This window comes from Clostridium sp. AF34-10BH (genome assembly GCF_003478095.1).
Classification (GTDB): domain Bacteria; phylum Bacillota; class Clostridia; order Lachnospirales; family Lachnospiraceae; genus Acetatifactor; species Acetatifactor acetigignens.
In genome coordinates this window covers 336,867-394,537 of record NZ_QUEC01000001.1, presented here as the reverse complement: position 1 = coordinate 394,537, position 57,671 = coordinate 336,867, and the positions used below count along the sequence as shown (strand labels likewise).

At 48.4% G+C, this 57,671-nt stretch carries 42 protein-coding genes (2 of these 42 cut by a window edge); 2 read left to right on the top strand and 40 right to left on the bottom strand.

Translation table 11 applies throughout. The features are described 5' to 3' along the window. The 29 genes from DWZ61_RS01805 to DWZ61_RS01665 all read right to left on the bottom strand — a co-directional run. On the bottom strand, positions 1 to 1,069 hold the 5' portion of the coding sequence (locus tag DWZ61_RS01805) for an NAD(P)/FAD-dependent oxidoreductase (RefSeq protein WP_118537228.1). The gene continues 185 nt to the left of window position 1, outside the view; 1,069 of the gene's 1,254 nt are visible here — the first part of the coding sequence; its start codon is at positions 1,067 to 1,069; the stop codon falls past the left edge of the window. A gap of 31 nt (positions 1,070 to 1,100) precedes the next feature. After that, positions 1,101 to 2,021 carry a MurR/RpiR family transcriptional regulator gene (locus DWZ61_RS01800; RefSeq protein WP_022312393.1) on the bottom strand — a complete coding sequence of 307 codons (921 nt, stop codon included), beginning with the start codon at positions 2,019 to 2,021 and terminating at the stop codon, positions 1,101 to 1,103. 5 nt (positions 2,022 to 2,026) lie between these two features. Further along, positions 2,027 to 2,602, bottom strand: a complete 576-nt coding sequence (locus DWZ61_RS01795) for a TetR/AcrR family transcriptional regulator (protein ID WP_022312392.1) — start codon at positions 2,600 to 2,602, stop codon at positions 2,027 to 2,029. Positions 2,603 to 3,172: 570 nt separating this feature from the next. Beyond that, positions 3,173 to 4,600: an oxaloacetate decarboxylase subunit alpha gene (locus DWZ61_RS01790; protein WP_117464959.1), complete on the bottom strand. Its 1,428-nt coding sequence runs from the start codon at positions 4,598 to 4,600 to the stop codon at positions 3,173 to 3,175. A gap of 115 nt (positions 4,601 to 4,715) precedes the next feature. Further along, positions 4,716 to 5,867, bottom strand: coding sequence for a sodium ion-translocating decarboxylase subunit beta (locus DWZ61_RS01785; protein ID WP_118537227.1), 1,152 nt, complete (start codon positions 5,865 to 5,867; stop codon positions 4,716 to 4,718). Positions 5,868 to 5,907: 40 nt separating this feature from the next. Further along, positions 5,908 to 6,279, bottom strand: coding sequence for a biotin/lipoyl-containing protein (locus DWZ61_RS01780; RefSeq protein WP_118537226.1), 372 nt, complete (start codon positions 6,277 to 6,279; stop codon positions 5,908 to 5,910). 27 nt (positions 6,280 to 6,306) lie between these two features. Next, positions 6,307 to 7,092 carry an OadG family protein gene (locus tag DWZ61_RS01775; protein ID WP_118537225.1) on the bottom strand — a complete coding sequence of 262 codons (786 nt, stop codon included), beginning with the start codon at positions 7,090 to 7,092 and terminating at the stop codon, positions 6,307 to 6,309. Between the two features lie 17 nt (positions 7,093 to 7,109). Continuing rightward, positions 7,110 to 8,543, bottom strand: a complete 1,434-nt coding sequence (locus DWZ61_RS01770) for a carboxyl transferase domain-containing protein (protein WP_117464956.1) — start codon at positions 8,541 to 8,543, stop codon at positions 7,110 to 7,112. 214 nt (positions 8,544 to 8,757) lie between these two features. After that, complete coding sequence (locus DWZ61_RS01765) at positions 8,758 to 10,128, bottom strand: D-alanyl-D-alanine carboxypeptidase family protein (protein ID WP_182426964.1); 1,371 nt, start codon at positions 10,126 to 10,128, stop codon at positions 8,758 to 8,760. Positions 10,129 to 10,196: 68 nt separating this feature from the next. Beyond that, complete coding sequence (gene scpB, locus DWZ61_RS01760) at positions 10,197 to 10,766, bottom strand: SMC-Scp complex subunit ScpB (RefSeq protein ID WP_022313389.1); 570 nt, start codon at positions 10,764 to 10,766, stop codon at positions 10,197 to 10,199. Between the two features lie 19 nt (positions 10,767 to 10,785). Further along, positions 10,786 to 11,529 carry a segregation/condensation protein A gene (locus DWZ61_RS01755; RefSeq protein ID WP_022313388.1) on the bottom strand — a complete coding sequence of 248 codons (744 nt, stop codon included), beginning with the start codon at positions 11,527 to 11,529 and terminating at the stop codon, positions 10,786 to 10,788. A gap of 12 nt (positions 11,530 to 11,541) precedes the next feature. Beyond that, complete coding sequence (locus DWZ61_RS01750) at positions 11,542 to 12,444, bottom strand: metallophosphoesterase (protein ID WP_022313387.1); 903 nt, start codon at positions 12,442 to 12,444, stop codon at positions 11,542 to 11,544. Positions 12,445 to 12,499: 55 nt separating this feature from the next. Further along, on the bottom strand, positions 12,500 to 13,678 hold the full coding sequence (locus DWZ61_RS01745) for a D-alanyl-D-alanine carboxypeptidase family protein (RefSeq protein ID WP_118537223.1): 1,179 nt from the start codon (positions 13,676 to 13,678) through the stop codon (positions 12,500 to 12,502). A gap of 85 nt (positions 13,679 to 13,763) precedes the next feature. Then, complete coding sequence (locus DWZ61_RS01740) at positions 13,764 to 14,354, bottom strand: putative ABC transporter permease (RefSeq protein ID WP_117464953.1); 591 nt, start codon at positions 14,352 to 14,354, stop codon at positions 13,764 to 13,766. A gap of 59 nt (positions 14,355 to 14,413) precedes the next feature. Continuing rightward, a complete protein-coding gene (gene rpsU / locus DWZ61_RS01735; RefSeq protein WP_016290398.1) occupies positions 14,414 to 14,590 on the bottom strand; it encodes a 30S ribosomal protein S21 in 177 nt (58 codons plus the stop codon). A 305-nt stretch (positions 14,591 to 14,895) separates the two neighbouring features. Further along, on the bottom strand, positions 14,896 to 16,266 hold the full coding sequence (locus DWZ61_RS01730; protein ID WP_118537222.1) for a sodium-dependent transporter: 1,371 nt from the start codon (positions 16,264 to 16,266) through the stop codon (positions 14,896 to 14,898). Then, a complete protein-coding gene (gene alaS, locus DWZ61_RS01725) occupies positions 16,266 to 18,920 on the bottom strand; it encodes an alanine--tRNA ligase (protein WP_118537221.1) in 2,655 nt (884 codons plus the stop codon). Before alaS ends, DWZ61_RS01730 begins: the two co-directional genes overlap by 1 nt. A 97-nt stretch (positions 18,921 to 19,017) precedes the next feature. Beyond that, positions 19,018 to 20,703 (bottom strand): molecular chaperone HscC, encoded by a 1,686-nt coding sequence (locus DWZ61_RS01720; RefSeq protein WP_118537220.1) that lies wholly within the window; start codon positions 20,701 to 20,703, stop codon positions 19,018 to 19,020. Positions 20,704 to 20,732: 29 nt separating this feature from the next. Continuing rightward, positions 20,733 to 23,822: a tetratricopeptide repeat protein gene (locus tag DWZ61_RS01715; RefSeq protein WP_118537219.1), complete on the bottom strand. Its 3,090-nt coding sequence runs from the start codon at positions 23,820 to 23,822 to the stop codon at positions 20,733 to 20,735. A 95-nt stretch (positions 23,823 to 23,917) separates the two neighbouring features. Then, positions 23,918 to 25,306 (bottom strand): glycine--tRNA ligase, encoded by a 1,389-nt coding sequence (locus DWZ61_RS01710; RefSeq protein WP_118537218.1) that lies wholly within the window; start codon positions 25,304 to 25,306, stop codon positions 23,918 to 23,920. Between the two features lie 46 nt (positions 25,307 to 25,352). Next, positions 25,353 to 25,985, bottom strand: a complete 633-nt coding sequence (locus tag DWZ61_RS01705; protein WP_118537217.1) for a hypothetical protein — start codon at positions 25,983 to 25,985, stop codon at positions 25,353 to 25,355. Positions 25,986 to 26,023: 38 nt separating this feature from the next. Further along, positions 26,024 to 26,674, bottom strand: a complete 651-nt coding sequence (recO, locus tag DWZ61_RS01700; RefSeq protein WP_022313378.1) for a DNA repair protein RecO — start codon at positions 26,672 to 26,674, stop codon at positions 26,024 to 26,026. Beyond that, on the bottom strand, positions 26,653 to 26,850 hold the full coding sequence (locus DWZ61_RS01695; RefSeq protein ID WP_118503323.1) for a hypothetical protein: 198 nt from the start codon (positions 26,848 to 26,850) through the stop codon (positions 26,653 to 26,655). The genes recO and DWZ61_RS01695 overlap by 22 nt, the downstream gene beginning before the upstream one ends. 68 nt (positions 26,851 to 26,918) lie before the next feature. Then, positions 26,919 to 27,836, bottom strand: a complete 918-nt coding sequence (gene era, locus DWZ61_RS01690; protein ID WP_022313376.1) for a GTPase Era — start codon at positions 27,834 to 27,836, stop codon at positions 26,919 to 26,921. A gap of 79 nt (positions 27,837 to 27,915) precedes the next feature. Continuing rightward, a complete protein-coding gene (locus DWZ61_RS01685) occupies positions 27,916 to 28,995 on the bottom strand; it encodes a DUF4349 domain-containing protein (RefSeq protein WP_118537215.1) in 1,080 nt (359 codons plus the stop codon). Between the two features lie 171 nt (positions 28,996 to 29,166). Then, positions 29,167 to 32,085, bottom strand: a complete 2,919-nt coding sequence (locus tag DWZ61_RS01680; RefSeq protein ID WP_118537214.1) for an insulinase family protein — start codon at positions 32,083 to 32,085, stop codon at positions 29,167 to 29,169. A gap of 184 nt (positions 32,086 to 32,269) precedes the next feature. After that, positions 32,270 to 32,695, bottom strand: a complete 426-nt coding sequence (locus DWZ61_RS01675; RefSeq protein WP_022313373.1) for a hypothetical protein — start codon at positions 32,693 to 32,695, stop codon at positions 32,270 to 32,272. After that, positions 32,676 to 33,428 (bottom strand): hypothetical protein, encoded by a 753-nt coding sequence (locus DWZ61_RS01670; RefSeq protein ID WP_117464941.1) that lies wholly within the window; start codon positions 33,426 to 33,428, stop codon positions 32,676 to 32,678. The genes DWZ61_RS01675 and DWZ61_RS01670 overlap by 20 nt, the downstream gene beginning before the upstream one ends. Positions 33,429 to 33,568: 140 nt before the next feature. Continuing rightward, positions 33,569 to 34,429 carry a hypothetical protein gene (locus DWZ61_RS01665; RefSeq protein ID WP_117568658.1) on the bottom strand — a complete coding sequence of 287 codons (861 nt, stop codon included), beginning with the start codon at positions 34,427 to 34,429 and terminating at the stop codon, positions 33,569 to 33,571. 264 nt (positions 34,430 to 34,693) lie between these two features. Here DWZ61_RS01665 and DWZ61_RS01660 point away from each other — a divergent pair, with 264 nt between their 5' ends. Both DWZ61_RS01660 and DWZ61_RS01655 read left to right on the top strand, forming a co-directional pair. Further along, positions 34,694 to 38,950 (top strand): 2-hydroxyacyl-CoA dehydratase, encoded by a 4,257-nt coding sequence (locus DWZ61_RS01660; RefSeq protein WP_118537213.1) that lies wholly within the window; start codon positions 34,694 to 34,696, stop codon positions 38,948 to 38,950. A 590-nt stretch (positions 38,951 to 39,540) separates the two neighbouring features. Continuing rightward, complete coding sequence (locus DWZ61_RS01655; protein WP_118537212.1) at positions 39,541 to 40,146, top strand: ATPase; 606 nt, start codon at positions 39,541 to 39,543, stop codon at positions 40,144 to 40,146. 242 nt (positions 40,147 to 40,388) lie between these two features. Here the strand turns inward: DWZ61_RS01655 and DWZ61_RS01650 are convergent, their stop codons facing one another. From DWZ61_RS01650 to pilM, 11 genes are all read right to left on the bottom strand, one after another. Then, on the bottom strand, positions 40,389 to 40,628 hold the full coding sequence (locus tag DWZ61_RS01650) for a hypothetical protein (protein WP_022313368.1): 240 nt from the start codon (positions 40,626 to 40,628) through the stop codon (positions 40,389 to 40,391). Positions 40,629 to 40,861: 233 nt separating this feature from the next. Continuing rightward, positions 40,862 to 42,061, bottom strand: a complete 1,200-nt coding sequence (locus DWZ61_RS01645) for a MalY/PatB family protein (protein WP_118537211.1) — start codon at positions 42,059 to 42,061, stop codon at positions 40,862 to 40,864. Positions 42,062 to 42,253: 192 nt separating this feature from the next. Continuing rightward, the gene (locus DWZ61_RS01640) at positions 42,254 to 43,393 is read right to left on the bottom strand and encodes a PLP-dependent aspartate aminotransferase family protein (protein ID WP_118537210.1); all 1,140 of its coding nucleotides are present in this window, start codon (positions 43,391 to 43,393) and stop codon (positions 42,254 to 42,256) included. Positions 43,394 to 43,512: 119 nt separating this feature from the next. Further along, on the bottom strand, positions 43,513 to 44,406 hold the full coding sequence (locus tag DWZ61_RS01635) for an Rpn family recombination-promoting nuclease/putative transposase (protein ID WP_118537209.1): 894 nt from the start codon (positions 44,404 to 44,406) through the stop codon (positions 43,513 to 43,515). Positions 44,407 to 44,666: 260 nt separating this feature from the next. Further along, complete coding sequence (locus DWZ61_RS01630; protein WP_118537208.1) at positions 44,667 to 49,835, bottom strand: DUF5057 domain-containing protein; 5,169 nt, start codon at positions 49,833 to 49,835, stop codon at positions 44,667 to 44,669. Next, on the bottom strand, positions 49,832 to 52,123 hold the full coding sequence (locus DWZ61_RS01625) for a prepilin-type N-terminal cleavage/methylation domain-containing protein (protein ID WP_118537207.1): 2,292 nt from the start codon (positions 52,121 to 52,123) through the stop codon (positions 49,832 to 49,834). Before DWZ61_RS01625 ends, DWZ61_RS01630 begins: the two co-directional genes overlap by 4 nt. 11 nt (positions 52,124 to 52,134) lie before the next feature. Continuing rightward, a complete protein-coding gene (locus DWZ61_RS01620) occupies positions 52,135 to 52,704 on the bottom strand; it encodes a prepilin-type N-terminal cleavage/methylation domain-containing protein (protein WP_118537206.1) in 570 nt (189 codons plus the stop codon). Next, positions 52,682 to 55,195 carry a hypothetical protein gene (locus DWZ61_RS01615; RefSeq protein ID WP_118537205.1) on the bottom strand — a complete coding sequence of 838 codons (2,514 nt, stop codon included), beginning with the start codon at positions 55,193 to 55,195 and terminating at the stop codon, positions 52,682 to 52,684. The genes DWZ61_RS01620 and DWZ61_RS01615 overlap by 23 nt, the downstream gene beginning before the upstream one ends. Positions 55,196 to 55,242: 47 nt before the next feature. Next, positions 55,243 to 56,598 carry a prepilin-type N-terminal cleavage/methylation domain-containing protein gene (locus tag DWZ61_RS01610; protein ID WP_118537204.1) on the bottom strand — a complete coding sequence of 452 codons (1,356 nt, stop codon included), beginning with the start codon at positions 56,596 to 56,598 and terminating at the stop codon, positions 55,243 to 55,245. A 258-nt stretch (positions 56,599 to 56,856) separates the two neighbouring features. Beyond that, a complete protein-coding gene (locus DWZ61_RS01605) occupies positions 56,857 to 57,618 on the bottom strand; it encodes a hypothetical protein (protein ID WP_118537203.1) in 762 nt (253 codons plus the stop codon). A gap of 13 nt (positions 57,619 to 57,631) precedes the next feature. Beyond that, positions 57,632 to 57,671, bottom strand: the end of a protein-coding gene (gene pilM, locus DWZ61_RS01600; RefSeq protein ID WP_182426963.1) for a pilus assembly protein PilM. It continues 1,658 nt past the right edge of the window; only the last 40 of its 1,698 coding nucleotides appear in the window; the start codon falls outside the window, past its right edge; it ends in the stop codon at positions 57,632 to 57,634.

Genomic DNA, 57,671 nt, shown 5'->3' with positions numbered 1-57,671 from the left:
CAAAAGATCTCGTCCCCGTCACCGTCATGGGTAGTTCCTTGATCAATGAGCCGAAAGCTTTTCTCTCTTCCCGGCTGATCTCGTTCACTTTCTTCTCCGGGGAAATGTCGGACAACTCTATCATAACAGGAATCAGCTTTGCAGGGAACAGGTGGTCCAGCGCATTTTTAAATTGTTTGTTCTTTGCTTCCTCAAAATCCCGAAGTAAACGCTTGTCCAGCTGTTCCGGTGTCAACGCAGGTTTCAGATCTAAGAAAAGCTTTACCTCATCGCTGCCTTTACGCTTCGAAAAATTTTTTGAATAAAAACTGCTGGCTGACAGGATCAGGGGGCCGCTGACGCCAAAATGGGTAAACAGCATCTCGCCGAACCCTTCATACCAGGTCTTTTTCCCGCACTGCATCCGGATCTCCACATTTTTTAAGGAAAGGCCCATCAGTTCCCTGCACCAGTTTTCCCGGATCTCCAAAGGCACCAATGCCGGTTTCCTCTCCGTCACCTTATGCCCTGTCTCTTCCGCGAAACGATACCCGTCCCCCGTGGATCCGGTGCTGGCATAGGAACAGCCTCCAGTACAGACAATGCAGTCATCCGCCGCGATTTTCTCATGGTCTGCACATTCCACGCCACAGAAAACAGGATTGCCATCCGTTTCCTTCGTTAGGATCTTTTTCACCTCGGTATGCAGATGAACATCCACCTGATATTTGCGAAGTTCTCTCTGGAGGGCGGCGATCACGTCCGAAGAATGATCGGATACCGGAAATACCCGGTCTCCCCGCTCCGTTTTCAACGGGCAGCCTGCCTGCTCCAGCAGATCGCATACCCGTGTATTGTCAAAGCCGTAAAAAGCACTGTACAGAAACTTTTCATTGGTACAAATATTCTGAAATAAGACATCCATGTCCGCCGCGTTTGTCACATTGCAACGGCCTTTTCCAGTGATGAACAGTTTTTTCCCCAGCTTTTCGTTCTTTTCCAGAAGTATTACCTTATGCCCTTTTTGCGCTGCCGCAATGGCAGCCATCATGCCGGCAGCACCGCCACCGATCACAATCACCTTACTCATTTCTATCCTCTTTTGCCGATCTGTCCGTCCATCATTTTTCCTTGCGCCGCAGGGAATAGTCCAGCATCGGTTCATCATCTATAAAGTCGATCTCATCATTCAGATATACCTGATAATTATTCCAGGTCTCTTCCAGTGTCTCCAGATTTTTACGCACCTGCTCCGGACATTTCAGGCACAATGCCACTACCAGCGCATTGATCACGCTTAAAGGTGCCACCAGAGAATCCACCACCGACACCATGTCGCTTCTGGCCAGCAGATTGCAGGAAGAATACAGATTCATGGGGGAATGGATGCTGTCGGTAATGGCGATCACCTTGGCATTCCGGTCATTGGCAAACTCCATGGCCTTTAACGTCCGCATGGAGTATCTGGGAAAACTGATACCGATGAAGCAGTCCTTCGGGCCAATATGGATCATCTGTTCAAAAGTCTCACTGACACTGGTGGTATTCAGTAAAAAGACTTTGCCACGGATCATATTCAGGTAAAAATGCAGAAACGCTGCCAGTGGCTCATTGCTGCGAAGTCCCATGATATAAATGGTCTCCGCCTCCAGAATCGTGGCAACGGCGGATTCAAAGGCCGCCGGATCCAGATTGTCTATGGTATCCTGGATCTTTTCGATATCTGCGCTGAGTACGGAGGTCAGGATCTCCGACTGGGAGCTTCTGCCGTATTTGGCATCCATTTTCTGAATGCCGTTGAGCTTTCCCTGCACGCAGCTTTCCAGTGCCTTCTGGAATTTCGGATAACCGTCATAACCGATTCCCGCTGCAAAACGCACTACGGTAGATTCACTGATTCCCAATGTCTCACCCAGCTTTGCTGCGGTCATAAATACTGCCTGATCGTAATGTTCCGATATGTAATCCGCAATGGCTTTGTGGCCTTTGCTCATTTTTGCATAATGTTCGTTGATTCGGGTAAAAACATCATATTCTGCCACGGTTCTTAACCTCGCGTTGTCTCATTGTAAAAAGCGTAATAGGAATGCTCTAATAGCTGCATTGTCTGTAAGTCTGTCAGATCATAATCTCCGGTCAGAGACATGCAGGCAGCTCCGTGAATGAAAATCCACATTTTCATGAACAGATCACCGGGATCCGGGCAGCCCGCCACTCTGGCCAGGTTGATCTCGTAGACCACGTTTCCGGCATCACCATTCAAGATCTCATACATACTCTTTTTCTTATGTTTGCCATCCTGGTTATCCGATACAAACAGAAGCTCGAACAGGTGTCTCTCTTCTCTAGCAAAAGCTATGTAAGCCATGCCCAGATTGGCGAAAGGTGTCTTGCCGGTACGGGGATACAAGCTGTAATAATCCAGAAAATAAGCTGCAGCTCTCTCATAGACCGCATCCCACAGTTCTTCCATATTCTTATATACTCTGAAAATAGGCTGTGTAGAGCACCCTGCTTTCGCCGCTACCCTTCTGGCTGTCACATTGGCAAATCCCTCTTCCCTTGTCATGGCAAATGCCGTATCCAGGATTTTATCAATTGTGATCATCTCTTTACGAGCCATAATCCCTCTCATTCCGCTGTTCGAATACAGCAAACGACGTATTCTTCTATAACACTTGTTATTTTAGTGGGTGAAGAGGTAGTTTGTCAATATGTAAATAAACTCATTCGCATATTGGGCTGACTGGGGGCTGACCAAGGGCATGTCTAAATAACGGCTTCTACGCGCTTCGCACTCTCGAAGCCGCAACCACATGAGCAATCCGGGCTATTACCCCGGTTCGACCGGGGACATGTCTAAATAACGGCTTCTCCGCGCTTCGCGCTCTCGAAGCCGCAAACTCATTCGCAATCCGGGCTATCGCCCCGGTTCGACCGGGGACATGTCTAAATAACGGCTTCTCCGCGCTTCGCGCTCTCGAAGCCGCAAACTCATTCGCAATCCGGGCTATCGCCCCGGTTCGACCGGGGACATGTCTAAATAACGGCTTCTCCGCGCTTCGCGCTCTCGAAGTCGCAACCACATTCGCAATCCGGGCTATCGCCCTACTTGCTCATGTGGTTTTGTTCGTCTAATAAAAAAGCCGCACTGACTGCGAGCAGTCGTGCGACCTTTTTATTGACGAATTATTTAGACAGGGTATGCACCGTTCTTGGTGTCAGCCTGGGTCATATCAACCTTTTCCTGCTGTGCCTGACGATACTTGAAGAAGTCGGTAGCAACCTGAGGGAACAGAGCGTAGCTCAGAACGTCCTCATCCTGCTGTTTCCATTCCTTCATTTCGCCTTCCAGCTTATCCATCTCATTGTCGAGCAGATCAGCGTAACGGCAGGTAATTCTCTCCTCACCGGGGATAACCTTGTCGATAACTTCCTGGCTCATGGGCTTAACGGTCTGACCGTACTCACCACGAAGAACTGCCTTGGTCTCCTTGGTAGCCATCTTGTAACGCTCACCAAGCAGTACGTTGAAGACTGCCTGAGTACCAACGATCTGTGAAGAAGGGGTAACCAGAGGGGGCTCACCCAGATCCTTACGAACCTTGGGGATCTCCTTCAGCACATCGTAGTATCTGTCTTCTGCATTCTGCTCCTTCAGCTGGCTAACCATGTTGGAAAGCATACCGCCGGGTACCTGATACAGCAGAGTCTTGATATCAACACCCATAACCTTGGGATTCAGCAGGCCGTTAGCCAGGCACTCATCTCTGTAAGGTCTGAAGTAGTCAGCGATCTCAGCTAACAGGTTCTGATCCAGACCGGTATCGTAAGGGGTTCCCTTGAAGGTCTCAACCATAACCTCGGTAGCAGGCTGTGAAGTACCCATAGCAAAGGGGCTCATAGCGGTATCGATCACATCAACACCGGCCTCTACTGCCTTCAGGTAGGTCATGCTTGCAACACCGGAAGTATAGTGAGTATGCAACTGGATGGGAAGCTTGGTAACTTCCTTCATCGCCTTGATCAGTTCAGCAGCCTTGTAAGGTACTAACAGACCGGCCATATCCTTGATACAGATGGAATCTGCACCCATCTCTTCGATCTTCTTGGCCATGCTGGTCCAGTACTCCAGAGTGTAAGCATCACCCAGAGTGTAAGCCAGAGCAACCTGTGCTTCACCTCTGCCTTCCTGTGCCTTGAACTTGTTGGTAGCATTTACCGCTTCCTGTAAGTTGCGCAGGTCGTTCAGACAGTCGAAAATACGAATGATATCAATACCGTTGGAGATGGACTTCTGTACGAAGTAATCTACCACGTCATCTGCATAAGGTCTGTAACCCAGAATATTCTGTCCACGGAACAGCATCTGTAACTTGGTGTTTTTGAAGCCGTCACGCAGCTTTCTCAGTCTGTCCCAGGGATCTTCCTTCAGGAAACGAAGGGATGCATCAAAGGTAGCACCTCCCCAGCACTCTACGGAATGATAACCAACTTTATCCATCTTGTCAACGATGGGAAGCATGAATTCGGTCGGCATTCTGGTAGCGATCAGAGACTGATGTGCATCACGTAAAACAGTTTCCGTAATCTTAATCGGTTTCTTTTCAATTTCTGACATTACGAATATCCTCCATAATAATATTTTCTATAGTTAGTATGACGCGATGCGTTATTCTAAGTCCTTCGGACTTATTTCATCGCGCTTTGCGCGAAATACATCTTGGGCATTCGCTTTAAAATACACCGAAGATAGCCATGAATGTACCGGCTGCTACGGCAGTACCGATAACGCCTGCTACGTTAGGACCCATAGCATGCATGAGCAGGAAGTTGGTAGGATCGGATTCTGCACCAACCTTCTGGGATACACGTGCTGCCATAGGAACTGCGGATACACCTGCGGAACCGATCAAAGGATTGATCTTACCACCGGAAAATACACACATCAGTTTACCAAACAGAACACCTGCGGCGGTACCGAACATGAATGCGATCAGACCAAGAGCTACGATCTTCAAGGTATCTGCATTCAGGAATGCTTCTGCGCTGGTGGTAGCACCTACGGAAGTACCCAGCAGAATAACTACGATGTACATCAGAGCATTGGATGCTGTCTCAGTCAGCTGACGAACAACACCGGACTCACGGAACAGGTTACCCAGCATCAGCATACCTACCAGAGGAGCTGTGGTGGGAAGGATCAGACATACAACGATGGTAACAACGATGGGGAACAGGATCTTCTCCAGCTTGGATACGGGACGAAGCTGACCCATCTTGATCTTTCTCTCTTTCTCAGTAGTGAGAAGCTTCATAATAGGGGGCTGGATAATGGGAACCAGTGACATGTAAGAATATGCTGCCACTGCGATAGGTCCCAGGATCGCCGTCTGTCCCAGCCTACCAGCAAGGAAGATGGAGGTAGGGCCGTCAGCACCACCGATGATGGAGATTGCTGCAGCTGCCTTGTCGTTGAATCCCAGCCAGATTGCTCCGAAGTATGCTGCGAAGATACCAAACTGCGCAGCAGCTCCCAGAAGGAAGCTCTTGGGGTTCGCAATCAGAGGACCAAAGTCTGTCATGGCACCTACACCCATGAAGATCAGGGAAGGCAGGATTGCCAGTTCATCCAGCTTGTAGAAATAATACAGTAAGCCGCCGGCACCGTTTGCTGCATTTTCAGGGTGCAGCATGATATCGGGATAAATGTTTACCAACAGCATACCGAACGCTATCGGGAGTAAGAGCAAAGGCTCGAACTCATGACGGATAGCTAAATAAAGGAAAAAGCATGCAACCAGAATCATGACATAGTTTCCCCAGGTCAGGTTAAAAAACGCTGTCTGATGAATCAGGTTGTTAAGCGTACTAGCTATATATTCCATTTGATGACCTCCTGTTGTTTATAGAGCTGATGTAAAAAGCCTAGTTCAGAGTTGCCAGAACTGCACCAGCCTCAACAGTATCACCAACTGCAACGTCAATGCTTGCTACAGTGCCGTCTTCGGGAGCTACTACAGGGATCTCCATCTTCATAGCTTCCAGAATGATGACAGCATCACCCTTCTTAACAGCCTGTCCAACACTTGCCTCTACCTTGAAGATTTTACCAGCTGCACCGGCCTCAACCTTGATGCTGCCTGCTGCGCCGCTTGCCTTGGAAGCTGCTGCGGGAGCCTTGGGTGCTGCCTTGGGAGCTGCGGGAGCCTTTGCTGCTACGGGTGCTCCGGTAGATGCGCCCTCTTCTACTACTACATCATATACGTTGCCATTTACGGTAATGGTATAATTTTTCATTTTAATATCCTCCTAACGTTTTTACGATTATCTTACTTTGCGGATAGAACGAACTACAAATCCGTCAGTGCTTGCCGCACCTTCGCTTGCTGCGATCGCAGCTGCAATAACAGCGACCAGCTCAGTGTCATCTGCCTCGGGTTCTTCCTGTGCAACGATCTGAGTTACAGCCTTATCAATACCTGCGTTCTTTGCTTCTTCCTCCTTATCCTTCTTGCTGAATGCAGCCTGGATCTTCGGAATGAAGTTGAACAGGGAAATGATCAGTGAGATCATGATCAGCATTACGAATACAGTTCCCATACCGATCAGAGTGTTCAGTGCAGCTTTGGTCATCAGGCCACCCATGGACTCCACGGGGTTCAGCGCTGCAGACTCCATGCTCAGGAACATATCGTTGGTGAAGATCACTTCTGCCTGTGCATTCTGTTTGGCACCGGTCACATCTACATGTACAATGATCTGATCATCATCGATGGCAGCTTCTGCATCACCGACTGCGGTAATGCCGCCAATGGACTTTTTAGCGGAGTTGAAGGACTCGATAGCAGTTTTGTATGCATAACCATCAACGGTGATACCTACATTTTCCTGTACCATATATGCCACTTCATCAGCGGTATACTCAGAGAAGCTCTCCAGTGCAGCTTCGTCTTCAAAATTCTCCAGAGAAGGAATCACATACTGGGTAGCTATCTGGATTGCAGTGTCCATCTTGCGCTGCTCATAATCCGTATAGGTCTCCTCACTGCCGCACGCGGTCAAACCAAAGATGCAGGTAATCATACATACTAAGCTTAAAAATTTCTTCATTTTACAATCACCCTTTCTTATACAGTTCCGTGTTTCTTGGCAGGACGGTCTTCACTCTTGGTGAATAGCATCTCGAATGCGCCGATCACATATTTTCTGGTATCAGCAGCATTTACGATCTGGTCCACATATCCTCTCTTGGCTGCGCTGGTTACATTCAGAGTAAGTGCTTCGTACTCAGCAGCCTTTTCATTAATCACATCAGCGCCCTGGCCATCATACATGATCTTGGCAGCCAGCTTGCCGTCCATAGCACCAATCTGTGCATCCGGCCATGCCATGGTGATATCCGCACCGATTGCCTTGGAGTTCATTACCACATAAGCGGTTCCCAGAGCCTTGCCGATCACAACGTTCACCTTGGGAACGGTAGCGTTGGCAAATGCGTAGGTCAGCTTTGCAGCAGCCTTTGCGATAGCCTTCTCGGAAGCCAGAGTTGCTTCGTAACCCTTTACATTGGTCAGGGTCAGTACAGGAATGCCGAAAGCATCACAGAAGTTTACGAACTCAGCAGCCTTCTCACAGCCCTCTGCAGTCAGAACTGCATCCAGCTTCTCTGCTACCTTGCCTTCTTCGTCGCAGATTTCGGAACGGTTAGCTACCGCACCAACGGTAACGCCATCCAGACGTAAGAAACCGGTTACCATGTTCTTGGCATATCCGGCCTTCACCTCGAAGAAGTTGTTGTCATCTGCCAGAATGGACAGAGCAACGGATGTGTCGCCGACGCAGCCTGCGATCTCAGGATTTACACGGTTCAGATCATCAGTGCAATCCTCTAAGAAACTTGCATCATCCTCGTTGTTGGCAGGCAGGAAGCTTACCAGCTCTCTTACCTTCTCCAGAATGGTTGCTTCGTCAGCTACCACGTCAACAATACCGCTCTCTTCTGCCTGGAATTTAGCGGAAGAAGAATCACACTTGGTGATCACATTACCGTCCAGAGCGTTAGGAGCATTTACGAACAGCTTGGCATTCTTCTCTTCCATGAAAGTGAAATCGGTCATGGTAGGGAACAGTCCTAAGCCACCGCCACAGGTTCCGAATACAGCAGTGATCTGAGGGATCACGCCGGAAGCCATGGTCTGCTTTAAATAGATCTCACCAAATGCAGCCAGTGCATCGGTTGCTTCCTGCAGTCTTAAACCTGCAGATTCGATCAGTCCGATTACAGGTGCTCCGGTCTTCATAGCCAGATCGTAGAGATTGGTGATCTTCTTTGCATGCATCTCGCCGATGGTTCCGTTCAGTACGGAAGCGTCCTGGCTATATACATATACAAGATTACCATTGATCACTCCGTAGCCGGTAATACAACCGTCAGAAGGAGTTTCATTGGGTTTCAGATTGAAATCCGTAGCTCTTGCGGTTACAAGTCCGCCGATTTCAACGAAACTGTTGTCATCGAGTAAAGCTGCTATTCTTTGACTCGCTTTTGAAGTAGTACTCATATGTTTTCAGCCCTCCGTTGATAATATAATAAAATATAATAGAAAACGTTTATTAATATAGAAGCACAAATGCCCCCATGATTAACAGTCTGTAGTATAACATAAAATCTGCAACTCGCAAAGAACGAATTGCAGATTTTTACATTTTTTATATATTGTACCTCATTTTGAACAATTTCCCCGTCATTTTTTCCATTCCATTTTTCTGCAATCCCTACGGGAATGCTACCAGAAAACGTTTCAGGATCTGTCTGCCGCACCAGGAAAGATCCACGGCCTCCACTGTCCAAGCAGCATACAGCCGCTCCCTGCGCCAGATTTCGCCATCCACCAGATAACAGATTTCTCCCACCGTCGTTCCTTCCTTTACCGGTGCCTTCAGTTCTTTCTCTTTCCGGTAGAGAATCTCCACTTTCTCGTCTGCGCGCATAAGCAGGCCTTCCGATCCTTCCGCCTCCGGATCCAGTTCCACCGCCAGCTGCACTTCTCCTGTCAATTCCTCATCCTGTGCCTCCGTCACCGGGATCGGCATAAGGTACTGTTCCCGTCCGGAAAATTCTTCCTCTCCGAACCTCCGGTAAACAAAATTTTCCAGTCCATATCCAAACAACTCTCTGCTGTCACTCCATTTATAGGTCTTATGATTCGGCCACCCACAGGCCAGAAGTGCCACAATCATACATTTTCCATCCCGTTCCAGTGCTCCCACATAGCAGTACCCCGCCTTGTTCGTAAATCCGGTCTTGCCGGTAAAAGCTCCGTCCATCATCTGCAAAAAGGCATTGTGGTTGTGGCACTGAAAGGAGCGTCCGTTTTCCGTGAAACAATACTCCTGTGTCCGGGTGATCTCCCGGAACAGATCTCTCTGGGAAGACTCTCTGATACAGTACCGTAAAATACAGGCCAGATCCTTTGCTGTGGTATGGTGCTCCTTTTCCAGAATACTCCCGTCAGGTAATGTCAATGTCTCTGTGGCATCCAGCCCGTTGGGAGTGATAAACCAGGTATCCTCGCAGCCGATCTCCACCGCCTTTTCATTCATCGCCTGTGCAAATCTATGTAATGCTGCCTTACTCTCTTCTGTAGTATGCTCCGAAGCCTCTTTCGTCTCACCCAGAAGCTTTCCGCCGATATATTCCGCCAGTGCCGCAGCAGCATCATTATGGCTTTCCAGCATCAGGGAAAACAGCAGTTCTCTTACCGTATAATGCTCCCCCTTTTTCACATAGAGCTTTACCTTGGGCATAGTGGCTGCATAGGCGGAAATACTGACCTCTTCCTCCACCTTTGCATTTTCCAGCACCAGAATGCAGGTCATGATCTTGGTGGTGCTGGCCATTGCCATGGGAGTCTCTTCATTTTTTCCATATAGTACCCGCCCGGAGTCGGCATCCAGAAGCACCGCCGCCTGTGCATACAGGTGCAAATCCTCCTGCAGCTGCCCGGCTTCCTTTTCCGCTGTTTCATGAAAAAGGTGCGTAGCCTGTTCCCGGATTCCCTCGCTGACATACCCCTGCCGACAGAATCCGCCTATACTTTCCAGACACAGAATTCCGGCGAAAAGGGCACAAAAAAAGCCTCGCATAATCATCACTCCCAAAAGAGTCCCCTATTACTATGATTATTATGAGGCTGATTCTTTGTCCTATTCTATTATATGTTTAATGTGAGCTGTACTTCCTGCTCCGCCTGCTGTTTGAATTCCTCCACCTGCACCGGGTTCAGTTCCGGCAGTTCCTCCAGGCTCTTCACACCAAAGCAGCGAAGGAACTGTTCCGTTGTGCCGAACAGCAGAGGTCTTCCGGGAGCATCCAGCCGCCCTAACTCCGTGATCAGATCGTATTCCAACAGCTTATTGATGGCATGATCGCAGCTGACCCCTCTGACTCTCTCGATCTCCAGTCTTGTTACCGGCTGCTTATAGGCAATGATGGACAGGGTCTCCAGAACCGTATCCGTCAATGTCATCTTTCGGGGAGTCTTGGCGATCTTGATCAGGTATTCATACATATCCGACTTGGTACACAGCTGTACCGAATTGTCGAACTGTGTCAGTCCGATGCCACGGTTCTCTTCCTCATACCTCGCCGCCATATCTTTTAAAATGGATTTTGTGGTCTTCACATCCTCTTCGATCACTTCCGCAAGTCTGCTGATCTCCACGGAATCCCCCATGGTAAAAAGGATGGCTTCTATTACTGCTTCTGCTTTACTGCGTTCCATGTTCCGACCTCACTGTATCTTAAACGTTAGATGTAATCATAATATCATCGAATATATTTTCCTGACTGATGTTGATCTTGCCGGTCTTCATCAGCTCCAGAATGATCAGGAAAGTAACGATGACCTCCATTTTGCTGTTCTGCTTCTCCAGAAGCTTTCGGAAACTGAAGGTCTTATGTTCTCTGGCATAAGCTTCCACATACAGCATCTTGATGTCCATATCCACCTCGTCCTTTTCGATATTGCCATACTGGCTGCGGACAGGGTCGATCTTGTCCTCCTGTTTCTTCACAATAGATTTGAATATTTCATGAAGCTTGTTCAAGTTCATATCGCCGATCAGCTCTTCGTAATCGATGGGCTGTCTGTAGGCTTCCACTTCCTTCGGAAGTCTCTGTTCTCTGTACATATTTCTGGCAGCATCCACCTGCCGGTCTCTGAGTTCGAAGGACATATATTTGTACATCTTGTATTCCAACAGCTTCTGTACCAGCTCCGCTCTGGGATCCTCTTCCTCGCCGTCCTCGTTCACTTCCTTGGGCAGCAGCATTTTGCACTTGATATCGATCAGTGTTGCCGCCATTACCAGGAATTCACTCATGACGTTCATATCTTCCCGTTGCATCTGCCTGATGTAATCCAGATACTGGGCCGTGATCTCCACAATAGGAATATCATAGATGTCTATTTTGTTTTTCTCGATCAAATGAAGCAACAGATCCAGAGGACCTTCAAATGCTTCCAGTTTTACAGATATTGCCATGTAATAAAACTCCTATTTCCCCTCATCGCTCCCACCGGCCTCTTCTCCCCCCGGCAGCAGATCCACTTCCAGGACCTCTCCAGGATTGAACAGCCGGATCGGAATCGTATGCATTCCCAGTCCTCTGCTGAGCAGCATTCTGGTTTTCCCCAGTGTGAACTCTCCGCCATCATATTTTGGAAAAAGTCTCACATTGGGAGACACCACGCCTTTTCCCCAGATGGGGACTCTCACCATACCGCCGTGGACATGGCCGGCCAGCACCAGATCTGCTCCCCAGTCCGCGTATTTCGGAAAATAATCCGGATTGTGGGCGATCAGGATCGTATACTTTTCTGCGGAAGGTTGTCCCAACAGACTTTTCAGATACTCCGGATCCATGGGCTGGATCCCGAAGCGCTTGTAATACAGCTTGTCGATCTCCGATCCGTAAATGCAGATCCCGGATTCTTCCAGAACGGTATGTTCATTCACCAGCCTCCGGATTCCGATCTTCTGCAGGGCCTCCTCGTACCGCTCCGCCATATCTCCGTAGTTCTCCGGGTACAGTTTCAAACGGTGTTCATGATTGCCGTTGCCGTAGTAGATCGGATATTTCCCGGCAAGCTTCGTAAGCAGGTCCACCGCCGTCTCCAGACTTGCCTTCGGCTTTGCCGTCAGAATATCTCCGGCGATCAGGATCATGTCCGGCCTTATCTCATCAATGGCCTGCAGCAGGCGCTCATTTTCTTTTCCGTATCTCTTATTGTGCAGATCCGCCAGAACCACTGCCTTAACAGGCTTTTTGATTCTCTGATCCCGCAGGAAATAATGCCGTACCACAAAACGATTGCTGTCGTACAGCATTATCCATACAAGAACCACCAGGATCACTGCGATCACGGTAATCACCACATCCAAATTCTTTGCCCCCATGGTCTATTTCCAGTTAATTGCCAATATGTTCTATAGTATAACATATTTTTCGGGCTTACAAAAGATAAAATTCCATTATTTTAAAGAGGTAGTCCTTGTATACCGCTTTCGCCACATCATTTTCATACAGGATCGGAACGCTTCCGATCTCCACTCCGTTCAACAGATAGACCGCTCTGCCTGCCTCTGCCCCCTTTGCGACAGGCGCCTGTGCCTCCTCCGGTAACTCTATGGTTTTCTTCACTCCGTCCAGCGAATTGCCTTCCGTATCCAGATACCGGAATTCGCTCTGGTATCTGACAGGTACCGTATCTTCCACGCCACCTTCTATCCGAAGGTCCTCCAATACATCCGTATTCTCATCCAGATACAGGTCACTGACATTGAAACCGTAACTTAACAGTGTCTGAGCATCCTTAAAACGTGCCTTGTAGTCTGGGGCTCCCATGACCACGGCAATCAGGTCAATACCATCCTTCGTGGCAGTGGCAGACAGGCAGAATTTAGCCTTGGAGGTGGATCCGGTCTTCAGTCCCGTAGCCCACTGGTACTGTTTCAACAGCTTGTTGGTACTGTTCAGGGTAAATGTAGAGCTGCCCTGTCTGGTCTCATGGGTGATGTCTTCCATCCAGATACCGGTATATTCAAAGACCTGGGGATATTTCACCGTAAGCTCTCTGGACATAATGGCCACATCCATGGCTGTCGTATAGTGTCCGTCGGAATCCGTCAGTCCGCAACAATCCTCGAAATGTGTATCCGCCATTCCCAGTTCTGCCGCCTTTTGATTCATCTGATCCACGAAAGCCTCTTCACCCCCCGCTATGTATTCTGCCACCGCCACACTGGCATCGTTGCCAGAAGCTACAGCAATACATTTGATCATGGTCTCCATGGTCTGTACCTCGTTCTCCGCCAGGAATACCTGGGAGCCTCCCATGGAACTGGCGTAAGCACTGACGGTCACCGGATCCTCCAGTTTTATCTTCCCCTGATCCAATGCCTCGAATGTCAATAGCAATGTCATGATCTTGGTAATACTGGCGGGACTTCTGCGCTCTCTGGCATTCTGTTCAAAGATCACTTTCCCGGTAGAGCTCTCCAGAAGCACGGCACTGGGAGCTTCGATTGCCGCCGGCTCCGCAGATACACTGATCCCGTCCCACCAGAATACCTGTATGCTGACCGTAAAAAGTAAGATCCATGTGAAAATCCTTTTCCTGTTTTTTTGCATAAAAAAGCCACACTCCCTTATCCTTTCTTCTAAAAGATATGGTCGTATGGCCTTGTATATACCTGTAATCCAACCGTCCGAAACACTACAGTCTGGTGATCAGTGCCTGACAGCGTTCCTTCAGGGCTTCACCCTTGCTGCGCACATCGATGTGAAATACTTTGATCAGCTGGACCACATAATCCACAGCTACAATCGCCAGAATTACCTGAATCAAACGGATGCCCACCTGGATCTGTACTCTGTCAATAATGTGATACATGGCATCGTGAACGAACTGTACGATTCCTATTGCATAAAAGCCCCAGGCAACAGTACTTTCCAGGCAGATGATACCACGGTAATTGAAGGGCTTGTTGTTATAATCCCACCAGAGTTCTCCGAGGAAACGGATCATACCGATTCCCACCAGATATTCAAAAGTGGTGGCCAGAATGGCTCCAAGAAAATACAGCTTTACCAGTTTCCCGCGCAGGGGACTTAAAATCAGATATCCCAGCACTCCGCCGAAACCGTAGATCGGGCAAAAAGGGCCCTTGCCGAAGCCACGGTTGGTCAGCTTGTGATTGCAGAAAGACATATAGGTAGATTCCAATGCCCAGCCAAGAATACTGTACAATACAAACGCTGCTAACAGATGATAGATATCTGTTCCCAGTATTTCATAATTCCACATTTTGTTTCCCTCATAAGTACAAAGTCCCCGGTGATTACGCCGAGGACTGTTGTTTTGCATTAGTTATATTTACGTTTTCTTGCTGCTTCAGACTTCTTCTTACGTTTTACGCTAGGCTTCTCGTAATGCTCTCTCTTACGAATCTCCTGCTGGATACCAGCCTTAGCGCAGCTTCTCTTGAAACGACGTAAAGCGCTATCTAAAGTCTCGTTCTCTTTTACGATTACGTTTGACATCTTACACCCGACCTCCCTTCAGTCCCTTCAAGTAACATGACTGACTGGGTTATTCTAATGCGCAGTTGTTCTACACACATTTGATATTATAGCATAAAAAATACATTCGTCAACTACTTTTTTAATTTTTTATTATATTATAGTCTCCGTAGCCCGCATGAAAATAAGGACAAGCAGACTCTAAGCAACCGTCGGTACTTAGCGAGGGTATTTTCCTCGCTTACGTACCGTTACGGTTAAGCGTCCGAAGCGAAAGCGGGTCTGCGGTTCTTATTCTCATGCGAGCTACTGGCTTTAACAAAATCTTATTTAAAAAACTTATCATAAATTCCAAACAGGAAAATAAAGATCACGATCAGGGGCAGTCCATAGGTCAGATAACCGCGCATCCAGTCGTGGACTTTTAAGCCTTTGCCGGTATTTACTTCTGTCTTATAGTTCTCCCATCCCCAGCCGTATCTGGTCACACAGAACAACAGATATACCAGAGATCCTAACGGCAGGAACAGATTACTTACCAGGAAATCTTCGAAATCCAGTACTGCTCCGCCGAAGATGGAGAAGCCGTCCCAGCTCCATACATTGTAGCCCAGTACGCAAGGTACGGACAGTACGATGATCAGGAACAGGTTCACCAGGGAAGATTTCTTACGGCTGGCACCGGTCAGTTCCATACCACAGCAGATGATATTTTCAAATACTGCCAGTACTGTAGACAGAGCTGCGAACGCCATGAACAGGAAGAACAAGCTTCCCCACAGGCGGCCGTAAGGCATATTTGCGAAAATATTCGGCAAAGTAATAAAGATCAGGCTGGGCCCGGAAGTCTGATCCACCCCATAGGTAAAGCAGGCGGGGAAAATGATCAGTCCTGCGGTAATTGCCACGAAAGTATCCAGTACCACAACTCTGACGGACTCACCCATCAGGGAATGATCCTTGCCGATGTAGCTTCCGAAGATCGCCATGGCACCAATGCCAAGACTTAAGGTAAAGAATGCCTGATTCATGGCACCTACCAGTGTAGATACCACACCAACCTCCTGCATACGTCCAAAATCAGGTACCAGATAGAACTTCAGACCTTCCTTTGCTCCCTCCATGAAGAAGCTGTTGATGGCAAGTACTACCATGATGGCAAGCAGTGCGATCATCATGACTTTCGTCACACGCTCCAGACCGTTCTGCAGGCCACCGGCACATATGACGACACCGATGACTACCACCAGTACCATCCAGAACATCATGACCCCTGGATCTGCCAGCATCCGGGTAAACTGATCCGCTACCGCATCTGCGGAAAGACCGGAAAGTTTACCGGTAGCCGTCATATAAAAATAGTGTAACATCCAGCCTGCTACGGTAGTATAGAACATCATTAACAGATAACAGCCTGCCAGCGTGAAATACCCGTGGATATGCCACTTCTGTCCCGGCTTCTCCAGTGCCTGGTAAGCCTTTACGGGACTTTTCTTACTTGCTCTTCCTACAGCGAACTCCATGGTCATAATCGGCAGACCAAGGATCACCAGGAAAATCAGATAAAACAATACAAATGCGCCACCGCCGCCCTGGCCGGCCATGTACGGGAACTTCCATACATTGCCGATACCAATGGCACAGCCGGCAGACAGCAGTATAAAGCCTAAACGGGATTTCAGATTCTCTCGTTCCATTATGCGAGCTGACCCTCCAGTACTTTGGACGCTTCCGCGATCGCTGCGGGAATGCCTGCGGGATTCTTACCGCCGGCCTGCGCCATGTTCGGACGCCCGCCGCCGCCACCGCCAACCAGTGCGGCAATTCCCTTGATCAGGTTGCCTGCATGGGCACCGGCCTTTACAGCACCGTCTGTTGCCATGGCGATCATATTGACCTTGCCATCCTGTGCAGAGAGCAGTACGACAACGCCTTCACCAAGCTTATCCTTGAGCTGGTCACCCAGGTCTCGCAAGCCATTCATATCCACACCGTCTACGCTGGTTGCCAGAAGCTTTGTTCCCTTGACTTCCACTGCCTGATCCATGACATTGCCCAGTGCGGACTGTGCCATCTTGGCTTTCAGGGACTCGTTCTCAGCATTCAGAGCCTTCAGTTCTGCCTGCATATGCTGGATCTTCTCGGTCAGGGCTGCCGGAGCTGCCTTTGCGGCTGCGGCTGCCTTATTGAAGTTCTCTTCCATAGCCTGATAGTATGCCATCACGTTGGCACCGGTCAGTGCTTCGATTCTTCTGACGCCGGCAGCGACACCGCTCTCGGACAGGATCTTGAAGTAACCGATCTCACCGGTATGCTTTACATGAGTACCACCACACAGTTCCTTCGAGAAGTCTCCCATGGATACCACGCGGACAGTATCGCCGTATTTTTCTCCGAACAGAGCCATAGCTCCGCTCTTCTTCGCATCTTCGATGTTCATGACATCGGTAACGACTGCAATATCCTCTGCGATCTTCTCATTGACCAGAGCCTCTACCTTAGCGAGCTCTTCCGCAGTCATAGCCTGTCCGTGGCTGAAGTCAAAACGGGTTCTTGCGCCGTCCTGGTAAGAACCCTGCTGTTCTACATGATCACCCAGTACGATCTGCAGTGCCTTCTGTAACAGATGGGTTGCAGAATGGTTCTTACATACGCTCTTTCTGTTGTCGGTATTCACTGCCAGCTCTGCCTTGTCTCCCACAGTAACTGTTCCGGATACGACCTTACCCACATGTCCGATGCGTCCGCCTGCGATCTTCACGGTCTCAGTCACTTCAAAAGTACCGTTTTCGGTGCGGATCACACCAAAGTCACCCTTCTGTCCGCCCATGGTAGCATAGAACGGAGTCACATCGGTGATCAGTGTACCGGTCTCACCTATCTTTAAGGTGTTTACCAGTTCAGTCTCGGTGGCCAGTGCTACTACCTTTCCTTCTGCGGTCAGTTTATCATAACCTACAAATTCACTGGTGATCTTGTCATCCAGTCCATCGAATACACCTGCTGCAGTGGTAAGCTTCTGGGAGAAGTTCTGTCCTTCTCTTGCCTTCTGCTTCTGCTCTTCCATGGCAGCGGCAAAGCCTTCCTCATCTACGGTCAGATTCTCTTCCTGTGCCAGCTCTACAGTCAGCTCCAGAGGGAATCCGAAGGTATCGTATAAGTAGAATGCGGACTTGCCGTCGATCTGCTTTTTACCTTCACTTCTCTTCTGCTCCAGAATCTTGTGCAGCTCCTTCATGCCGTTCTCCAGAGTGCTCTCGAAGCGGGCGATCTCTTTCTGCAGCTCGCTTAAGATGAATTCGCGGTTCTTCTTCATCAGAGGATAGCTTTCTGCATAGATCTCATCAATATATATAGCGGCAATGTGCAGCAGCTGCTCTGTGGTCATGTTTAAAGTACGTCCGTGTCTTACTGCACGACGGATCAGACGACGGAGAATATAGCCGGCACCGGTATTGGAGGGAAGCAGCTTCGCCTCATCACCGATCAGCATCACTCCGGTACGCAGATGGTCTGCCAGAATACGCATGGATCTGGTCAGCTTCTCATCCGCATTGTATTTCACACCGGAAACCTCTTCAATGTAAGCGATCACCGGAGAAAACAGGTCTGTCTGGTATACATCTCTGGTACCGTTTAAGAATGCCAGAATACGCTCCAGTCCCCAGCCGGTATCTACGTTCTTCTGCTTTAAAGGAGTCAGATGACCGTCATGATGCTTCTCATACTGCATGAATACATCATTACCCAGCTCGGTGTATTTGCCACAGTCACAGCCGGGGCCGCAGTTCGGTCCGCAATCCGGTCTGTCAGCGATATAGAACATCTCACTGTCGGGACCGCAGGGGCCGTATTCCAGTCCCCACCAGTTGTCATCGGCAGGCAGATAATATACATTCTCCTTCTTGAAACCGGAAGCGATACGGTAGTGTGCGCCTTCCTCATCTCTGGGTGCATTCTCGTCACCGGCAAATACAGTAGCAGCCAGATGATCCGCATCAAATCCGAACACCTGGGTCAGTAGTTCGAAACTCCACTGGCAACGCTCTTTCTTGAAATAATCTCCCAGGCTCCAGCTTCCCATCATCTCGAAGAAAGTCACATGGCTCTTGTCACCTACGGAATCGATATCGTTGGTACGAACGCAGCCCTGCACATTGCAGAGTCTGGTACCCAGAGGATGCTTCTGTCCCAGCAGATAAGGCATCAGAGGCTGCATGCCCGCTACGTTGAACATAACACCGGTGGATCCATCAGATACCAGGGATACTGCTCCCACATCCACATGGCCACGGTCTATATAAAATTGTTTCCAAGCTTTTCTCAGCTCATCAGAAGTGAATTGTCTCATTCTCTCGGTCTCCTTGTCTAAAAATTACACCTTTCGGAAAATAAACCTACATTTCTACATTATAATGTTATCATTTCGCCGCGTCAAGGATAAAACATCACTCATCCTCGTCTTCCAGGATCTCGTTCAATGCCTCTCTGGCCTCCTCGATCTCCTCTTTTTTGCCCTTTTTCAATGCAGCCTCGAAAACAGTGATATAACGATCCAGTTCTTTTCTCCGGTCTCCCAGTGCTTCCTCATACATCCGCTCCGCTCTGAGAAGCACCAGACGGTTCTCCTCCAGGTCTCTGGGCTGGATCTTCAGGTAGGACAATTCTTCCATTCGCTTCTGGATCTCATCATCCGTCATCTGGTTGTCCTGTCCCTTGATGATCATTTTCTGGGTCAGTCCGGTGGATACCACCTTGACTTCCACTTCCAGCAGGGAATTGATGTCATAGGTGTAAGTCACATCCACGGCTTCACTGCCTCTGGGCCCCTTGGGAACATCAATGTTCAGTTCTCCCAGAAACAGATTATTTCTGGCGAAACGGCTCTCTCCCTGCAGTACCCGGACGCGCACCTTGTCCTGATTGTCTCTGACAGTGTACAACCGCTCCGTATGACTGGCGGGGATCACGGTGTTGCGCTCAATGATGGGACAGAAACGGCCGTCTTCAAATTTGCCTTCCTCGTATTCCACCACGACTTCCGTTCCCAATGTAAAGGAGCATACATCCGTCAGAATGACTTCCTTTACCTCCGCCCGGCGTTCCTTCATGGCCGCCTGGATCGCCGCGCCCAGTGCCACGGCTTCGTCCGGGTTCAGTCTTGTATCCGGGAATTTGCGGAACAGCCTGATCAGGAAATCCCTGACCACCGACAGTCTGGTGGCTCCGCCGATCAGCAATACCTCATCGATGTCCGACAGCTTCAGTCCTGCATCCGCCAGACTCTTCTTCACCGGTTCCCTGATCTTCATTAGCAGTTCTTCGCACTCTTCCTCATATTCTTTTAAGGTGATCTCTGCCGTTTTGTTCTCTTCACCCAGCATAAGTTCCATGGTCACCGCAGTCTGATCACTGATTCCCCGCTTGGCTTCTTCTGCCTTTTTATAGAGACGCACCTGTTCTTTCTCCGACAGATCCTTATAATGCAGTCCTGTCTTTTGCAGAAAAAGTTTCGACATCACTTCCGTAAAATCTTCACCGCCAAGATAATTGTCTCCGGCTACCGCCCGCACCTCCAGAATATTGTGATACAGCTCCAGAATGGAGACATCAAAAGTTCCGCCGCCCAGGTCAAATACCAGAAATCTGGTGTCTTTTTCTTTTTCGTACAGGCCGTAGGCCACCGCCGCTGCGGTAGGCTCCGAGATCATACGCTCCACCTTCAGCCCGGCCAGTTCTCCGGCCCGCTTGGTGGCTTTTCTTCTCTTGTCGTCAAAATAGGCCGGTACACTGATCACGGCCTCTGTGACTTCTTCCCCCAGATAGGCTTCCGCATCTTCTTTCAGATAACGCAGGATCATGCTGGACAATTCTTCTGGACGGAACTTTTTGCCGGACAGGTCATAAGTGCGATCCGTTCCCATGCTGCGCTTAAATGCCTGCGCCACACTGTCGGGATAGAGGTTTCTGCGTTCCTGTGCCGTCTCCCCCACATAGACATTGCCGTTCTCATCCACGCTGACCACAGAGGGGGTCAGATGTTTTCCCAGACGGTTGGGGATGATCACAGGTCCTTCCTCCGTAAATACTGCCACCAGACTGTTGGTGGTTCCCAAATCGATTCCGACTATCATATGTTTTCTTCTCTCTTCATTTTAATTTTTTACTTCTTCCCGAACAGCCTCTGCCAGAATCCCCGTTTCTCCGGCTGCGGCTTTTCCTTGTGAAAAGCGGCTACGGCAGGATCCGTATCCTTCGTCACCTGTTCCGAATGATACCGGTGCCAGATGGCCTGCAATCCCATTCCGGGATGTTCCTGCATCTGCTCTTTCAGACGCTCCAGTGCTTCTTTCTCCCGGCCCTTTTTCAGCATCTGCAGTATCCGTACCATCTCCAGTTCCTCGCAGACGGGATGTACACAGCCATGGCAGAAGGAACAGTCTTTGTCCAGTTGCAGGAGCGTATCCTGTTCCTCATCGGTGGCCGTATAATATCCCGCCAGATATTCGTGTACGATCCGAAGCTTCGGATATTTCAGATACACATCCTTGCCGCTTTTATCTTCTCTTTCCATACAGGCTTTCAGCGCCTGTGCATAGTCAGCACCTTTCTTCTTATCTCCGTACAGGATGCATGCCAGGATCAGGTCCGCAATGTCATCCTTTTTGCTGAGATCCTCCTTATGGAAGATCAGTGCCTTATCCATATTCTCGATGGCCACCTTTCCGGAACCACAGATCAGCCCATACCATCCCAGATGGAAAAAGTAATCTTCGAAATACTCCTGGGTATTCCCGGTATTTTTCCCAAGCAGTTCGATCTTCTCCGGCCACGATGTCAGAATATTTCCGGCGATCGTCTTTTCCCCGCACCAGACACACAGATCCAGCTTTTCTCCTGCCGCATCCAGTACATTGACGAATGCCTTCTCCAGAACTTTTAATCCCTCCGTAGTCTTGTCATTGCAGGCCAGACATCTGGCGAAATCCCTCATACGGTTCCGGTCCCGATCTCCGGCACTTCCCGTCATCTCACGGTATCTCCGGTAAAACTGTTCCGCCATTTCCGTATTGCCCAGCAAAAAATAAATTTCTGCCTGTTCCGCAATCAGTTCCGGCCAGGCATGATTCTGTGTTCCGCTCTTTTCATAGAAAAATACACATTTTCTCAGGCAGATCATGGCTTCATCGTATTTGCCGCGGCATCTGTGGATCCGTGCCAGTCCCTTCCAGGCAAAAGGATTGGCCGGGTTCGTGGAAAGCGCCTTTTCATAATCCGCTTTTGCCGCCTCCAGACAGCCTGCCGCATTATGAAAATCTCCCCGCTCCACCAGTAAAAATTCACAAGGGTAGGCATACAGATATTCCGTAATGATCGGAAGTCCTCTCCGGTAAAATATGGTCTTGCCCGCTTCCAGTTTGCTCAGATATTTCTTCCGGAATTTATCTATGGCGTCGTTCATCTGTTCCTGGGGAAGCCCCGTATTGGTCAGCTGCCATTCATAGGCATCCAGGATCACACTTTTGACATTATTATCCTTCGCCTGTTGTAACAGTTCCTTCAGTTCCTCAGGATGTGTCAGATCCATGTACACCTTTGCCATCATTTCATAGGCCTTGACATAGGTTGGAAAATAATTTAAACAGGCTCTGCCGTTCTGGATCACCCCTGCTGCATTCCACTGCCTCTTCGCCGCTTCCAGTTCGTTGGCATATGCAGTGTAAACCTGATAATCCCCGATCAGTATCTGGGATATCTCCGCACAGCGTTCATACTCTTCCATCTCCACATAGATCTGTGCCTTTTCGATCAGCATACCGATATCCTTCGGTGTTCCGGTCTCGGCTTTTTCCGCTTCCGCAATGGCTTCGGCGAATTTTTCCGGCTGTACATAGCCATAAGCCCGATAGCACTGCATCCGGATCATATGTGACTGTCGGATCCGGTCTCTGTCTTTTTCCTCCTCTTCGGCATCCGTATCCCGGAGGATCTTTTTCTCCAGGCTTTCTTCCCATTGGGCTGCCGTGGAAATTGCCTTCTCATATTCTGCCGCTTCTGCCAGCAGTTTTGTCATAAGTCCCAGATATTCCTCACGCCTGTCCGCAGGAACTTTTGCTTCCAGCTCCCTGACCGTGCGGATTCCCAGATCGGTCCTGCCATCCTGCAGATAACACCAGCCCAGATCCAGTCCCAGACCGGGATCATGGTTCTGCGCATATTCCCGTTTCATTTCCCGTTCCAGTTCGGTGTTGATCTTCTGCAGTGTCTCCAGAAATGTGTTGTCTCCGCCTACGGAAAGAATCTCTTCCGCACATTTTTTTGCCTCTTTATAGTTCCCCTGCTCATAATACCAGTCCGTCAGGCGCAGGTTCGCCATGTAGTGTTTCGGCAGCTTCTCCCGAAGACTCTCATAAATAGCAGACGCTTCTACGCGCCCTTCATTTCTCCACAGTATTTCCGCCGTATTGTAAGCGATCAGATCATCCTCCGGATATCTTGCAGACAGTTTCTTTAACAAAGTAATGGCTTCTGCGGTCTGTCCCTTTTCTTCATAGAGGGACGCACGGCAGATCTCCATAACAGGGTGGGTAATCCCCAGAGCATCCCCACATCCGATCATCTGCTCCGCTTCCTGTAATTTTCTCTCCTGCAGTGCCTGATAAGCTCTGTCATAATATTGCAGAAACTGATCGTAATCCGCATCTTCCGCACCACGGAACTCGGAAAAATCCACTTCTTCCCCGGATTCGCACTTATGTACCATATAGATTACAAACTGTGCCGGAAAGCGCTCTCTGAAGGCCCCCGCATTCTGTACAATGTGGATTTTCTCATCCAGAAGCTTCCAGATTGCGGTCGGCAGCTTATAATGTTCCATCAGAAAACGAAGCAGATAAGTGGTGCAGTTTTCCTCTTCCTCCAGAGAAAGAAAGTCATCCGCCTCAAAAAGCGCTTTCCATTTTTCCACATCACAACGGTCCGTAATATTCTCATAGACCTTCCGAACACCACGTACCCACTGTCCAGCCGGAGTATCGTCCTCCAGCGTCGGTTCCGCCTCCTCGTTCTCTTCTGCATCCGGCGTTCCGGCATAGCGGCAGGCCTCCTCATAAGCCATCCGCAGTCGCTTGAAGCCTTCCGGATCATCCTCCGGATTCGTTACCGTCAGCTTGTCACGATAGGCATTCTTCAGTGCCCTTTCGTCTTTTGTCTGTTCGATTCCCAGAATCTGAAACACTTCGATCGGTTCCACGCTGTCCCCTCCACTGTAAGTATCAAAGTTTTCGTACCAATAGAAAAAGATATTGAAAAGGAGCAGAAAAATCTTTCTGCTCCTGAATAGTGATCTTAGAATGTAAACTTATCTGCAAAGTAAGCATCCAGATCTTTGATAGCAACACGCTCCTGCTCCATGGAATCACGGAAACGTACGGTAACGCAACCGTCTGTCTCAGAGTCAAAGTCATAAGTTACGCAGAAAGGAGTACCGATCTCATCCTGACGACGATATCTCTTACCGATATTTCCTCTGTCGTCAAATTCACAGTTATACTTCTTGGAAAGCTCTGCATAAATCTTCTCTGCACCTTCGTTCAGCTTCTTGGACAGAGGCAGTACACCGATCTTCACGGGTGCCAGTGCCGGATGGAAACGAAGCACGGTACGCATATCTCCGCCGTCTAACTCTTCCTCATCGTAAGCTGCGCACAGGAAAGCCAGAACAACTCTGTCCGCACCCAGAGAAGGCTCGATAACGTAAGGGATATACTTCTCCTTCTTCTCATCATCGAAGTATGTCATATCCTCGCCGGAGGTATTGGCATGCTGGGTCAGATCGTAATCGGTTCTGTCCGCGATACCCCACAGTTCGCCCCAACCGAAGGGGAACAGGAACTCGATATCGGTAGTTCCCTTACTGTAGAAGCACAGTTCCTCAGGAGAGTGATCACGAAGTCTCATCTCGTCTTCCTTGATGCCAAGAGACAGCAGCCAGTCACGGCAGAAGCCTCTCCAGTACTGGAACCACTCCATATCGGTGCCGGGCTCGCAGAAGAACTCCAGCTCCATCTGCTCGAACTCTCTGGTACGGAAAGTGAAGTTACCGGGTGTGATCTCATTACGGAAAGACTTACCAATCTGTCCGATACCGAAAGGAATCTTCTTACGGGAAGTTCTCTGTACATTTTTGAAGTTAACGAAAATACCCTGTGCAGTCTCGGGTCTTAAGTAAACGGTGTTCTTGGCATCCTCGGTAACACCCTGGAAGGTCTTAAACATCAGGTTGAACTGACGGATATCGGTAAAGTTATGCTTGCCGCAGGTAGGGCAGGGAACATTATGCTCTTCGATGAAATTCTTCATCTCTTCCTGGCTCCAGCCGTCTACACTGCCTTCGATGGCAATACCGTTCTCCTCACAGAAATCCTCGATCAGCTTATCCGCACGGAAACGCTCATGACATTCCTTACAATCCATCAGAGGATCGGAGAAACCGCCCAGATGTCCGCTGGCTACCCATGTCTGGGGATTCATCAGGATCGCACAGTCCACACCTACATTATAGGGGCTCTCCTGAATAAACTTCTGCCACCATGCCTTTTTCACATTGTTCTTCAGCTCTACGCCAAGGTTACCGTAATCCCAGGTATTTGCCAGGCCTCCGTAAATCTCGGAACCGGGATATACAAAACCTCTTGCCTTCGCCAGGGCTACGATCTTCTCCATTGTTTTTTCCATGTCAGTACCAAACCTTTCTTGCTCTATATTTGTATTGCTGTATAACTTACTTTTTCATCAGTATCGTAACGACACCGTCGGACTGTGACGCATCCACATAACCGTCCTCTCCCATGACAACTCCCTCACTGAGATACAGCACCGGGTAGGGACAATAAATATATGCGCTTGCATTTGTAATGATCAGATGATTCTTTTCCAACGCCTTGTCCAGCTTCTCAGAATCCGCCGGAGTGCCGTCCGCTGCGTTTACAAATTCCCGATTCACCGTGAGTCCCTGTGCCAGCGCTTCCACTCTGGTCCCGTAGAACAGGTCCTGTTCGTTGTACTCGGCATAACTGTCCGTATCGGCGAACTCCTGTACCACCTGCACCATGGCTCCGTCTCCCAAAACCTGCACCGTTTTCACATTCATGGGATTCTCTGTAGCCTCTGTATGTGTGGCATTGAATTCCTCAGCCTCTTCCTCCACCATCTGTGTAAGACCGTCCAGATTGTAGAAGTCTTTGTCAAAAGTATTCACCAGATAAGAGGTCACTTTGCCGTCCTTCTCCACCACCAGAGAGGTATTCTCTACAGTCTCGGGAAGCTTTGCCGCCTGACCGCAGCCTGTGAGGGACAGTATCAAAAGCCCCGACAATCCTGCCGTAAGAAACTTTTTTATTCTATTCTGCCTCATAAATGAGTCTCCTTTTTTGGCATCAGCCATAACCGATTTTAACATAGAGTTTTCAGTATTTCAAGACTTTTGAACGACCTGTCCATGAAACGCTTCCGATATTCCGACGCGATCTGTGAAAGTTCTGCAAGAACCTTGTCCGATACGGTAAAGGTATATAACTTTTCCACAGAACTCTCCGCTATGTAATTCAGTGCATACCGTGTGGATTCTTCCAGTTTGCGCTCCTCCGGTACTCCCGGATATTCTCCGTTGACAACGATGGCCTTCAGTTCAAAAATACTGCGCACCAGTTCATTGGGAAGTGCCGGTGCACACAAAGCCCGCAGCGACTGGTAGACCAGTTTCATCATTTCTTTCTCATCGTTGTTCTCCCGGCAGTAAAAATCCGCCACTTCCGCGAAATACATACCGTAGCATGCCCCCACGTAGTCCGTCATCAGTTCCGGAAAATAGTTCCGGATCTCTGCTTCCGATATCGTATAAGAGTTCCGTCCTTCATACAGACGAAAAGAGCCAAAAGCAAAAGGGTTGGTCGCTGCAGCCAGCCGGTTACCGGGCTTTCTGGCCCCTCTGGCAAAAGCAGTGATCTTCCCTTTTTCTCTGGTAAGCAGGCATACGCGCCTGTCATATTCACCGAAAGGTGTCTGTTTTAATACAATTCCCGTTACATACAGGGATTCCTGCATGATCCAACCTCCCCTGCGGACAGGTCTGTACGCCCCTCCGCTCTGCAATCCACCAGGGGGCTTTTACATTCCGCACCAGCCAAAGGTTTCTCCTTTTCCGCGCTCTGCAGGTATTTCAGGTAATCCTCCACTCTGCCGGTATGTTCAAATTGCTGCCAGTAATTCGTGAATTGCATCTTACGCATCCCCCTCTTCTATCAGTGTATTATCCTCTGTAAAAATAGGGTCTGCAAATTTCGTTTTTCTATTCGCCCATCTCAATGTCTTTCGGATTATATCCGAAGTTTTTCAATAAGATGTCGCTGTCTCTCCAGTCCTTCTTCACCTTCACCCAAAGCTGCAGATTGACCTTCATTTCCAGCATATCCTCGATCTCCGGGCGGGCCTGGGAGCCGATCTTTTTCAGCATTTGTCCGCCTTTGCCGATAATGATACCCTTGTGGGAATCTCTCTCACAGATGATCGTGGCCTCGATGTCACAGATCCGGCCTCTCTCCTTCATGCTTTCCACCGTCACGGCAATACCATGAGGAATTTCTTCGGACAAAAGTCTCAGAGCCTTTTCACGGATCAGCTCCGCCACGATCTGACGCATGGGCTGGTCGGTGATGGTATCTTCATCATAAAATGCCGGGCCGTAAGGCAGATATTTTAAAATACACTGGATCAGCACATCCGTGTTGTCTCCCTTCAGTGCGGACACCGGAACGATCTCCTGGAAATCCAGTTCTTTGCGATAGGTATCGATGAACGCCAGGATCTCTTCCTTTTTCACGGTATCCGTCTTGTTGATCACCAGAATCACGGGAGTCTTGGTCTTCTTCAGCTGCTCAATAATATGACGTTCTCCGGCACCGATAAAGTTCGTGGGCTCCACCAGCCACAGGATCACATCCACGTCGTTCAATGTATGCTCCGCAACATTGACCATGTAATCGCCCAGCTTGTTTTTCGCCTTATGAATACCGGGAGTGTCCAGAAATACGATCTGTCCCTCGTCCAGTGTCAGCACCGTCTGGATACGGTTACGGGTGGTCTGGGGTTTGTTGGATGTAATGGCAATCTTCTGTCCGATCAGTCGGTTCATCAGTGTGGACTTTCCTACGTTGGGACGTCCGATCAGTGTGGCAAAGCCGGATTTGTATGCCGGATTTTCGTTCATTATCATTTCTCCTGTTCTTGTCTTTTTCCCTGACACTTTTCTGTCAGCCGCCGGTCCGTCCGGCTTATCTTATAGATTCTCACTCATTGCTGTTTTGTGTGGCTACCGTATTCTCTGCTGTATTCTCTGCCGTGTTCTGCAAAGTCTTCTGCATTCTTGCTTCCTCTTCGGCGAATTTTTTCTTTTCCTCCGCCCGGATCCGCTTCGTGCGCTTCCTGATCTTTTTCAGGATCAGTACAATGATCACGATCACGATGGCCCAGATCACCAGATAGGGGATATGGATCACGAACCAGATGGCTGCTTCCTTAATACCCTCGCCGATACTCTTTAAGCTGTCCATAAAGCCTGCAGAAATACGTTCCCATGTGGTCTCTTCCTCTACCGGAGTATAGACCTCTACTTCATCAATATAGAGGTATACGGTGCTGTAGTCAACCTGATTATCATAACTTCTCAACTGGGATTCCATACTTTCCAGCTGGTATCTCACATCGGACAGGCGCTGTTCGATGGTAATGATGTCTTCGATGCTCTCCGCCTGTTCCAGCAGCTGCAACAGTCTCTCCTGTTCCGTCTGCAGGGCATCCCTGTGACTTTGCAGATCCACATAGGTCAGTGTCACATCCTGTACATTCTCCGAACGACTGGTCACATTGCCCAGCTCTGAGACCGTATTTTGGAACTCCTCCAGTCTGTCCTTCGGGATGCGGATGGTCAGATTGGCATTCCTTGTAGAACGATAACTATAATATGTACTGCCGTTATAGGCATCCAGACTTTCGATATAGCCGCCGAGCTCTGTTACTTTATTCTCTACCGCGCTTAACAGCTTATCATACTCCCTGGTCTCGACATCCATATTCACGGTCTTGATCAGTTTCCGGTCTGCTGTGGCTGCAGTCTCCTCAGGCACTGTAGTACTTGTGTCCTGAGCATTTCCTGCGGAATCGTACCCTTCTGTCATGCCAAATCCATCTTCATAAGCGGACGCCTCCGGTGCAGCTGCCTCCTTGGAAGCAACAGCATAATCCGCATCCATGAGATCACTGATTCCGTAACTGCCGTTCGATGAGCTGCCGCAGGCGGTCAGCGATAATATCATGCCGGCAGTGAGCAACCCTGTAATGATCTTTGTTTCAAAATTTCGTTTTTTCATAACCCTCTCCGTTCTGCGGACGGCATCCTGACAGCCTGTCGGATCCGCCTGCTGTTGACTTTTTATTGTTCACCTCTATAAACGAAATAATATCACAAAAGTTCTTTATTTATTTGATCTTTTTACGATTCAGAACCACTTTTGCAAAATCGCAGCTTTCCTTTTGCCGTTTTAAAAAAGATTTTCCACCTTCAGGAATCTCTCCTGTTCCTCCTTTATCTTAGAAGCCGTGCCTACGACACAGAGCAGATCCTCCTGCATAAATGCACGGATATGTGCGGACAATGCACGGATATCCTCTTCGGTAGCCGCCAGTAGTTCGTCGCGTTCTCTCTGTAAAGTGGCATTATCCAGTCCTGTCATATAGGCACTCAGGGAATACAGTCCCTTTGCCGCCGGATTCATGGGTACGTCCAGATCACTGACCGCACCGATGATATACTGGGTCATGGTACGTTCATCTGCTGTGAACTCTGCAATGGCATCTGAAGCTTTCTCGTAAGTTTCAATGGTCTTGCCCAGATTCGGATCTCTGTAGGAGACAAAGTAGCTGTCACCGGATCTGCCGAAGCTGCACATGCAGCCGTAGGCACCACCCTTGACACGGACATTAACCCACAGATATTCATACCCCATCATGACTTTGAGTACTCTTAATGCTCCCGTATATTGCAGTCCACTCTTGCGGAAATTACCGGCACGGCATACGTAATTGACCTGACCGGAGGTTAAGAAACCTTCGTTTTTCCGGGAGGTTTCCGGAATGTAATGTTCTTTTTCCACGTTTTCCATATAAAGTGCTGCTTTGAAAGCCTCCACCGGAGCATCTAAAAGAGCCACGGCTTTTTCCTCACCTACGAAATCCACCATGAGGTTTTCCGGACGGAAGATCATTTTCACTAAGGTCTGTAAGATTTCCACCAATTCTTCTTTTTTCTCGTCAAAATGAGCTTCCAGATCCGTGATCAGACGATAGAACGGGATACCGGAAATCTCTTCGCTCACAGCTCCGGGAATACTGCCGTAGGATAAGGCTCTTCCGGCCGCCACACTGTGTCCTCCGGAGGTCATCTGTGCCTGCATCCGGGACTTGCCCTCCGCCAGAATCTCATACAGTCTCTTGGCATCCGTAAAATCACTGGTCATTACGATCTCACGCATCAGATCGATTGCTTCCGCAAGGCGGTCATAAAATACCTTCGTCTTCAGTTCCAGAGTCAGTATAAACTGATCCGTATCCTGCAGCTTGCCATAGACATTATTTACCGCAGCCATGCCGCCGGTGACCAGATTCATCTCGTTAAACAGATCTCCATAAGCATAATGCTCCGTATTTAACAGTCCCAGGCAGCCCTTCAAAATGCCGATATACGGGAAATATTTACCGGGGATCTGATCCAATTTGAAGATCAGACGTAAATAGCCGATGCCGTTTGTAAACAGATCATGATACAAAAGTGTGGTATCTCCAATGCTCCGCACTTCGTTCACCGGCAGATTTGCCTCTTTCTTCATATCTTCCCGTTTTAACAGAGGGATTTTCTCCAGATCTTCCTTTGCGTCTTCGCTCTCCTGGAATTCGGTCAGCTTCTGGAAGGTCTCCTTCACGTTCTCGATCTCTTCCGGACTCATGGCAGCTTTCACCTGTGCCATCTTTTCCCGCTGTTTCTGCTCCTGCTCTTCCAGAAGTCCCAGCTTCGGCTGCAAGATCACCACGCTGCGATGGGTATTGTCCAGCAGATATTTCTGTACCAGACCCTCAAAATATCCGGTCTTCACTTTCCCTCGAAGTTCAGCGAAAGTCTCGTTGGCCTCAATGTGAATGAACGGCAGTCTGTCATCGTACAGCCAGCTGTCCAGCACCTGTAAACCGTACATAAGTCCCTTGGGGTAGGAACCGAAATCCGCCTCTCTGTATTTGAATTCATAATAATTGATGCCGGCAAGCAATGCCTTTTCGTCGAAGCCGTCCTTTACCAGCTTTTTCAGCACTTCTTCCGTTACCTGTAAAAATTCCTGTTCTTTCTCTACGGAAGTGTCCTTCGCCACCACACTGAAATAGGGCTGGCGGATACCATTCTCATAGATGCTGTAGACATCCTTACCCACACCACAGTCCACCAGGGCCTGTTTTAAGGGTGCTCCTGGAGCGGAACACAGGGCATAGTCCAGGATCTGGAACGCAATGTAAAGCTTCGGATCCAGACTATTGCCCACGCAGAAGTTCTGGGACAGGTAGGTATTCTCCTCCTCGTCCTCTCCCTCGCCGATGGGACATTCCCTGACAATACGATTCGGTGTGGTAAATGCCGCCTCTTCCGTCACTTCGGAATCCACCTCAAGGGCATCGTAGGCAGACAGATAATGCTCATCGATAAAGGTCAGTTTCTCCGCCATATCCATATTGCCATAGAGATAGATATAGCTGTTGGAGGGATGATAGAATTTCCGGTGGAAATTCAGGAATTCTTCGTAGGTCAGCTCGGGGATCGCTTCCGGATCACCTCCGGATTCGCAGCCGTAGGTGGTGTGAGGATACAGGGAATTCATGATCTCCCGCTCCAGCACATCATCCGGAGAGGAAAAAGCACCCTTCATCTCGTTATAGACCACACCGTTGACTTTCAGCTCCTCGTTGTCACCTTCCAGCTCATAATGCCAGCCTTCCTGTCGGAAAATAGATTCGTTTTTGTAAATATTCGGGTAAAAAACCGCATCCAGATAGACATGCATCAGGTTCTGGAAATCTTTGTCATTGCAGCTGGCCACGGGGTATACAGTCTTGTCCGGATAGGTCATGGCATTTAAGAAAGTGTTCAGAGACCCCTTTACCAGTTCCACAAAAGGATCCTTCACCGGGAATTCCTTCGATCCGCATAATACGGAATGTTCCAGAATATGGGCTACACCGGTGGAATCCTTGGGTGTGGTGCGGAAACCGATATAGAATACCTTGTTCTCGTCATCATTGGATACAAGTGCCACCCTTGCTCCGGTCTTCTTGTGGCGGCACAGATAGGTCACGCTGTTAATGTCCGGGATCTGCCGTTTCTCTATAATCTCATATGTGGATAAATCTTCTACTCTCATTTCTGATGTGTCCTCTTTTATTCTATCTTAATCGATTTCTCCGTGCTACGCACTCTCGAAATCGTAACGACCATTCGCAATCCGGACTATCGTCCTTCTTGCTCATGTTCGTTTGCTCCCCTCATAGAAAGCCTTCGCCGCCTGCAAGCAGTCGCTCATGCTTTCTATGGGTGAGCTTAATCTGTCAAAACGCGGCCAGTGCCAGCTTGCTCATGGAGATTTCCTGAATCACGACACCCTTCGCCTCTTTCTCCTCCGGTGTCATGGCAACTAATTCCCGGATGTTCAATTCCTTCGTGACATAACGCTTTTTGCCTCTGCCGAAAATCCTTTTTTTCTCCTCGATGATATTGATCTTCACCCGAGCCTTGATCCGGTCGTAGATCTTCACAAGAAAACTGTCCGGCTTCAGATAATACAGATGAGTCTCCAGCGTATCCTGGGGATCCACCTCTTTTTCCGCTAAAATATAGCGTTCCACGATCAGGCGGAATTTAAACGCCACCTCGTCCTGATCCAGCAGCTCTGCAAAGGTATATTTTGCGCCTATGTAGACCTTTGCCGTATCCTGCAGGCTGTATTTATAATTCTCATAAACTGTCTTTTGCATTGTTGTCGATATCCTCAATCTTGAAACCGCTCATTCTTATGGCATCCTCGATCATCTTGCGGGACATACCGGTCTCTTCCATCAGTTCCTCCGTGGTCACCTTGCGGTGCAGTTCTTCCGCCAGTTCTCTGGCCTTATCCGCTACCTTGTTGACCTTATCTTCCACTCGCTTGTCGATCTTGGAATTTTCTGCATGTTCGGCAATGTATTCTTCCATGGCATCCATGATCATTTTGCCGAGCATTCCCTCGACTTCGTCCGGCTTCTCCAGACTGCCCAGCATGGTCACACCGAAGGAAAGCGCCAGATTGCCTTCTCCCACCAGATCTTCCAGCAGGACACCCTGTCCGGCATAGAGTTTTGCGATCTCTGCCACATCCGCCAGATGCAATTCGATCAGGCGCTGCTGCGCATCCGTCTCTCCCGCCATGGCTGCGATGGAAAATGCCAGTTTTTCACCGTCACTGTAGGTCGGTAATGCTGCTACTTCATCCAGATATTCCTGTAAGTAATCCTTTTCTTCCTCCGTCAGGAATTCATCGGGATCCATAGGCTGTCCAATACCGATTTTATGTTTTAACAGATAGTCAAATACCATCTGCAGCTGTTCATTGCTCAGATCCAGCTCGGCGAATGCTTCCCTTACCTGTTCTTCGCTGATGCAGTTGCCCTGCTCCTTGGCGGTCTTGCGGACCTGCTCTAAGGTCTGGGCAAATAATACTTCTTTGTTCATATAGGGTCTCCTTTATAATAACATCACTTTCTCCGCGCTTCGCGCATTGCCTGCAAGCAGTCATGCCATATGCCTCTTGCAATAATACACTTTCTCCGTGCTTCGCACTCCCGAAAGTGTACAGACATTCGCAATCCGGACTATTTTATGTGCTCATGGGTAAACAAATGATACTGGCAATATTCGTAGTTGCCGTTACATTTGGAGCAGAAACGGAACTCCAGATTCGGATCGTCCTCTTCTGTCCGTCCGCAGACGGCACATTTGTGTCTTGTGACTTTCGCCCGTCCAGCATTGGATTTTCGTTCGAACTGCGCCTTGCGGTGCATCTGTTTCGGCGAGATACGGCTGCGATGCAGTCTGTAAAAGTATAACACAAAGTTCAGCAAAGATGCCACTACCGCGAATTTAGTAAATAAGTTTCCTGCGATCACGGTATAGATCATCAGTACCGCATCCAGGATTCCCATCCATTTTACTTTCACCGGTATCACGAACATCAGCAACACCTGCATATCCGGATACGTAGCAGCAAAGGCAAGGAAGATCGACAGGTTGATATAATACGTGCTGAACGCATAAGAACCGCTGTAAAATACCAGGGAAGCCGCTTCCGTACTCATGCCGCCGGTGATCAGATATGCCACACCCATGCACAGGAAGCTTCCGATAATCGTAAACAGCATGCCGGAAAAGATATACACATTATAGCGATAAGTTCCCCAGGTACGCTCCAGCGCCGTACCCAGACTATAATAGAAAAACAGCATAATGATTGTGAAGATATCCAGACTTTCCGGAGGAACGATCACCCAGGTCACCAGTCTCCAGACTTGTCCGTGCAGGATCCGGTAAGGGTCCAGTGTCAGAAATCCCAGCAGATTATTGCCGGCTGCTTTTCCCATCAGTTCGATCACATATCCCGCCACATAACACATGATCAATACCATGGTCAGGTTATGGATCGCATATTTTCCAAACTTTTTTTCGAATTTGCTCATAAAACAATGTCTCCATAAATAGTTATATTTTGATTTTTCTCTATCGAGATTGTAACATCCGGAAGAGAATAAGTAAACTGCACGTTCTCTTTTTTCAGAGTTTTCCCGAAAAATTTAAGTTACATTTTACAAAACTTTAACAACTAAACTCCCCCATTATTCGTTGCATTGTGGTGTTTTTTGTCGTATAATTAGAATGTTTTGTTGATGAAAAAAATGCATTAAATAAGTAGATTTATTTTTATTTCAGGAAGGATGTATCACATGAATTCACAGGAAAAATACGCAACTCTCGGCATAGATATCGGTTCCACCACTGTCAAGATTGCTATTTTGGACGAAGAACACAATATTTTATTTTCCGATTATGAGCGTCACTTCGCCAATATCCGGGAAACTCTGTCTGAGCTCCTTAAGAAAGCTTATGACCAGCTGGGAGAATTGCAGCTGCACCCCATGATCACCGGTTCCGGCGGTCTGACACTGGCCAACCACCTCGGCGTTCCCTTTACTCAGGAGGTCGTAGCCGTGGCTACTTCCCTGCAGGAGCTGGCACCCAAGACCGATGTAGCCATTGAATTAGGCGGTGAGGATGCGAAGATCATCTATTTCGAAGGCGGTAACGTGGAGCAGCGTATGAACGGCATCTGCGCCGGCGGTACCGGTTCCTTCATCGACCAGATGGCCAGTCTGATTCAGACGGACGCTTCGGGCTTAAACGAATATGCGAAAAATTATAAATCCCTCTACACCATTGCTGCCCGCTGTGGTGTATTTGCCAAAACCGATATCCAGCCTCTGATCAACGAAGGTGCTACCAAGGAAGACCTGTCTGCTTCTATTTTCCAGGCAGTGGTGAACCAGACAATTTCCGGTCTGGCCTGTGGTAAGCCGATCCGAGGTCACGTAGCTTTCCTGGGCGGGCCTTTACATTTCCTGTCTGAACTGAAAGCTGCCTTTATCCGTACCTTAAATCTGGATGACGAGCACATCATTGACGTGGACAACTCCCATCTGTTCGCAGCCATCGGTTCCGCACTAAATGCGAAGGAGGAAGTCTGCATCAGTCTGTCTGACATGGTGAAAAAGCTGTCCTCCGACATCAAGATGGAGTTCGAAGTAGAACGTATGGAGCCTCTGTTTGCGGACAAGGCTGCTTATCAGGAATTCGTGGAGCGTCACAGCAAGCATCACGTGACCACTGGAGACTTACAGTCCTATCAGGGCAAGGCTTTCCTGGGTATCGATGCCGGTTCCACCACCACGAAGATCGCTCTGGTAGGTGAAGATGGATCCCTGCTGTACTCTTTCTATTCCAGTAACGACGGAAGCCCCTTGAAGACAGCGATCCGTTCCCTGAAGGAGATCTACTCTCTCCTGCCCGAAGGCGTGGAGATCGTACGCTCCTGTTCCACTGGTTACGGCGAAGCGTTGATGAAAGCTGCTTTTCTGCTGGATGACGGCGAGGTAGAGACCGTGGCCCATTACTATGCCGCTGCTTTCTTTGACCCCAGCGTAGACTGTATCTTAGACATCGGCGGTCAGGATATGAAGTGCATCAAGATTAAAAACCAGACCGTAGACAGCGTACAGCTGAACGAAGCATGTTCCTCCGGCTGTGGCTCCTTTATTGAGACCTTTGCCAAATCCCTGAACTATACCGTGCAGGATTTCGCTCAGGCTGCCCTGTTTGCAGAGCATCCTATCGATCTGGGTACCCGTTGTACCGTATTCATGAACTCCAAAGTAAAACAGGCGCAGAAGGAAGGCGCTTCCGTAGCAGATATCTCCGCAGGACTTGCTTACTCCGTTATCAAGAATGCTTTATTTAAGGTAATCAAAGTCTCCGATGCTTCAGAGCTTGGTAAAAATATTGTGGTACAGGGCGGTACTTTCTACAATGACGCTGTTCTGCGCAGCTTTGAGAAAATTGCAAACTGCCAGGCGATCCGTCCCGACATCGCCGGTATCATGGGTGCTTTCGGTGCGGCTCTGATCGCCAGAGAACATTACGAAGACGGTTATGTGACCACAATGCTGGATTATCAGAAGATCTGCGATCTCCAGTTCGAGACCAGCATGGCGAAATGTAAGGGTTGTACCAACAACTGTCGTCTGACCATCAACAAATTCTCCGGCGGCCGTCAGTTCATCTCCGGCAACCGCTGTGAACGTGGTATCGGTGGTCAGAAGAATGCCCACAATGTACCGAATTTATACGAATACAAATTACATAGACTGTTCTCTTATGAATCTCTGGACGCTGACAAGGCTCCCAGAGGTGTAGTTGGTATCCCCAGAGTGCTGAATATGTACGAGGACTATCCGTTCTGGTTCACCTTCTTCACCGAACTGGGCTACCGCGTTGTGCTCTCTCCCAGCTCCAACCGTAAGATCTACGAGCTTGGCATTGAATCCATCCCCAGTGAATCCGAGTGTTATCCGGCGAAACTGGCTCACGGCCATGTGACCTGGCTGATTCGTCAGGGAATCAAGTTCATCTTCTACCCTGCGCTATTCTATGAGCGCAACGAGTTCGAGGATGCCAACAACCATTACAACTGCCCTATCGTTACTTCTTATTCTGAGAATATCAAGAATAACGTAGAGGAAATCGCCGGCGGTGAGATCACTTTCCGCAATCCGTTCATGTCCTTTAGAGATCTTGGTACCGTGACGGATGCACTGACGAAGGAATTCACCGAGATTCCCGCCGCAGAGATCGCCGCAGCCTGCGAAAAGGGTTGGAAGGAACTGGCAAATGCCCGTCACGATATGGAGAAAAAGGGCGAAGAGACTCTGGAATACTTACGCAAGACCGGCAAGCGCGGTATCGTGCTGGCAGGCCGTCCCTATCATGTAGACCCGGAGATCAACCACGGTATTCCCGAGCTGATCACCTCCTACGATATGGCCGTACTGACAGAGGATTCCATCTCCCATCTGGCAAAACCGGAACGTCCTTTGATTGTATCCGACCAGTGGATGTACCATTCCAGACTTTACGCTGCCGCAAGCTATGTAAAGACGGTGGAGAATCTGGATCTGATCCAGTTGAATTCCTTCGGCTGCGGTCTGGATGCCGTTACCACCGATCAGGTGAACGATATCCTCTCCGGCTCCGACAAGATCTACACCTGCCTGAAGATCGATGAAGTCAACAACCTGGGTGCGGCCCGCATCCGTATCCGTTCCCTGTTGTCTGCAATCCGTGTCCGTGAAAAGATGGGCAAGCACCGCAACATCCGTTCTTCCGCTATCGAGAAGGTACCGTTTACCGAAGAGATGCGTAAGGACTATACCATCATCTGTCCGCAGATGTCCCCGATCCACTTTGAGATCTTGCAGCCTGCGTTCAATGCCTGCGGTTACAATTTCGTGGTATTGGACAACGATAACAAGCACTCTGTGGATGTTGGTCTGAAATATGTTAACAATGATGCCTGCTATCCTTCCCTGCTGGTAGTAGGTCAGATCATGGAAGCTCTGCTGTCCGGTAAATATGACCTGAACAAGACAGCCATCATCATGAGCCAGACCGGTGGCGGATGCCGTGCGACGAACTATATCGGCTTCATCCGTCGTGCCTTGAAGAAAGCAGACATGGGGCAGATTCCCGTTATCTCCCTGAACCTGGCAGGTATCGAGAGCAATCCCGGCTTCCATCTGAATGCGGATCTGCTGTTACGTGCCGCTGTGGGTGCGGAATTTGGTGACATCTTCATGCGTTGTGTATATCGGATGCGTCCTTATGAAGCAACTCCGGGTTCCGTGGATGCTCTGCACAAAGAATGGCTTGCGAAGGTACAGAAATTTGTCTCCGCGAAGCATATCAGCATTCCGAAGTTCCGCAGGATGTGTACCGAGATTATCCGGGATTTCGATGCGGTTCCGGTACTGGATATCAAGAAGCCCCGTGTCGGCGTGGTCGGTGAGATTCTGGTGAAATTCTCTCCTGCAGGCAACAATCATCTGGTAGAGCTGCTGGAGAGCGAAGGTGCGGAGGCTGTAGTACCCGACCTGATCGACTTCATGCTGTACTGCTTCTACAACCAGATCTACAAAGCAGAACACTTAGGCACCAGCAAAAAGACTGCAAAGATTTCTGCGCTGGGTATCTGGGCCATCGAACATATCCTCCGTGGCTCTGCCGTGAAGGCTTTTGAAGAAAGTAAGCATTTTGATCCGCCTACCAACATTTACAAGATCGTCTCCTATGCGGAACCGATCGTATCCATCGGCAACCAGACCGGTGAGGGATGGTTCCTGACCGGTGAGATGGTGGAACTGATCAAGGAAGGCGTACCGAACATCGTATGTACCCAGCCTTTCGGCTGCCTGCCGAACCACGTGGTAGGTAAGGGCGTTATCAAGGCTCTGCGGAAGGCATATCCTTCCTCCAACATCGTAGCCATCGACTACGATCCCGGTGCCAGCGAAGTCAACCAGCTCAACCGAATCAAACTCATGCTCTCCACCGCCCAGAAGAATCTGAGGAAGGGCGAAGGAAGCGCGGAATAAAACATTTATAGTCTGAAACCACTGCCCGCGGCAAGGGATTCCATTGGAATTCCATGCCGTGGGTGTTTTGTATTCAGATCTCTTTTCCCAAACAAACATCTTCTCAAAATCTCCCCTGTCATGTTATAATACACTCAGATATGCTTGTGCCTTCAAAAGTGCCCGCTCTATTGCTTATCTGCATGTCCCACAATGTTCATTTATCTCCATTTTCGCTAAAAGCTGTTTTCCGGCTATTTTAGTACAAAATTTCTCATATTTTTTCTTTTTTTGTATCTATTTTACCCTTTTTCTTTATTTTGATACAATCATCCCTTTTTCCACTTGAAAATTAGACTTTTTTGTATTTTTTTCTGGTATTTTATCCTATTTACACCAAACCATTTTGAAAGGAGTTTTTTATGATTCAGAATTTAGACACTCGCCTTAATAAATTACAGACACAATGTGACTACCTACGCCGCAAAATTTCCGCCTTTCCAGAAGGAGAATTATCCATTCAAAAAAATGGATCTTACCAACGCTGGATTATCAGAAAAGAGGAACAATCTGTATATTGTCCTAAATCAAATCGTTCTCTTGCAGAGATTATGGCCTTGAAAAAATACTACTCTCTTCTGCTACTGGAAGCCGAAGAAGAATTTTCTCTGCTAAGTTCCTATAAGAAAATTTCATCCTCACAAAGCCGCTCCAGGAAATTATCCTCCTCTGACCTTCTAGAGGAATCTTCACCATATTATGAATTGCTGCAAAGTCATTTTGCGAAGGACAAGCTTCCGGTATCGATGCAGAAATGGTGTGCGGAAAGCTATGAAACAAACAGTTCTCACCCGGAAAATCTAATTCATACTACACTGGCGGGACATAAAGTCCGTTCCAAATCCGAGGTTATCATCGCCAATCTTCTGTACACAAATCATATTCCATATCGTTACGAGGCAGCTCTGGCCTTAAATGAGTTGACAGTCTATCCTGATTTCACGATCCTGCATCCCACCACGCAGCAGTTCTTCTACTGGGAACACTTCGGGATGATGGACAAGAACAATTATTGTGATGCTGCCTGCAACAAACTCAAGTCTTACTGCTACAACGGAATCTTTCCGTCCATGCAGCTGATCACCACTTACGAGACCGGCAAGGTTCCCATTCGTTCAGAACAGGTACAGCAGATTATCACGCAGTACTTTTTATGATATGATGAAGCAAAATCACTTGCTTGCAAGTGTGATTTTGCGAAATGCATTGAGTGAGCTGTGCTCACGATATAATGAGCGCAAGAGAGCCAACATGCTTGCATGATTGGCGATAACCAAACGGGCACAAAAAAAGACCGGGCGTGTATCGGCCTCCAGTCATTAGATTGATTCTGTTTCTAACTTTTGGGCGGTACAGCTCCGGTTCTTTAAGGTGAGCAAGCTCTCTTTCACCTGCAATCTCACGATGCATTTGCGCTGCGGTTCTCAATGTATTGTTGCAAGACTTCGGTGACTTCCTCCGGTGCCAGGCCGGCATCCTCGATCAGGTCACTTACTGCCTCCAGTTCTTTGCGCCTCTTCTGCTCATATAATTCTTCCAGTTCCCGTTCCTCGGATTCAATGCGGATATTCAGCGCATTGATCAACTCCTGTTTTGCCTGGATCTTTTCCTCCAGGGATTTTCTCTGTCCTCTTGGCATATACTGTGTGCTCCTTTCCTTATGGCAATACTATCGAAAAGGCCATTCATCAGGGATCACAAGCGTAGCATAAGCTGCCGTGATCAGTCATGAATGGCCTGATATGTTACAGTATATGGACAACATTGTAAAAATATACCATATGTCTGTTAATATTATACCGCTATAATTTTTGTCCTATCGGAACAAGCGTCCACAGATATTTTTCTTTGCTCACATCAAATCTGTCGGACCTAGCCCAGGTTGTCTACTGCCGCCTTCAGCTTGTCCAGTGCAAGCTCTAGAGTTGCTCTTGGGCAGGCAATATTCACTCGCTGGAAGTCTGCTCCACTGGGTCCGAACATTGCTCCGCCATCCAGCCAGAGTCCCGCTTTCTCTACGATAAACTGATCCAGTTCCTTGCCGGAAATCCCAAGTTCACTGCAATCCAGCCATACCAGATAAGTACCTTCCGGCTCTACCAGATGAATCTGTGGAATTTTCTCCTGCAGATATGCTCGCAGGAAATTCAGATTCTCAAGCAAATAAGCTCTCAACTGATCCAGCCACTCCTGTCCGCCACGATATGCAGCCTCGCAGGCTACCGCTCCCAACGCATTCGGCTCATCGTATCCGGTCTTGTCGATTTCCTTCTGGAATGCTTCCCGCAATGTCTCATTTGAGATAAAAATATTGGAAATCTGTAAGCCTGCCAGATTGAAGGTCTTACTGGGTGCGGTGCAGGTCACGGTGAACTCCGCAAAACGGGGATCCACATTGGCAAACACCGTATGCTCAAATCCGGGATATACAAAATCATTGTGAATTTCATCACTGACTACGATCACATGATGGCGCAGGCAGATCTCTCCCAGCTGCTGCAGTTCCTCTCTGGTCCATACTCTGCCCACCGGGTTATGAGGGTTGCACAGAATAAACAGTTTTATATGTTCCTGCACGATCTTGCGCTCGAAGTCTTCATAATCTATGCTGTACTGCGACTTTCCTTCAGTTACCCTTTTTTCGTATACCAATGTATTATCAATCACCCTACGGTCATTGTCCCTAATGATATTGGTAAAGGGATAATACACCGGATTTTGGATCAAGACCGCATCTCCCGGCTTTGTGAAAGCTTTTACCGCTGCACCCAGTGCAAATACCACACCGGGGGTCTTCATGATCCACTCTCTCTTCGTCTTCCAATTATGGTTTTTTTCCATCCAATTGGTTATGGCATTATAATAAGCATCCTTAGGCTGGGTGTATCCGTAGATTCCATGATCTACCGCCGCGTGAAGGCTTTTCGTAATCTCCTCCGATACTGTAAAGTCCATGTCTGCGACCCACAGTGGCAGCACATCCGCAGGCTTGCCTCTCTCCACGGCATAGTCGTACTTCAGGCAGTTCGTTCCCTTACGATTTATAATTTTATCAAAGTTGTATGTAGCCATACGAATCCTCTTACCTTTCGACAACCTGCGAGCTTTCTGCCTGTGGCCCCAAGTTGCAGGTTAAATTTTTCTGTCAATCGTACCTATTCTACCAGGACCTTCTGCACGTCCTGACTCGTTGCGTCTGTTGTGGGACTTCCGTGAAACTTTCCGCGGAACTGGCTAAATTACTATGTATACCAATCACCCCCCTCAGGCAAAAGCCTGCACCAGGTCTGCCAGCAGGTCATCGATATTCTCAATACCAACGGACATTCTCAGAAGCTTCTCGTCCACTCCAAGGGCCTCTCTGACCTCTACGGGTACATCTGCATGGGTCTGCTTCATGGGATAGGTCAGAAGACTTTCCACGCCTCCCAGGCTTTCTGCAAAACGGATCAGCTTTACGCTCTCCAAAATTTTAACAGCTTTCTCCGCAGAATTCAATCGGAAAGAAATCATTCCGCCGTATCCGCTGCACTGTCTGTCAATCAGCTCCTTATCCGGTCTGGAATCCAGTCCGATATAATAGACTTCTTCCACTTCCGGTCTCTGTTCCAGCCAGTGTGCGATGGCCAGAGCATTCTTCTGGTGCTGTTCCATGCGGACTGCCAGTGTCTTGATACCGCGGAGTAACAACCAGCTGTCAATCGCAGACAGACAGGCTCCTGTAGTCTTGTAGATATTATAGAGCTGGTCATACAGAGCATTATCCTTCACCACCAGAAAACCGGACAAAGTATCATTATGTCCTTCCAGATATTTGGTTCCACTGTGTACCACGATATCAGCTCCTAATGTCAACGGCTTCTGGAAATAAGGAGACAGAAATGTGTTATCCACGATCAACAGGCATCCATTCTCATGCGCAAGATCTGCAATTGCCTGAATATCCGCTACTTTCATCATCGGATTGGACGGTGTCTCCAGATAGATAGCTTTTGTCTCCGGGCGCAACGCTGCCTTCACCGTATCCACGTTGGAAGTATCTACACAATCCACGGAAATACCATTCTTGTGACTGATCATGTTCCACAGTCTTAATGTTCCGCCATACAGATCATCAGTAGCGATCAGATGATCTCCGGGAGAAAAGATTTCCATCATTGCAGTGATTGCCGCCATTCCCGTAGAAAATGCCAGTGCCTCTGTTCCCTGTTCCAACAGAGCAACCGTCTTCTGCACTTCGTCTCTGGTGGGGTTGCTGCAGCGGGAATAATCATATCCCGTACTCTTCCCCAGTCCCGGATGCGCATACGCCGCATTCTGATAAATGGGCATGCTGATGGCGCCGAACGGATCCTTTCTCTCATTACTTCCCTGGACACATATGGTCTCTGCTGCAAATGCCATCTTTTTCTCCTCCTATGTCTATGTATACTATATTATTCCCTTTATATTTCCTACTGTTCCAGTAGGTATAGTATATATTTATCATAGTACATAGAAAAAGTCAAGTTTCTATTCCATATTTACCAATAAAGTTTCATTTCTTTCTCAGCTTCCTGCTCTGAGATATTCAGTTTCAGTCTCACCTTTTGTAAAGTTTCTTCATAACTGGTATTAAAATCCTTGCACATTATAATAATTCCTTGCGCAACTCCCTGAGAAATCCCCTGCGAAATTCCCTGTGCAATCCCTTTTCTTGTATACTGATCAAATAATTCACACACCCTGATCTCATCCTCCTCTTTGATTCCCATTTCTTTTAATGCATCTCCGGTATCATCAACATTTGTATCTCCGGATAATACCCGTAGCATCTTAACTGTTGCTTCTTTATGAATCACTTTCCGGTCCGACCGATAGCCATCTCCCTCTGCAAGATAATCCACGATGATTCTCATATCACTTTGAAAAAGCTCTCGTATTTCTCTGGGTAAATGACGCATTTCCCAAACATGAAGTTGTACATCATCTACATACTTCCATATAATATCTGCAGTCGCCCCTTCTTCATCGAATAACCGTTGCAAACTGCATACCCCTTTCCACCTGCTCTTTCCCCAGTATAACACAATTTCTATCACAGGATATAGGCTCGGATTTTGTTTTTCATATTGTCTGCGGTATTCTCCACCTGCATACCCGGCCTTGCGCAATACCATGCCCTTATCCACCTTTGTCTGATTGGCAAATAAATACAATACCTTAGGCACCCCATTTACTACATGGTACTTTGCTACATCTTCCAATTGATTTCGCAATCCATTTTCTTTATCCAAGTAAAGACTCTCAGTAGCCGCCGACAACATTTCATAATCTTTAACCCTTCTTCTCCCTTCATGTAACAGAACATTAATTATGTCCACCGCCACATCCGCATAGCTTTCAAAATTTTTCGTCACAATATCGTTTGTTTCCAATAGTTTCCTCCCTGTCCGATTGTTCTGTCAATCCATGAATTCGCGGCGATCCGCCATCGACTGCATCTACGCATTAAAACTTTTTCAGAATATTGCCTATATAGACTTTCTTAAGATGTGATTACTATAGCATACATATATTGATTCTGCAAGAAAATCCCGCCCAAAAACTCTCACAAAAACAAGGCTGCGGAAATTGGTTATTTTCCACAGCCCTGCTCTTTGTGCAATTTGTCTTTTCTGTTTTGAGCGCAAATTCTTTAATCCAGGTCAAACAGTTCCGCCGCGCTGACGGTCAGGCTCTTAACAGCACCTTCGGTCCGCTTGGCTCCGTTGTCGTAAACGGTTGTCGCCCGGATGTAGATGGTGGCGGCATCCTGATCGTTAAGCGTCATCTTGCCGCTGCCGGAGAACAGGCCCATCTCCGATGCAGGGAATGCCAGCGTGTATACACCGTCACTGGTCACAGAATAATACGACGTACCTGTGACATAATAGTCCTTTCCACCTTCCGTAAAGTGATTGTCTCCGCCGGCAATCACATGTGCTCCCACTTCCGCTTTGGCAGAATTTGTCACTGTAAGTCCGGTCAGAGGCTTCACCTTCAGTGTGCCCTTGCCGTATGCGATCTCCATAGCATCCGCATCCGTGGACTCCTTGAAGAACTCTACCCGGATCTCCGTTGCCGAAGACAGGATGTTGTAATCGGTAGCCTTGAAATCCACCTGAATCTTATTGCTGCGATCCAGGATCATCTTGTTGGCAGTATCATACATCATATATACGGAGTCAATGGTGTTGCCGTTGTCATCCCGAAAAAATACGGAAGGTGCCTTGGTTCCGGCATTGTAAGCTGCTACCATGGTGTTCACAAACAGCTTCTTCTCCGCCATTCCTGTAGGCTCCGTATGTCCCGCACCGGAATACGTGACATTGCCCATGCTGTAAATATAATAGTTATTTACCACATCTTTGGGGCTGACATTATACAGGTTCACACCATTGTCATTGCCCCGTCCGTTGTTCCTCTCAGTCTGTGTCTTTCTGGTCTTGGCATTGTCGGACAGGTCAGACAGACAATACCATACCACAATATCATTTTTGCCGTCTCCATCCTTATCCAGCTCCATGTTCGGCTGCAGCCACTGATAATGTGTTGCCGCCACTGTCAGAGTCTGCTGTTCTTCTGTAGTGATCTGATAAGGATAATTAGTGATCTGTCCCTGATTTACCTGCGTAACGATCATATCAGGACCGGCACCGTCTCCGAATTCCTTGTAATCTCCCAGCACCGTGATCTGCCCCTGAGAGTTCGTCGTCTTATCCATACCCTGATAAAACAGAGAATTGCAAATCGGAAAATAGAAACTCGTATAAGACGTTCCCTTCCGCAGGATCGCATTGATCCGATTCTGCACATACCGGACTGTCGTATATTTGGTCGTGCCCTCGATATTTCCGACCGTCTGATCACTGCTCCGGTCCGTTCCCGGCTTCCATGCCGTATCGTAATTGTACTGCGTGTCCAGAATATTGTAATAAGCATCATAACGCTTTCTCTGGGCATCGGATAACCTGTAATTGTTCCTCTGGTCATCATAATATTCCCTCAGTGCACCATAGCGGTCCAGTCCTACCGCCGCACGCATGGTCTTGTTGAACTCGTAGCCCCAGTACCAGCTTTTACCGCTACCGGCCGTACTGTTGATATACGAACTGCTGTCATGGGTAAACAGGACACTCTTGCCATCCTCAATATAATCGCGGATTGCTTCAGATACTGCCATATTTTTCAGGCTCTGATCCTTGCCTCCGAACTGATAATTGTCTCCAAATCCAAGGATCAGCATATCGTACTGCTGGAAAGTGGTGTATGCCGCATTGTAATAGGCTTCCGACTTCTGTTCATCGGTCTTAAGCTTTTTCAACTGATCGTCTGAAATCAATCCGTTGATAAAAGTTGAAGTCTTCACGGAATCAATAGATACATTAAATTCCCGGATACCGCTTAACAGTGACTTTACATCACTGTCACTTTCCAGATTCCACAGTGTCTTGTCATTAGATGCTTTTCTGTCGGACATCAGCTGCAATACCTGAATATCCACTCTGGAACCTCTGTCCACTGCCGTATAACCGGACACTGCGGTTCTCACCAGTGCATCAGAATTATCATAGAAGATCATCTTCCAGGGCAATACTCCCTGATAATCATCCGGCAGCACTCTGACTACCTTATAGGTATATCCGGTGCGCAGCTCGTAATGGCCACTGTCATTCTTCGCCACTTCCTTCCATTCCTGCCCGGATCTGACATACAGATTCAGTCCGGAAAGCTCCTCCGTGGAAGAAAGTGTCTGCCCGATTACATCGGAACCGGAAAAGCGACCGTCGGAGTTCTTATCAATATACAGCTTGCAATCATACGTCGTGCTCACCTGGGAGGCAGCCGCATCATTGGACAGAGCAAAAATATACTGCAGATAGAACTTACCGTCCGTCATCTTCAGGAACGCATCGTTGATACCGTCCCCGTTGTAATGCAGCTCTGTAGGAATATAATCTTCCCCAAGATTTTTCACCCATTCGATCTGCAGTTTGGACAGATTCAGATGGTTGCCAAAGCTTCTCTGTCTCTCTTCTCTGGCCGCCTTCTGCTCCGTTGTCTCCCGGGCTGCAGTCGTCAGCTGACTCTCCGCAAATACATTCTCCTGCCAGTATTTGTAATTGCCGCTTTCATCCGTGGACAAGGCAAACTGTATCAACTGGTAAAAATAGGAACTTTCGTCCACTGTTGCCGTATTGGCACTCACCTTACCGTCAATTCCCGTCAGAAGTGCATCCGCAAATACTACCGGATACCCGGCGGAAATATACTGCTCGAACTCCTTTTCTCTGGTGGAGTTCATATCGTTTCCGGGTCCCCGATACTGATTGGAAGTGTGACTCAGGGAATCATCCTTCAGACGGTTCTTGTTATCATCCGATTCATCCTTATAATCATACAGATCCCCGATATGCGTATAGATCAGCCCATTCATGGAACTGTCATTGTAAACGGTCTGATTGTTTTTCACATTCATGGTTCCGGTGCGGGCACCCACATAGATCATATCATATCGATCGTTGAGATCCTCTATCTTGCCAATGAACTCTGCGGAAGCCATCTGGGTAATGGAAATCCTTCCTCCGTAACTGCTCTGCCCCAGAAATCCTTTCACGGAATCTGCAGATAAAGCTCCGGTTCCGAAATCATAACAGGGCTCCAGATCCAATACCGCAAGGCTGTCCTTTACCTGGCTTCTGTGCAGATACCAGTTCATAATATATCTGGTGATTGAAGCTTTGCTGATCTCTTCATTCAAAGTGACCGCCGTGGCATTTTCCTGTGTGATCAGAAAATTCTCGTAGCGGATCTCTTTCAGGACATCCGTGTAGATCCATGCTCTTGTCTTATCTGACTTCAGATCCGTCAGATAATCCTCTGCCGCATAAGCTTTGGAACTGTCGTTGTTCAGGTATACATTTTCGTTCAGGTATTCCTTCAAGGTATCCAACGTCAGGGTATCCGCATTTGCCGCCTGCATTGCAGACGCATAGGATCTGATATTTCCCTCTGCCGCGCTTTTCAGCGTATCGACACTTACATTTTCCCAATAGGAATCTCCCTGACTTGCGATTGCGTTTGCCACATTGTCATCCGACACCTGCAGCAGAGTCAATGCCAGTTTCGTCAACACTTCATTGCTCTGGGTGCTGTTCTTGGCATAAAAATTATAATCCATGATCACCGGCACTCTGGCTGCAGCGGTTCTGATCCCGCTGTCGTCCACGCCAAATGCCAGCTTTGCGATCACGGTTGCCGCAGAGACCATATTGGACGGCTCTGCCCCGTAACTTCCCTGACCGGAAAAATAGAACAGATCCACATCTGCCAGATCAATTCCACAATAAGAATCCTCCGCTGTAATGGAAGCATCTGCCAGATCAGCCAGTTCCTGCAGGGTAAGTGTTGTCACTTCGATCTTCAGTGTATCGATATCGTCTCCGGTGGCTGTACCACTCTCATAACGACTGGTACCGGACAGATTCAGGACATTTTTCTTGAACCATTCTTTGTTGTAGAAACCGCCGTTATAGGCAATAGTCTCCGTAGCATCCTCTCTGTCATCCCCTACAAAATCATAGCTGTTGGCGGTGTCAAAGCCCGCTTCCCCCTTGTAAGTAACCTGAAGGGAACCCGGTGTCACCATAGTGTAGCTGCCGGCCTCATCCTTACGATAGGTATCGATCAGACGGTAATCACCGTTTTTGTCACTTACTGTCATTGCAGATACATAATAGTCGCCGTTATCATTTGCTGTGAAATCCACAAGATAGGCACTGGCTATGGTCTCAAATGTATATGCCTTCGAAACATCATCCCATTTTGCCAAAAGCTGTGCGCTATCCGGCTGTGCATGATCCAGGATGTAGAGATTCTGGGTAATATCTCCGGCAGAATAGGCTGCTATCGCATCTCCTCCGGATGTCGTGCGTGCCTGCACAGCAGTACCTGCATCATTTCCGGATACCCCCCTGGACGTAGTCTTTAATCCATCCGGCAGTGCCGCATCGGTACCGTATACAATCTGTCCGAGATAGGTATAAACGGCAGTCTCACCCATACCTATCTTCTGATAGATTGTCCTGTCCACATAATCTTTTGCCTGAAAACTCGTTTTATCAATAGCGGCCAGATCCGTCTCCGAAATTGCATATAAGCCCTGCGCATATCCCCTGGCGCTGTCTGAACCATTGATAATCGTAGTCTCCAGTCCGTTGCTTCCTCCGGTAGATCTATGGGAAAATACCGGAGTCACGCTTTTGGCATCCCGGTTACTGTCTCCGGCGGCCTCCAATGCACTGTATCGGTTATAACGTTCTCCTGCTGCTACCGTCTCCCCATTGGCAATCTCACGATAGACCGCATCGATCTGTTGGTAATTGTATCTGCCGGATCCGTCCTGTCGGAATACAAAGTGTCCTCTTACGTCCTCGGTTCTGGAAGCTCCGGTGCTTTCGCTGTAGGCAGAAAAAGTAACCGGACCTGTCGTCGGAAACTTTGCAGCATCCAGACTGTCCATAGCTGTCTGGCGCTCTGTGGCTGACGGCATCTCGGAAAGCTTTCTGCCCTCAGATACCGGCTCCTCGCCGCCTGCCAGATAGCCGATCGTGGCATTTTCCTTCGACGGAACGATCTCCAGAATATGGAAAGTACCATCAGAAGAAGCTACCGTATCCTGTACCAGTTTTTCAATACCCGGAAGGGTTCTTTCCTGCGCATTGACCTCCATAGAGCCATAGCTCTGACCGGCTCCGACGGCCAAAGCTATGGTGAGGATTCCTGCTATATACTTTTTTGAATTGCGTTTCCAATTCATGGTCATTTATTATCCTTCCATTCCCACCACTCCGGATTCTTCTCTACTTCCAGTAAAAGATTTCTCTTATGATCCGGATATCGTTCATCATAAATGGTCATAATTAAATAATCATTTTCTTCATGTGCGCCAATATCAAACTGTACCTGCGAAAAAGGAAGATGCATATTATCAATTTCTGCAAATTTTGTGTTGGAATCCAACGGCAGTTCTCCCTGGAAATATCCTGCCAGTTTTGCTGCTCTATGTCCTTTCTCTCTTCCAGACTCAAAACCATACGCATGCAGATCATAACGATTCGTCCAGGTAGGTCTCAGCACCGTAATCACATGCTGATCATTGGCAAATAAGATATCCACTACCGGCACCAGTATTACCGTTTCGGCCACTAATGTGGAATCATCCGGACTCCATGCCTGAAGCTTCAGACGATATTCGGTATCCCAGGAAATATAGCTAAGTGCTCTTACCTCTGTAGATTCTCCCGTATTTTCTGTTGTCAGATAGCCTTCCTGATGAACATCATCATATGCTCCGTCATAGACTTCAAAACCGACCTGATATGATTTTTGTATTCCGTTCCATACCTTGAAATCATTATTCAGCTCACTGGGAATATCTGCAAATCTCCAATTTACTTCCCCTTTATAATTTCGAATCTCGCAATTAATTTTTCCATTACGGTTTAATACAAACTGACTGGAGTAAATATACGGTTCCTTCGCGTTTACAACCGTCTTCAGGGGAGGGATTGTAATATCGATTTCTCTGGTAATCTTAATATCTGCTGATAAAGCTATCACCGCACGTACACGTACTACCGTATCCGTCATATTTCCACATTCCAGTTCTGCCTGGAACTGTCGACCATCAGAATCTGTCAAACCGGTTATTTTGTAATTATTGGCATAATCACCTACCACACTCCACTCAATCTGTGGATAACCATTTCTGTAATCCGCCCAGGACGGCAGACATTCAATCAATGCCTTATAACCGATCTTTTCCGTACTTCCTTCGGTAAAATCATATGTGGTCAGATTCCTGGCAATCAGTGTTGCATCATATTTTCCGTCAATGTTGGTATAGGGTAATACCGATACCTTTGTGGATGCAGACATTCCGGGATCCGCCACGGAAGTACAGGTTACCTGTAGCACAAGTGTTCCGGTCGGCTCATATCTGTCAGCCGTCAAAAGACCGCTCCCATTTATCGTGGTTCCTGCCTTAAGTCCAGTTGCGTCCACTCTTGCCACGCTCCAGGTCACCCCGGCATTTTTAGCCTCTTCTGTTCCTTCCATAGTATAAGAGTACTGCAGGCTGTCCCCCTGAATCACCGAAGCATCTTTCGGTTCTATATCCAGAGAATCCACCATATGCTTTTGTACCGTTACGGTAGCCGTTGCCGCTATGGTAGGATCCGCTACGGCGGTACAGGTTACTGTCAGAATATTCTCTGCTATGGTCTCATCCGCTGCCACACTCAGTTTACCGTTACCACTGATGGTGCTCTTACATGCGCTGCCATCCTGATAACTTACGGCCCAGGTCACACCCTGAGCAATGGCTTCCTCGTCTCCGGTGATCTCGTAATCGAAGACGAAAGCCTGTCCCTGTTTCAGATCTTCGTGCTCGGGAATGATACGGATGCCGCTGATCCAGGAATAGATGCGGGACGGCTCGGAGCTCAGATCATTTCTCAGCTTGATGGTCTCGGAAATTTCATAGGACTTGTCCTGATAGGTAAAGGTCATGTTCAGAACAACTTTCCGCTTATCCAGTTCACTGAGGTCCACGCTGAAGCTGCTGACATGCTCTGCCATCAGTGCGGGCTTAGCCACGTCAAAATCTCCTACCACAAGTTTGCCCTCGGCATCCTTGCTATTTGTCACCTCATAAAGATACACCTGATTGGCATCGGCATAATCCGCTCCGACACCACCCTGCCAACGGATCATATAGCTGTTGTCGTTATTGATCAGACGCAGTTCACTGACACTGGCATTCGTTACGTCCAAGCCGTTAACGTCTTTTGCCACATTACCGTCCATATCCACAGCTTTCTGATCCGTCAGATTAGAAAAGCTGATGCCCTTCTCCACATCTATGATCAGATCGATCATCTGGTTGGCAGTCAGCTGGGCTTCTTCCTGCAGAGTCAGTTCCTTGTTTCCCCGCATATAAGAATTGTTGCCGGCGATCACGAATGCTCCCACCGCACCTGCTACTATGGTCATGATTGCAAGAGATACGATGATCTCTACCAGAGTAAATCCTTTCTTACCAATCCCCATGGTCAACCTCCTTACTTCGTCAGGATCTTACCAGTCTTGCCGACCGTTGTGATTTCTATGTTTCTCGTTCCGTTGCTTACGACGATTTTCTGACAATATTCTTTCAACACATTGTTTGCCGTACAGGTATCCTTCTCAAAGGCCCCGGATGCACGGTTAAACACCAGATGCAGCCCATTTGAAGATGAAACATAAGGTAACAGGCTGTCGGATCCTTTCAGTTCCGTCAGGGAATATCCCGTGGAATCCCCCTCAAAATATACTTTGATATCAATAGGCTCTTTTCCCAGTACCCTGTTGGATACCTCCACATCTCCCTGCCGGATCTGTGCCGTATATTCCCTGGTCGTATCATTATAGCTGATAACGCATTCCACCCGATTCTGTTCTTTTCCGAGGGTCAGCACTCTGGTCCGCTCCAGTGTTGTCACAATTTCGTCCGCACATTTCCGGACTTTCCTGCCGGTCAGGGATGTAATGGATGTGGCCATCACACCCACCAGCACCGCCATGATCGCAATGACAATGATCAGCTCCACCAGGGAAAAACCACTGTTGTTATTCTTTCTGCCAGTTTTCATAAACTATCAAATCTCCCAGATTTATATCACTGTTCTTATAGGACTTACCGTTACTGCTCAGGTAACCGTCTCCGCCATTTAAAAAATCTACCACATGATATTCCTGTGTCTTACCGGCAGCATCTACGATCGTTCTGGAATAGGTCAGGGCATGAAGCACCGCATCCCGGTCAGGTTCCACATTGACATTCTGATCCAGTGTGATCGTTCCGCCGGACAGGATCGTTCCCTGGAATTCCTTTGTCACTTTGACATCTCCGGTAGCAATGATCAGTCCACTGAACTCGCCGAATCCGGCTTCCGGATAGGTATAATCACCCTTTACAATAACTGCCTTATATCCCTGCTCCGCAAGGCTTCCTGTGGTATTGCCGAAATATTTTGACTCCACCTTATTTCCGGTACTGCCGTTTAATACAGCATGGAAGGTCGTTATCTCCCCTTCATTTACCAGATTGGTATAAGCATTGGCTGCATCCGTCTTCTCCGAAGGAAGCAGCTGCTCATAGACATCGATCATCTTCTTGGACAATGCCTGGAATTTCAACTGATCCGATGCCAAAAGTGCCTGATATCCTGCATTGGCACCATCACTGGTCAGTGTGGCATCCAACAGCTTCTCCTGACTTCCCGCAGCCGCACTGCTGTCATACATGGCCACATTGCCTGCCAGATGCATGATGTACGCTCCGTTCTGCTGTCCACGCACCTGAATGGCTTTGGTATACAGACCGGTATAGGCTTCCATGGTCTGCTGGTTGGCACCGTAATAATCCTGAAAATACCGGTTGGCATTGGCTCTCGCGGTATCAGAGGTGCTGTCAAAGCTTACATAATAATACACCAGCGTGATCTTGCTGTTGATCCGCTTGAAAATCTTCTGGATATTGTTCTGGGTCAGTCCGTACTCGGCCAGCGTATGACCATTCAGGGTAGCGGACGGAATATTCAATGCCACTTCCGTTACATCCGCCTGGTCCCTGATCTTGTCCTTATACTGCTCCAACGTGATCGGGTTGCTGGCACCGTTTAACACGGTCTTGCCGGAAGCATCCACGCCGATACACTGCGCCGGAACGAGGTAAGCCAGCTGGTCACTCTTCACAGCGATAGACTGTCCCATCATCACATCCTGTACTCCGGTGTTGCTCACACCATCCTCACTGGTAATTCCATCCTTGGCTTTCGTCAGAGAAATGTAAGAATTTCCCGCCAGCGTAAGATTCTTCAATTCATTCAGATAGATCTCCGTATCCGTGCCGTTGACCAGAATGGCGCTGCTGTCCACGCCCTTTCCATTACCGAAGCCAATATACTGTCCGGCATATTCTCCGTCGATCTGTGCTCCGGCGGTAAATACATTCCGCTCTCCGTTCATCTTGAGATCTCCGGCCACATATATGTTGTTTCCCTGAAAGCTCAACGTTCCGTTGCTTCCCGTATTGCCCGGAATACCTCCGTTCATGGCAATGGAACCGGCCCATACTTCACCGTACTGATCTGTGGTAAGTGTGGCTCCTTCTCCCAGATATAAGTCGGAAGCCATCACCATACGCTTGTCTTCGTTTTCATTGCCGGTGGTCTCTTTCCATTCCACCGTCACACCGTTACCCTTGCCGGACTCTTCGCTGCCCACGATAAAACGGTTCGCATAAAAGCTGCCGCCGATGACATTGATGCTGTATAGCGCAGGATTGGAAGGAAGCGCCTGAATATTCTCCTGTGCCACCATGGAGATTCCCGTAATGGAAGGCAGCGTCACTGCCTGTGCAAAATCCATATCCGGCATCTTCACCCGGATATCGGTCTGGATCACGGACACATAACCATCGGTATCCGTATAAGTCACTTTCAGGCCGCAGAAGGAAAGTCCGTCGGTGTACAGCTGAAAACGTCCGGTAGGAATATCCGTGGTCTCCACTCTCTCCTTGTTGCCCGTCACCGGATCCGTTGTCATTACATATACCTTCAGACTGCCGCTGCTGTCCAGAGCCATCCGGTACACTACTTCCCCGGAGTCATTCAATGTCTCTAGCACCGTCCCCCGCTTTATCTCCGAAGACAGGCTGTTGAACAGCTTGGTCAGATCATAGTTGTTGATATTCATACTTCCTGTCACTGCATAATAATCCTGCATATCCTTCAGGAAATAATATCTCAGTTTGTTCTGCTTCTCCTCTGCGGAGGTTGCCTCATAATTTTTCAGGACCAGTTCATAGGCACTTCCGACAGAAGCGGACACCCGCTCTCCCATAGCCGTCCGGATCTCATCCAGCACAGTCTCTGCGGAGTAAAAGTTGTCCTTCGCCTTGAGATTGTTCACCTTCATCTGATAGTTCAGCAGTGACATATACATCAAAACACTGGCTAAAATGCCAATAAAGGCCATGGCAATGATCACAACGACCATTGCTGAGCCCTTATTGTCCGTTCGTCTGTGGAATTGTCTTACCCTTGAAAATATTTTGGGATTTCTTCCGCATATCTTCATGTTTCTCGTCTTCCTTCCGGTATCTCCTCTATCTTGCGTCCGTCAGATCATTCGATCACGGTTCCCGTCATGGTAAGTACGGGGGACTGCACTCCGATCATATCTTTTACATACACCTGTACCCGCATGTCATAGATACGGTTGCGTCGCTCCGTCGGTGTCAGACCGCCGTCCGCACCCATAATATCCTTCGCCACGTCTCCGGTAGCATTTCCTGCCGCACCGGACACGCTGAGGTCATTGAAAATGTATTCCGTATTGCTTCGCTTCACCAGATTCGTCTGCAGTCTGCAGGCGGAATCAATGCTGGCTCCGGCAGAGGACATCCAGCCCGGCCAGGTCTCCCGCAGTTCAAATGCTGCTTTGTAATTGTTGTCCCAGGAGGAATACGGGTTAAAACCGGTACTCTCATCCGCAAAACTGTCTATTCTCTCCGCTGAGGGAGTCTGCTCCACCAGGAACAGATTCGTCTGTACATTCTTCGGGTTGTTCACGATCACTTTATCAACTGCAGAAGTCACTATGCTCTGGGTAGCCTCCACTCTGGGCTGCAGGCACACAATAATATTGGCCAGCTGGGAAATGATCTCCTCTGCATCCACCGGATTCCCGCTCTCCTTCTCCTTCTTAAGCTCCGCTGCTTTGGCTCTTACCGCCTCTTCATTGGAAAAGATCACATAATCCGAGCCGTTCTGGGGATAATCTCCGCTGATGCCCGTAAGGATGGCGGAATTGCAATGATAGACTGTGGAGGCCGTCACCAGATACACGTCTGTCTCTACGTTCTCTCCGTCTCCCAGATCCAGCAAAATACGGCTGCTGTCTATGGAAATTTCGATGGTCTTGGTAGTATTTCTGGCGATCTCCATGATATCTCTGCCACCGGAATACGCTTCAAAATAGCCGTAAGCCTCCTGCGCTGCATCTTCGGATTCGGAGTATACCGCATTCAGGTTGCCTGCCAGGTTCTGAATATTTACGATGTCCTTCTCATTCAGTTCCGGGTAGCCGTTAGGATCCAGTGTTACTACCACATCATAGGTGCCGGAAGTCGTCTTCTCATCCCGGAAGGTATATTGCCAGATACCATCTTCTGCTGCGCCGTCTCCGTCCACATCCAGAGAAGCATCCTTCTGCACGCTGTTAGTAAAGCCGGTAGGGGTTGCCGCCTCATAGGTGTCTGCCATCTCCTCCAGTGTATGTGCCTCGAACTGCTCCATGACATCCTCTGCGACGGCCGTGGCATGCATGGTGTTGCGGGACTTGGCATTGGTTCTGGCAGAAGTCACGAAGCTGTGCAAAAGCGGCACAACGATGATCGACAGGATCACGATGGCGATCAGCAGTTCAATCAGAGAAAAGCCTTCGTTATTCAGTTGTCTTCTCTCCGTGTGCTTCTGCATGTGAGTCGTCCTTCCTGCTTCTGACTAATACCGGTCTCTCCGCACTCCGTGCTCCCGAAACCGGACAACCATTTGCATTCCGGACTATCGTCCTCCCTGCTCATGACTAATACCGTTTTCTCCGCACTCCGTGCTCCCGAAACCGGACAACCATTCGCACTCCGGACTATCGTCCTTCCTGCTCATGGTTGTTTGATTTGCTAATCATAGCAGTATCCTGCCTGCAAGCAGTCGTATACTGCTATGATTGCAAATCTATTATTCCACGTTTCCGAAAATAGTGTCTACGCCCATCTGCATATCCGGGATATAAGGTGAACTGTATACCTTATCGGTTCCCAGCAGATAATAGGTGTTCATGGTCATGTTGCCGGTGAGCATTCCGTCGGTCTCGTTGTAGCTGATGCTGACGCCCTGGATGCTCTCACGTTCCTGCTGATTGTAAATGTATCTTACCAGTCCTTTGAAATCGTCATAGGTGCAGGAAATGCTGATGCTCAGGGGTACCTCATACATATGGGTATCTGCATAAGCAGTACCGTCCGTAGATACCGGACTTGCTACCGTCGTTGCGGCAGCTGCTGTGGTATCTGCCGCAGCATCTGTTGCTGTCGTATCCGTGGCTGCTGTTGCATCCGCAGTCGTCGTTGCCGCATCCGCTGCAGGAGTATACACCACCTCTGCTTCGGAACCGAATGCAATATTTGCCACCTCGGTACGAGTATAATCTTCCAATGTCTTTACCATCATAATGCTGTCTTCCGGTAAGATATCTGCCGGGAAACGGTTCTCAAAATTCGTGATATAGGACTGCATCTTCTCAGTAGCCTCAATGTAGTCCGCCTTACGCTGATCTAATATCTCCAGCGTTGCCACCTGGGATGACAAAGTGGCATTCTCCGCCTCAAGAGCATCTGATTTTTCATTAAATTTGGAATATACCAGAAAATACGTACACACAGCAATAAGAACACCGATCACTGCGATCAAAAGCTGAATTTCACTCTTTTTAACCTTCATCTTCCGCTGCCTCCTACTGTGCTGTCTGGGTGCCGGCCTGTGCCTCACCGCTC

What these genes read in the sequence shown, in the direction of transcription:
- DWZ61_RS01685 (WP_118537215.1), bottom strand. Translation starts at nt 28,995, where the DNA reads ATGAAAAAACGAAATTTTGAAACAAAGATCATTACAGGGTTGCTCACT.
- DWZ61_RS01605 (WP_118537203.1), bottom strand. Translation starts at nt 57,618, where the DNA reads ATGAAGGTTAAAAAGAGTGAAATTCAGCTTTTGATCGCAGTGATCGGT.
- DWZ61_RS01665 (WP_117568658.1), bottom strand. Translation starts at nt 34,429, where the DNA reads ATGAGCAAATTCGAAAAAAAGTTTGGAAAATATGCGATCCATAACCTG.
- DWZ61_RS01680 (WP_118537214.1), bottom strand. Translation starts at nt 32,085, where the DNA reads ATGAGAGTAGAAGATTTATCCACATATGAGATTATAGAGAAACGGCAG.
- DWZ61_RS01770 (WP_117464956.1), bottom strand. Translation starts at nt 8,543, where the DNA reads ATGAGTACTACTTCAAAAGCGAGTCAAAGAATAGCAGCTTTACTCGAT.
- DWZ61_RS01640 (WP_118537210.1), bottom strand. Translation starts at nt 43,393, where the DNA reads ATGGCATTTGCAGCAGAGACCATATGTGTCCAGGGAAGTAATGAGAGA.
- DWZ61_RS01615 (WP_118537205.1), bottom strand. Translation starts at nt 55,195, where the DNA reads ATGAAGATATGCGGAAGAAATCCCAAAATATTTTCAAGGGTAAGACAA.
- DWZ61_RS01670 (WP_117464941.1), bottom strand. Translation starts at nt 33,428, where the DNA reads ATGAACAAAGAAGTATTATTTGCCCAGACCTTAGAGCAGGTCCGCAAG.
- DWZ61_RS01655 (WP_118537212.1), top strand. Translation starts at nt 39,541, where the DNA reads ATGGCCTTGAAAAAATACTACTCTCTTCTGCTACTGGAAGCCGAAGAA.
- rpsU (WP_016290398.1), bottom strand. Translation starts at nt 14,590, where the DNA reads ATGTCAAACGTAATCGTAAAAGAGAACGAGACTTTAGATAGCGCTTTA.
- DWZ61_RS01710 (WP_118537218.1), bottom strand. Translation starts at nt 25,306, where the DNA reads ATGGAAAAAACAATGGAGAAGATCGTAGCCCTGGCGAAGGCAAGAGGT.
- DWZ61_RS01630 (WP_118537208.1), bottom strand. Translation starts at nt 49,835, where the DNA reads ATGACCATGAATTGGAAACGCAATTCAAAAAAGTATATAGCAGGAATC.
- DWZ61_RS01755 (WP_022313388.1), bottom strand. Translation starts at nt 11,529, where the DNA reads ATGGCAATATCTGTAAAACTGGAAGCATTTGAAGGTCCTCTGGATCTG.
- DWZ61_RS01650 (WP_022313368.1), bottom strand. Translation starts at nt 40,628, where the DNA reads ATGCCAAGAGGACAGAGAAAATCCCTGGAGGAAAAGATCCAGGCAAAA.
- DWZ61_RS01785 (WP_118537227.1), bottom strand. Translation starts at nt 5,867, where the DNA reads ATGGAATATATAGCTAGTACGCTTAACAACCTGATTCATCAGACAGCG.
- DWZ61_RS01745 (WP_118537223.1), bottom strand. Translation starts at nt 13,678, where the DNA reads ATGCAAAAAAACAGGAAAAGGATTTTCACATGGATCTTACTTTTTACG.
- DWZ61_RS01620 (WP_118537206.1), bottom strand. Translation starts at nt 52,704, where the DNA reads ATGAAAACTGGCAGAAAGAATAACAACAGTGGTTTTTCCCTGGTGGAG.
- DWZ61_RS01740 (WP_117464953.1), bottom strand. Translation starts at nt 14,354, where the DNA reads ATGTGGAATTATGAAATACTGGGAACAGATATCTATCATCTGTTAGCA.
- DWZ61_RS01720 (WP_118537220.1), bottom strand. Translation starts at nt 20,703, where the DNA reads ATGATAGTCGGAATCGATTTGGGAACCACCAACAGTCTGGTGGCAGTA.
- alaS (WP_118537221.1), bottom strand. Translation starts at nt 18,920, where the DNA reads ATGAGACAATTCACTTCTGATGAGCTGAGAAAAGCTTGGAAACAATTT.
- DWZ61_RS01750 (WP_022313387.1), bottom strand. Translation starts at nt 12,444, where the DNA reads ATGGGGGCAAAGAATTTGGATGTGGTGATTACCGTGATCGCAGTGATC.
- scpB (WP_022313389.1), bottom strand. Translation starts at nt 10,766, where the DNA reads ATGGAACGCAGTAAAGCAGAAGCAGTAATAGAAGCCATCCTTTTTACC.
- DWZ61_RS01610 (WP_118537204.1), bottom strand. Translation starts at nt 56,598, where the DNA reads ATGCAGAAGCACACGGAGAGAAGACAACTGAATAACGAAGGCTTTTCT.
- DWZ61_RS01645 (WP_118537211.1), bottom strand. Translation starts at nt 42,061, where the DNA reads ATGGCTACATACAACTTTGATAAAATTATAAATCGTAAGGGAACGAAC.
- DWZ61_RS01625 (WP_118537207.1), bottom strand. Translation starts at nt 52,123, where the DNA reads ATGGGGATTGGTAAGAAAGGATTTACTCTGGTAGAGATCATCGTATCT.
- DWZ61_RS01765 (WP_182426964.1), bottom strand. Translation starts at nt 10,128, where the DNA reads ATGCGAGGCTTTTTTTGTGCCCTTTTCGCCGGAATTCTGTGTCTGGAA.
- DWZ61_RS01705 (WP_118537217.1), bottom strand. Translation starts at nt 25,985, where the DNA reads ATGAGGCAGAATAGAATAAAAAAGTTTCTTACGGCAGGATTGTCGGGG.
- DWZ61_RS01675 (WP_022313373.1), bottom strand. Translation starts at nt 32,695, where the DNA reads ATGCAAAAGACAGTTTATGAGAATTATAAATACAGCCTGCAGGATACG.
- DWZ61_RS01780 (WP_118537226.1), bottom strand. Translation starts at nt 6,279, where the DNA reads ATGAAAAATTATACCATTACCGTAAATGGCAACGTATATGATGTAGTA.
- DWZ61_RS01775 (WP_118537225.1), bottom strand. Translation starts at nt 7,092, where the DNA reads ATGAAGAAATTTTTAAGCTTAGTATGTATGATTACCTGCATCTTTGGT.
- DWZ61_RS01790 (WP_117464959.1), bottom strand. Translation starts at nt 4,600, where the DNA reads ATGTCAGAAATTGAAAAGAAACCGATTAAGATTACGGAAACTGTTTTA.
- DWZ61_RS01660 (WP_118537213.1), top strand. Translation starts at nt 34,694, where the DNA reads ATGAATTCACAGGAAAAATACGCAACTCTCGGCATAGATATCGGTTCC.
- DWZ61_RS01795 (WP_022312392.1), bottom strand. Translation starts at nt 2,602, where the DNA reads ATGGCTCGTAAAGAGATGATCACAATTGATAAAATCCTGGATACGGCA.
- DWZ61_RS01695 (WP_118503323.1), bottom strand. Translation starts at nt 26,850, where the DNA reads ATGCAATTCACGAATTACTGGCAGCAATTTGAACATACCGGCAGAGTG.
- DWZ61_RS01730 (WP_118537222.1), bottom strand. Translation starts at nt 16,266, where the DNA reads ATGGAACGAGAGAATCTGAAATCCCGTTTAGGCTTTATACTGCTGTCT.
- recO (WP_022313378.1), bottom strand. Translation starts at nt 26,674, where the DNA reads ATGCAGGAATCCCTGTATGTAACGGGAATTGTATTAAAACAGACACCT.
- era (WP_022313376.1), bottom strand. Translation starts at nt 27,836, where the DNA reads ATGAACGAAAATCCGGCATACAAATCCGGCTTTGCCACACTGATCGGA.